The 56194-nt window shown below is 50.8% G+C and carries 54 protein-coding genes, 3 tRNA genes and 1 pseudogene (1 of these 58 cut by a window edge); 25 read left to right on the plus strand and 33 right to left on the minus strand.

All coding sequences use genetic code 11. The features are described 5' to 3' along the window. The 13 genes and pseudogenes from ACTHTQ_RS00005 to folD form a co-directional block, all read right to left on the minus strand. Positions 1–133: pseudogene (locus ACTHTQ_RS00005) on the minus strand (IS5/IS1182 family transposase); the annotation flags it as partial. A 165-nt stretch (positions 134–298) separates the two neighbouring features. Then, on the minus strand, positions 299–1342 hold the full coding sequence (gene aroG, locus ACTHTQ_RS00010; protein WP_003683923.1) for a 3-deoxy-7-phosphoheptulonate synthase AroG: 1044 nt from the start codon (positions 1340–1342) through the stop codon (positions 299–301). 292 nt (positions 1343–1634) lie between these two features. Then, positions 1635–3131: a subtype B tannase gene (locus ACTHTQ_RS00015; RefSeq protein ID WP_440362884.1), complete on the minus strand. Its 1497-nt coding sequence runs from the start codon at positions 3129–3131 to the stop codon at positions 1635–1637. Positions 3132–3423: 292 nt separating this feature from the next. Further along, a complete protein-coding gene (locus ACTHTQ_RS00020) occupies positions 3424–4899 on the minus strand; it encodes a surface lipoprotein assembly modifier (RefSeq protein WP_440362885.1) in 1476 nt (491 codons plus the stop codon). Positions 4900–5055: 156 nt separating this feature from the next. Beyond that, positions 5056–5427, minus strand: coding sequence for a hypothetical protein (locus tag ACTHTQ_RS00025; RefSeq protein WP_003683787.1), 372 nt, complete (start codon positions 5425–5427; stop codon positions 5056–5058). A 172-nt stretch (positions 5428–5599) separates the two neighbouring features. Beyond that, the gene (locus ACTHTQ_RS00030) at positions 5600–6295 is read right to left on the minus strand and encodes a M48 family metallopeptidase (protein ID WP_440362886.1); all 696 of its coding nucleotides are present in this window, start codon (positions 6293–6295) and stop codon (positions 5600–5602) included. Positions 6296–6359: 64 nt separating this feature from the next. After that, positions 6360–7091 (minus strand): lysophospholipid acyltransferase family protein, encoded by a 732-nt coding sequence (locus tag ACTHTQ_RS00035; protein ID WP_285071280.1) that lies wholly within the window; start codon positions 7089–7091, stop codon positions 6360–6362. Between the two features lie 71 nt (positions 7092–7162). Then, entirely contained in the window at positions 7163–7741 is a 579-nt protein-coding gene (gene gmhB, locus ACTHTQ_RS00040; protein ID WP_440362703.1) for a D-glycero-beta-D-manno-heptose 1,7-bisphosphate 7-phosphatase, read from the minus strand. Positions 7742–7761: 20 nt separating this feature from the next. Further along, positions 7762–8823: a glycosyltransferase family 4 protein gene (locus tag ACTHTQ_RS00045; RefSeq protein ID WP_440362887.1), complete on the minus strand. Its 1062-nt coding sequence runs from the start codon at positions 8821–8823 to the stop codon at positions 7762–7764. Then, positions 8820–9293, minus strand: a complete 474-nt coding sequence (locus tag ACTHTQ_RS00050; protein WP_440362704.1) for a DUF7832 domain-containing protein — start codon at positions 9291–9293, stop codon at positions 8820–8822. The genes ACTHTQ_RS00045 and ACTHTQ_RS00050 overlap by 4 nt, the downstream gene beginning before the upstream one ends. A gap of 92 nt (positions 9294–9385) precedes the next feature. After that, positions 9386–10627, minus strand: coding sequence for an aromatic amino acid transporter (locus ACTHTQ_RS00055; protein WP_250599452.1), 1242 nt, complete (start codon positions 10625–10627; stop codon positions 9386–9388). A 129-nt stretch (positions 10628–10756) separates the two neighbouring features. After that, positions 10757–11830, minus strand: coding sequence for an AI-2E family transporter (locus ACTHTQ_RS00060; protein ID WP_070633296.1), 1074 nt, complete (start codon positions 11828–11830; stop codon positions 10757–10759). An 85-nt stretch (positions 11831–11915) separates the two neighbouring features. Further along, positions 11916–12767: a bifunctional methylenetetrahydrofolate dehydrogenase/methenyltetrahydrofolate cyclohydrolase FolD gene (gene folD / locus ACTHTQ_RS00065; protein WP_070607312.1), complete on the minus strand. Its 852-nt coding sequence runs from the start codon at positions 12765–12767 to the stop codon at positions 11916–11918. A gap of 201 nt (positions 12768–12968) precedes the next feature. Between folD and ACTHTQ_RS00070 the strand changes: the two genes are divergently transcribed. The 6 genes from ACTHTQ_RS00070 (at position 12969) to ACTHTQ_RS00095 (ending at position 16616) form a co-directional block, all read left to right on the plus strand. Then, positions 12969–13046 (plus strand) — tRNA-Pro (locus tag ACTHTQ_RS00070). A 27-nt stretch (positions 13047–13073) separates the two neighbouring features. Further along, positions 13074–13150 (plus strand) — tRNA-Arg (locus tag ACTHTQ_RS00075). Positions 13151–13159: 9 nt separating this feature from the next. Then, positions 13160–13235: transfer RNA gene (locus ACTHTQ_RS00080), tRNA-His, on the plus strand. A gap of 259 nt (positions 13236–13494) precedes the next feature. Continuing rightward, positions 13495–14001, plus strand: coding sequence for an adenylyltransferase/cytidyltransferase family protein (locus ACTHTQ_RS00085; protein ID WP_141745162.1), 507 nt, complete (start codon positions 13495–13497; stop codon positions 13999–14001). Continuing rightward, complete coding sequence (locus ACTHTQ_RS00090; protein WP_440362705.1) at positions 13998–15758, plus strand: bifunctional biotin--[acetyl-CoA-carboxylase] ligase/type III pantothenate kinase; 1761 nt, start codon at positions 13998–14000, stop codon at positions 15756–15758. The genes ACTHTQ_RS00085 and ACTHTQ_RS00090 overlap by 4 nt, the downstream gene beginning before the upstream one ends. 15 nt (positions 15759–15773) lie before the next feature. Beyond that, complete coding sequence (locus tag ACTHTQ_RS00095; protein ID WP_440362706.1) at positions 15774–16616, plus strand: cell division protein; 843 nt, start codon at positions 15774–15776, stop codon at positions 16614–16616. A gap of 391 nt (positions 16617–17007) precedes the next feature. Here the strand turns inward: ACTHTQ_RS00095 and ACTHTQ_RS00100 are convergent, their stop codons facing one another. Together ACTHTQ_RS00100 and ACTHTQ_RS00105 are read right to left on the minus strand one after the other, a co-directional pair. Continuing rightward, complete coding sequence (locus ACTHTQ_RS00100; protein ID WP_440362707.1) at positions 17008–17517, minus strand: DUF4189 domain-containing protein; 510 nt, start codon at positions 17515–17517, stop codon at positions 17008–17010. Positions 17518–17733: 216 nt separating this feature from the next. After that, complete coding sequence (locus ACTHTQ_RS00105) at positions 17734–18264, minus strand: DUF4189 domain-containing protein (RefSeq protein WP_440362708.1); 531 nt, start codon at positions 18262–18264, stop codon at positions 17734–17736. 249 nt (positions 18265–18513) lie between these two features. On the opposite strand from ACTHTQ_RS00105, the gene tldD reads away from it, so the two are divergent. The 6 genes from tldD (at position 18514) to prmC (ending at position 24313) form a co-directional block, all read left to right on the plus strand. Further along, positions 18514–19956, plus strand: coding sequence for a metalloprotease TldD (tldD, locus tag ACTHTQ_RS00110; protein ID WP_440362709.1), 1443 nt, complete (start codon positions 18514–18516; stop codon positions 19954–19956). 151 nt (positions 19957–20107) lie between these two features. Further along, positions 20108–20767 carry an amino acid ABC transporter permease gene (locus tag ACTHTQ_RS00115; RefSeq protein WP_003680341.1) on the plus strand — a complete coding sequence of 220 codons (660 nt, stop codon included), beginning with the start codon at positions 20108–20110 and terminating at the stop codon, positions 20765–20767. Further along, positions 20757–21425, plus strand: coding sequence for an amino acid ABC transporter permease (locus ACTHTQ_RS00120; protein ID WP_308904157.1), 669 nt, complete (start codon positions 20757–20759; stop codon positions 21423–21425). Before ACTHTQ_RS00115 ends, ACTHTQ_RS00120 begins: the two co-directional genes overlap by 11 nt. Before the next feature lies 1 nt (position 21426). Next, the gene (locus ACTHTQ_RS00125; protein ID WP_308904158.1) at positions 21427–22158 is read left to right on the plus strand and encodes an amino acid ABC transporter ATP-binding protein; all 732 of its coding nucleotides are present in this window, start codon (positions 21427–21429) and stop codon (positions 22156–22158) included. 73 nt (positions 22159–22231) lie between these two features. Then, entirely contained in the window at positions 22232–23086 is an 855-nt protein-coding gene (locus tag ACTHTQ_RS00130; protein WP_308904159.1) for an amino acid ABC transporter substrate-binding protein, read from the plus strand. Between the two features lie 414 nt (positions 23087–23500). Beyond that, positions 23501–24313 carry a peptide chain release factor N(5)-glutamine methyltransferase gene (gene prmC, locus ACTHTQ_RS00135; protein ID WP_440362710.1) on the plus strand — a complete coding sequence of 271 codons (813 nt, stop codon included), beginning with the start codon at positions 23501–23503 and terminating at the stop codon, positions 24311–24313. 83 nt (positions 24314–24396) lie between these two features. On the opposite strand, the gene ACTHTQ_RS00140 is transcribed toward prmC, so the two are convergent. The 4 genes from ACTHTQ_RS00140 to ACTHTQ_RS00155 form a co-directional block, all read right to left on the minus strand. Continuing rightward, positions 24397–25191 carry a 3'-5' exonuclease gene (locus ACTHTQ_RS00140; RefSeq protein WP_440362888.1) on the minus strand — a complete coding sequence of 265 codons (795 nt, stop codon included), beginning with the start codon at positions 25189–25191 and terminating at the stop codon, positions 24397–24399. Between the two features lie 695 nt (positions 25192–25886). Then, positions 25887–26771 (minus strand): lipid A biosynthesis lauroyl acyltransferase, encoded by an 885-nt coding sequence (locus ACTHTQ_RS00145; RefSeq protein WP_440362889.1) that lies wholly within the window; start codon positions 26769–26771, stop codon positions 25887–25889. A 78-nt stretch (positions 26772–26849) separates the two neighbouring features. Continuing rightward, on the minus strand, positions 26850–27395 hold the full coding sequence (gene ruvC, locus ACTHTQ_RS00150) for a crossover junction endodeoxyribonuclease RuvC (RefSeq protein ID WP_250590888.1): 546 nt from the start codon (positions 27393–27395) through the stop codon (positions 26850–26852). A 9-nt stretch (positions 27396–27404) separates the two neighbouring features. Beyond that, positions 27405–28235 carry a carbon-nitrogen hydrolase family protein gene (locus ACTHTQ_RS00155; protein WP_440362711.1) on the minus strand — a complete coding sequence of 277 codons (831 nt, stop codon included), beginning with the start codon at positions 28233–28235 and terminating at the stop codon, positions 27405–27407. 95 nt (positions 28236–28330) lie between these two features. Between ACTHTQ_RS00155 and ACTHTQ_RS00160 the strand changes: the two genes are divergently transcribed. The 7 genes from ACTHTQ_RS00160 (at position 28331) to ACTHTQ_RS00190 (ending at position 33939) form a co-directional block, all read left to right on the plus strand. Further along, positions 28331–28630 carry a porin gene (locus ACTHTQ_RS00160; protein ID WP_440362712.1) on the plus strand — a complete coding sequence of 100 codons (300 nt, stop codon included), beginning with the start codon at positions 28331–28333 and terminating at the stop codon, positions 28628–28630. A 401-nt stretch (positions 28631–29031) separates the two neighbouring features. After that, the gene (locus tag ACTHTQ_RS00165; RefSeq protein ID WP_440362713.1) at positions 29032–29493 is read left to right on the plus strand and encodes a hypothetical protein; all 462 of its coding nucleotides are present in this window, start codon (positions 29032–29034) and stop codon (positions 29491–29493) included. Positions 29494–29573: 80 nt separating this feature from the next. After that, the gene (locus ACTHTQ_RS00170) at positions 29574–30596 is read left to right on the plus strand and encodes a hypothetical protein (protein ID WP_070749296.1); all 1023 of its coding nucleotides are present in this window, start codon (positions 29574–29576) and stop codon (positions 30594–30596) included. Positions 30597–30637: 41 nt separating this feature from the next. Continuing rightward, positions 30638–31093 (plus strand): DUF6636 domain-containing protein, encoded by a 456-nt coding sequence (locus ACTHTQ_RS00175; RefSeq protein ID WP_070749295.1) that lies wholly within the window; start codon positions 30638–30640, stop codon positions 31091–31093. A gap of 38 nt (positions 31094–31131) precedes the next feature. Then, a complete protein-coding gene (locus ACTHTQ_RS00180; protein WP_070633256.1) occupies positions 31132–31950 on the plus strand; it encodes a CHAP domain-containing protein in 819 nt (272 codons plus the stop codon). Between the two features lie 67 nt (positions 31951–32017). Further along, complete coding sequence (locus ACTHTQ_RS00185; RefSeq protein WP_003684204.1) at positions 32018–32539, plus strand: hypothetical protein; 522 nt, start codon at positions 32018–32020, stop codon at positions 32537–32539. A gap of 107 nt (positions 32540–32646) precedes the next feature. Continuing rightward, the gene (locus ACTHTQ_RS00190; protein WP_440362714.1) at positions 32647–33939 is read left to right on the plus strand and encodes a valine--pyruvate transaminase; all 1293 of its coding nucleotides are present in this window, start codon (positions 32647–32649) and stop codon (positions 33937–33939) included. A gap of 69 nt (positions 33940–34008) precedes the next feature. Here the strand turns inward: ACTHTQ_RS00190 and ACTHTQ_RS00195 are convergent, their stop codons facing one another. The 6 genes from ACTHTQ_RS00195 to ACTHTQ_RS00220 all read right to left on the minus strand — a co-directional run bounded on the left by ACTHTQ_RS00195 (position 34009) and on the right by ACTHTQ_RS00220 (position 40907). Further along, complete coding sequence (locus tag ACTHTQ_RS00195; RefSeq protein ID WP_440362715.1) at positions 34009–34767, minus strand: iron ABC transporter ATP-binding protein; 759 nt, start codon at positions 34765–34767, stop codon at positions 34009–34011. A gap of 85 nt (positions 34768–34852) precedes the next feature. Continuing rightward, entirely contained in the window at positions 34853–35479 is a 627-nt protein-coding gene (locus ACTHTQ_RS00200) for an FmdE family protein (protein WP_440362716.1), read from the minus strand. 88 nt (positions 35480–35567) lie between these two features. After that, the gene (locus ACTHTQ_RS00205) at positions 35568–36539 is read right to left on the minus strand and encodes an iron chelate uptake ABC transporter family permease subunit (protein WP_440362717.1); all 972 of its coding nucleotides are present in this window, start codon (positions 36537–36539) and stop codon (positions 35568–35570) included. After that, positions 36529–37497: an ABC transporter permease gene (locus tag ACTHTQ_RS00210; protein ID WP_070873659.1), complete on the minus strand. Its 969-nt coding sequence runs from the start codon at positions 37495–37497 to the stop codon at positions 36529–36531. The genes ACTHTQ_RS00205 and ACTHTQ_RS00210 overlap by 11 nt, the downstream gene beginning before the upstream one ends. A gap of 229 nt (positions 37498–37726) precedes the next feature. Next, entirely contained in the window at positions 37727–38689 is a 963-nt protein-coding gene (locus ACTHTQ_RS00215; protein WP_440362718.1) for a siderophore ABC transporter substrate-binding protein, read from the minus strand. 115 nt (positions 38690–38804) lie between these two features. Further along, positions 38805–40907, minus strand: a complete 2103-nt coding sequence (locus ACTHTQ_RS00220; RefSeq protein WP_440362719.1) for a TonB-dependent siderophore receptor — start codon at positions 40905–40907, stop codon at positions 38805–38807. Positions 40908–41323: 416 nt separating this feature from the next. On the opposite strand from ACTHTQ_RS00220, the gene groES reads away from it, so the two are divergent. Together groES and groL are read left to right on the plus strand one after the other, a co-directional pair. Further along, positions 41324–41611 carry a co-chaperone GroES gene (gene groES / locus ACTHTQ_RS00225; RefSeq protein ID WP_003684150.1) on the plus strand — a complete coding sequence of 96 codons (288 nt, stop codon included), beginning with the start codon at positions 41324–41326 and terminating at the stop codon, positions 41609–41611. Positions 41612–41709: 98 nt separating this feature from the next. Next, positions 41710–43344 carry a chaperonin GroEL gene (gene groL / locus ACTHTQ_RS00230; RefSeq protein ID WP_111727417.1) on the plus strand — a complete coding sequence of 545 codons (1635 nt, stop codon included), beginning with the start codon at positions 41710–41712 and terminating at the stop codon, positions 43342–43344. A 302-nt stretch (positions 43345–43646) separates the two neighbouring features. Here the strand turns inward: groL and katA are convergent, their stop codons facing one another. The 4 genes from katA to accB form a co-directional block, all read right to left on the minus strand. Continuing rightward, the gene (gene katA, locus ACTHTQ_RS00235) at positions 43647–45161 is read right to left on the minus strand and encodes a catalase KatA (protein ID WP_440362720.1); all 1515 of its coding nucleotides are present in this window, start codon (positions 45159–45161) and stop codon (positions 43647–43649) included. A 304-nt stretch (positions 45162–45465) separates the two neighbouring features. Then, positions 45466–46827: an acetyl-CoA carboxylase biotin carboxylase subunit gene (gene accC / locus ACTHTQ_RS00240; RefSeq protein WP_049350802.1), complete on the minus strand. Its 1362-nt coding sequence runs from the start codon at positions 46825–46827 to the stop codon at positions 45466–45468. 29 nt (positions 46828–46856) lie between these two features. Beyond that, positions 46857–47048, minus strand: coding sequence for a YqaE/Pmp3 family membrane protein (locus ACTHTQ_RS00245; protein WP_049350801.1), 192 nt, complete (start codon positions 47046–47048; stop codon positions 46857–46859). Between the two features lie 71 nt (positions 47049–47119). Continuing rightward, positions 47120–47578: an acetyl-CoA carboxylase biotin carboxyl carrier protein gene (gene accB / locus ACTHTQ_RS00250; RefSeq protein ID WP_049350800.1), complete on the minus strand. Its 459-nt coding sequence runs from the start codon at positions 47576–47578 to the stop codon at positions 47120–47122. Positions 47579–47934: 356 nt separating this feature from the next. On the opposite strand from accB, the gene queA reads away from it, so the two are divergent. After that, positions 47935–48963: a tRNA preQ1(34) S-adenosylmethionine ribosyltransferase-isomerase QueA gene (gene queA / locus ACTHTQ_RS00255; RefSeq protein ID WP_049350799.1), complete on the plus strand. Its 1029-nt coding sequence runs from the start codon at positions 47935–47937 to the stop codon at positions 48961–48963. Positions 48964–49160: 197 nt separating this feature from the next. Here the strand turns inward: queA and gyrB are convergent, their stop codons facing one another. The 4 genes from gyrB to ACTHTQ_RS00275 form a co-directional block, all read right to left on the minus strand. Further along, entirely contained in the window at positions 49161–51551 is a 2391-nt protein-coding gene (gene gyrB, locus ACTHTQ_RS00260) for a DNA topoisomerase (ATP-hydrolyzing) subunit B (RefSeq protein WP_440362721.1), read from the minus strand. 194 nt (positions 51552–51745) lie between these two features. Further along, a complete protein-coding gene (gene prmA / locus ACTHTQ_RS00265) occupies positions 51746–52633 on the minus strand; it encodes a 50S ribosomal protein L11 methyltransferase (RefSeq protein ID WP_440362722.1) in 888 nt (295 codons plus the stop codon). Between the two features lie 89 nt (positions 52634–52722). Beyond that, positions 52723–53532 (minus strand): 4-hydroxy-tetrahydrodipicolinate reductase, encoded by an 810-nt coding sequence (dapB, locus tag ACTHTQ_RS00270; RefSeq protein WP_049347852.1) that lies wholly within the window; start codon positions 53530–53532, stop codon positions 52723–52725. 9 nt (positions 53533–53541) lie between these two features. Beyond that, positions 53542–53937 (minus strand): outer membrane protein assembly factor BamE, encoded by a 396-nt coding sequence (locus ACTHTQ_RS00275; RefSeq protein ID WP_440362723.1) that lies wholly within the window; start codon positions 53935–53937, stop codon positions 53542–53544. A 151-nt stretch (positions 53938–54088) separates the two neighbouring features. On the opposite strand from ACTHTQ_RS00275, the gene fur reads away from it, so the two are divergent. The 3 genes from fur to dapD form a co-directional block, all read left to right on the plus strand. Continuing rightward, positions 54089–54586 carry a ferric iron uptake transcriptional regulator gene (gene fur / locus ACTHTQ_RS00280; protein WP_003682812.1) on the plus strand — a complete coding sequence of 166 codons (498 nt, stop codon included), beginning with the start codon at positions 54089–54091 and terminating at the stop codon, positions 54584–54586. 77 nt (positions 54587–54663) lie between these two features. Next, positions 54664–55410: a leucyl/phenylalanyl-tRNA--protein transferase gene (gene aat, locus ACTHTQ_RS00285; protein ID WP_440362724.1), complete on the plus strand. Its 747-nt coding sequence runs from the start codon at positions 54664–54666 to the stop codon at positions 55408–55410. Positions 55411–55672: 262 nt separating this feature from the next. Next, positions 55673–56194 carry the 5' portion of a 2,3,4,5-tetrahydropyridine-2,6-dicarboxylate N-succinyltransferase gene (gene dapD, locus ACTHTQ_RS00290; protein ID WP_070749516.1) on the plus strand. Its footprint extends 300 nt past the window's final position, so 522 of the gene's 822 nt are visible here — the first part of the coding sequence; the start codon lies at positions 55673–55675; its stop codon lies beyond the right edge, outside the window.

Below are 56194 nucleotides of genomic sequence, written 5' to 3' on the forward strand. Positions count from 1 at the left end.
AACGGGTTCTTTGACGATTCAGGTACTGTTCGATCGGTTGCCAATCAATCACCTGATCCAACTTCAATAGTGGGAAGCGGTCGATGTGTTTGGCAATCATGGCTTGTGCGGTTTGTTGGAAGAAGGTGCTCATGAGAAATCCCCCTAAATGTCTTGGTGGGAATTTAGGGGAATTTAGGGGATTTTAGGGAATTTTGCAAAGGTCTCATACTTTTTTATTCTAAACCTGAGCAAAGAAATCAAAATGACAGGCACAAAAAAGACCGGAACATATCCGGTCTTTTTAATGGTTTCGCACTTACGCTTGGTAACCTTTCGCCTCGGCAAGCAGGGCCAGCAATTCTTCAGTTGTATCCCAACCGATGCAGGCATCCGTAATACTTTGACCGTAAACCTCTGGCTTGTCTTGACGGCCTTCAACCAAGTGGCTTTCGACCATCACGCCCATGATGTTTTCTTCACCGGCTTTCAGCTGCGCCGCAACATCGCGCGCCACATCCATTTGTTTGCGGAAGTCTTTACGGCTGTTGGCATGGCTGCAGTCCACCATTAGTTTGCTGCTCACACCGGCTTTTTGAAGCTGCGCAACCGCGTCTTTAACGTGTTCCGCGCTGTAATTAGGCTCTTTACCGCCACGCAAAATCGCATGGCAGTCAGGGTTGCCGCTGGTGTGGACAATCGCGGAATGACCGGCTTTGGTTACAGACAAGAAGTGGTGCGGATGATTGGCGGCGCCGATGGCGTCTATGGCGATTTTCAGGTTGCCGTCCGTACCGTTTTTAAAACCGACAGGGCAGGAGAGGCCGCTGGCCAATTCGCGGTGTACCTGGCTTTCAGTCGTACGCGCACCAATCGCGCCCCAAGAAATCAGGTCGGCGTAGTATTGCGGCGTAATCATGTCCAAGAATTCAGTCGAAGCAGGCATGCCCATTTCGTTCAAAGTCAGCAACAACTGACGCGCTTGGCGCAGGCCGTAGTTGATGTCAAACGTACCGTCCAAGTGAGGATCGTTAATCAAGCCTTTCCAGCCAACGGTTGTACGCGGTTTTTCAAAATACACGCGCATCACAATCAGCAGCTCTTTCTCATATTTTTTGCGCAAGGGCAGCAATTTTTGCGCATATTCAACCGCCGCCTTAGTATCGTGAATCGAACATGGGCCGATGATGACCAGCAAACGGTTGTCGCGGCCGTGAACCAAATCCGAAATCTCATGACGTGTTTTATAAACCAAATTGGCAACCTGAGGCGTAACAGGCAGCTCATACAAATGTGCGATTGGAGGGAGTAACTCTTTGACTTCTTTAATCTTAATATCGTCGGTAGGGTGGTGTTGGGACATGATGGACTCTCTTGTTTATTTTTAATACAGGTTACAGGTTTTATCAGAATTAAACAAGGCTTGATTTTTTGTTTTGGCAATTTTATTCTAAAATTTCTTTATTTAAATTATTTTATGGAATTTAAAATTATTTTATTTATTTAAATTAGAATTTAATGCTATTAAAAATTTCATTTATATAATAAAGGGCTTTGAGTTTTTATCAAAATACAGGCCGTCTGAAAAAGTTCAGACGGCCTTTCTTTAATTAAAACAGGATACCCAATCTCATCTCAATCTATATTGCGAACAATTATTTTGCAGAACTGCTGACTTGCTTCATCCAGGCAAACAGTTCGTCCAAGTCATAATCGCCGCCGTGGCCGACATCCCAAGGCAGGGTGTAGTCGACGGTTTGGCCGTTGTTTTGCAGTTTGGCGGCTAAGACGGCGGAGACTGCCAGTGAGGTGTCGCGGTCGTTGGTGCCGACGCGAATGCGCCAGTTTTGCGGCAGGTTCGCGCCCGGTTTGCCAATGTAGTTGAGCGGGTTCATGATTTTGACGGTTTCTCCGTCCGCGATTTCGGCGTTGGCAGCGGTATTGTGTTGCATGGAGAACGCGGTGAAGTGGCGTTTATCGACGGTATTGTTGCCGAAGAGCTGGTTTTTGCCCGCGCTCAAATCTACGCCGTCAAAGGCAGGCGGTGTTTTTTGGCGGCCGGCGGCTTTGGCGTAGGCATCGAAATCGACGGAGACGACTTTGCCGTTGCGGACTGTCAGCCAAGCGCGGTCGCTCAAGTCTTTGCCTGCATCAAGCTGGGTTTGGGCGGATTGGGCGAGCAGGCCGGCAATATGGTTTTTAAAGCTGCCGTTGCCTTGGGCATCCAGAGTCAGGGGTTTGCCTTCGGGAGATTTCAGGTTCAGGCTGTTGAGATAGGCGGGGTACAGCGGTTTGAGGAGGTCGGACAGTTTTTTCTCGTCATCGGTCAGCGTGCCGGCGACCAGCTCGCGTTTGACGCGGTAGTCGAGCATGGAAATGTTCATTTTTTTGTAGTCGTTAACGCCGTTGAATTGCCATTCGTAAGCCATGTCGGCATGATCCAAATCAGTAATCGGGCAGTAGGCGGATACGGCGAAAACTTTGTCGCTGCCTTCCGCTGCGCCTAAGGCTTTGAGGTGGTTTTCGTAATCTTTTTGATCGGCTGTTGCGCCTAAGAGTGCGGACATCGCGCCGCCCGCGCTTGTTCCGTTGGAAATGATTTTTTCGGCATCGCCGGGCATGGCTTTGTCGTTGGCTTTCAGATAGCGGACGGCGGCTTTCAAATCAACGATCGCGGCAGGTGCTTTGCCGGTAGATTCCGTTCTGCCGCGCGCGCCTGGGGAGGCGACGACGTAGCCTTTGGAAAGGGCGGTCAGAACAGCGTTCGGCGATTTTTGACCGTCTTCGGGTTCGCCGCGTTTGCCTTCTAAAGCAGGCTTGCCCGGTTCGGCAGGCATATAGCCGCCGATTTGGTTGGGCAGGAAAATCGGTGCGGTTTCGGCGGTAAAGCCGTCTATCTCACCGCCGTTGTAATAGGCTTCGGGGACGTAAATATTGATGATTTCGTAGCGGGTATCGACAGGATTGCGGACGTAAACCACGTTTTCATAAGCGCGGAATTTAACCGCCTGACCGTTCACTTCGATGCTTTGTTCGGTGTATTTCTGTTTGGAAAAGTCTAGGTCGTAGGTGTCTGCGGTTTTGACGGAAGCGCAGGCGCTCAATCCCAGTGCGACAGAAACGGATAAGAGGGTTTTGTTCAGGGCATTCATCATCATACTTTTTGAAGAGGTGTGAACGGATATGATAACAAATACTAAGGCCGTCTGAAACGCTAAGTCGGGTTTCAGACGGCCTGATTTTTTTGTAACGTTATGCAGTGTTGTACGTTACGTTGATAAAGTAATATTGGCTTGGATTTTATCTATTTGATAAATATGAATTTAATAAGGCGTTGTGCCTTAAAAAATCTATTGATTCGGTATCTGTAAAAGTTTGAATCTGTCTTGTAAATCAGTATGCAGGACAGACATTTTTGCTTTATCCACAGATTGGTTCTACTTGTCAGAACGTTTTGCTCAATTCGACAAACATTTTGGTTTTGCCGTATTCGTAGAACTTGTCGTTGCTCCATGTTTTGTTGTGGGCGATGGTCAGGCGCGGGGTGATGCCTTTGAAATGGAGGGCACGGTGCCATACGCTCAGGGAGGCGGAGGCTTCTTTGTCGCGGCGGTTTTGTTCATTGCTGAAGAAGCTGGGGGCTTGGTAACGGCGTTGGGCGGCGCTGAGGCGTAGGACGGTGGAGAAACCTTTGGGCCATTCTTGTCCCCATGTGGTGCGCAGGGCGTAGCGGTTGAAGCTGTCGCTTTTGTCGTCGCGGTTGCGTTCGCGGTAGAGGTCGATACCGGCTACCCAGTATTGGCGCGCGTTGCGGTAGTACACGATGGAGTTGCTGAGCAGTTGGCTGGTGTTGTTGGAATGCTCGCGGCGGCTGTTTTTCAGACGGCCTGCTTCAAATGCGCTGAGGGTTTGCAGCTTGGGTTGCCACCAATGGTTGTAGTGGAGGCGTGCGCCGTTGGTGTAGGTGTAGGGGTCGTTGCCGTAGAAGCGGCGTTCGTGGAACGGGGTCATGCCGATATCGTTGCGCTGGTCGGCATAGCCGATGCCTGCCGAAAAGCGTGTGGTAAGGTCGTTGTAGTTGGTGTGTTTGGGGTAGATTTTGCCGTAATGGTCTGCGCCTGCCGTGGCATAGAAGCCGCGTGGCAGCGACCATTTTTTTTCTGCGCCGATTTGGTAGTGGACCGCGGTGGCATCGATGGGTTCGGGGAATGTCCAGCCTCGGAAGCAGTCGTCGTCGGGATAGGCAAGGCGCACGGCGCGGCATTGTTCATCGCTCAGGTGGTTGCCCAGACGGCGTTGGCTGGGGGCTTGGTTGATGTTTTGTTCGCGCGTGATGTTCAAGCCGGCGTTGAATTGCCATGAGTCGCGTTCACGCAGGGCTTTGCGGTAGGTTTCGATGCGTTCTTGCAAGGCAGGCGGGAGGGATTCGGTTTGTAGTTTGTCGAACTGGTCGGCCGCGGCTTCGTTTTGTTTGTCTTCAAACAAGGCGGTCGCAAGCTGCCAGCGGACGGCGGAGGCATCGGGCTTCTCGGCGATAAAGCGGCGGTAATGGCCGACGGCTTCGGCGGCGCGTCCTTCGGATTGGGCAAGCAAACCTTTGGCATAGCGTGCCATGGCGCGGTCGTGTTCTGGCCATTGTTCGTAAATGGGCAAAACGGCTTTGATGCCGGGGATGTTGTGGGCGACGACGGCGGAATACATGGCGCGTGCCAGTAATTCGGTGTTGGCAAGCAGGGTATCGGCATCGACGTTGATGATTTTTTCAGACGGCCTATTTGTCTGCTCGGCAGGAATGTTGTGCGTTTCGGGTTGTTGGGGTTCGGCAGTGTTGACTTGAAGCTCGGGTTTTACGTCAGGCGGCACATCGGCGGCGTGAAGGGAAAGGGGAAGGATGGCGAGGAGGAGCAGACGTTTTTTCATGGCAATGTTTGGGATGTTGTCGGTATAAGTGGGCAGATTGTACAATGTTTTGAGTCGGAAATTTTACAAACCGACTGCCATTATACCTGATAAAGATGACAAAAGGCCGTCTGAAACCCGATGGGATTTCAGACGGCCTTTGTTTGCGAGTCGGATTTAGTTTTGGTCCAAGTCCAAATCGGCTTTGTATTCGATACGGCCTTGGCCTTTGTCTTCGATGGAAACGTCCAGCTCTTGTTTGCCGCGTTTGAATTTCAGATCGGCATCGTCGTGTTTGATTTCAGACTCAACCACATGGAAACCTTTGCTGCGCGCGTGGGCGATCACTTTTTTGGCCAAGGAAGGAATGGAATTGCGTTGGCCGGAGAGTTCGGCTTCGTATTCAAATTCGCCGTTACCTTGATGATCGGCTTTTATGGTGTGCGCGCCATCCGGACGGTAGATTTCGGAAGGCAGCGGGGAGGCGAATGCCGTGGCGGAGAAAAGAGCCAAAATGCCGGTGGCCAGTAACGATTTTGCTTTGGTCATCGGTTTTCCTTTCTGAAAAGGGTTTTGAGAACGACATCATCTTATCGGCAGGTATGAGGGGCGGCAAGCAGATAAACTTGATTTTACGTGCGGCTACATGATTTATTTGGAGGGCGTTGGTTCTTTGCTTTGGGCTGGTGTTTGCTTGCAAAAAAATGCTGCCGGATAAGACTTAGCTGAGGTGGAACAATTCGCTGCCGTGCTCCTTCAGCCATTGTTCGGCTTGGTCAACATGCGGCGTGAGCGAGTGTGTCAGAGCCCAAAATGCAGGGCTGTGGTTGGGATGGCGCAGGTGGGCGAGTTCATGCAGGCAGACGTAGTCGGCGACATATTCGGGCGCACCGATGAGCCGCCAGTTGAGACGGATGCAGGTAGTGTGGCGGCAAACGCCCCAGAAGGTTTTGGCGTTGGAAAGGGAAATGGCACTCGGGGTCAGGCGGGTGGTTCGGATATGGCCTTCGAGGCGCGGCAGCAGATACTCGTGCGCACGCTCGTGCAGAAAGCGGCGCAAATGGGTAAGTTGGGCGGCGTTTTCTTTTTCGGGCAACAGGATTTCAGACGGCCTGATTTGGATGTGGTTTGCTGTGTGGACGGACAAGGCCGTCTGAACGCCTTGATACCAAATCCATTCGGGAAGCGAGTCGGTGGGTGTTGGTCGGGCCGGTGTTTTGTTTAAGGTACGGCGCAGGATGGCTTCGTTGTCGTTCAGCCATTGGGTAAAGGTGTGCTGGGTAACAAATGGAGGGATATTGATGCTGACGGTATCGGCGGAAACGGGGCGCAAGATGAGGTTTTTCTTGGCGCTGCGTTTGAGCTGGATATGAATGGTGAGGCCGTCTGAAAGGGTGTGGGTATGGAGGCGGGGCATGATATTAATGGAAATATTGGACGGCATGGAAAGGCGGGCATAGCGGCCCACCCGATGGAATGATTTATTTGGTTTTGGGCGCGAACGGACCTTGTCCGGTAATCAGGGGCTGTTGGCTTTCAATCCATTGCTCGCATTGGGCCATGAGTTCGGCTTCATTGCCGTTGTTGTGGGCAATGGGTTTGCCGATGATGACGCTGACCGTGCCCGGATATTTGAGGAAGGAGTTGCGCGGCCAAAACTCGCCGCTGTTGAGCGCGACGGGGACGATGTCCATCTCGAACATTTTTGCCATGCGCGCGCCGCCGAGCTTGTAGCGGCCTTTTTCGCCGGGCGGCAGGCGTGTGCCTTCGGGGAAAATGGTAATCCAATAGCCTTCGTTTTTACGCGCAAGACCTTGTTCTAAAAGTTGTTTGTTGGCTTCGCTGCGGTTGTTGCGGTCGATGCCGATGGTTTTGACCAGCTTCAAGCCCCAGCCGAAGAAAGGGATTTTGAAGAGTTCGCGTTTGGCAACATAGACTTGTGGCGGAAAAATCTCTTGCAGGGCGAGGGTTTCCCAGCCGCTTTGGTGTTTGGCACAAATGATGGCAGGGTGGTCGGGAATGTTTTCCGCGCCGCTTAAGGTGTAGTTCAAACCGATGATGTGCTTGAGCGACCAGTTGAGGATGCGCACCCAAACTTGTGCCATTTTGTGCGCGCCGCCTTGGAAGGGCAGGGCAAGCAGCATAAAGGGGAACAGCAAAATAATGCTGGAGGAAAGGATGAACCAGTAAATCAGGTTGCGGATAATCAGCATATCGGGGAAAAGTCTGTCGTTTGAAGGCCGTCTGAATAACGTTGTCGGCAGTTTTCAGACGGCCTTGTCGTTTATAGGATGGCTTGCGCGGCTTCTTCGATTTTTGTGTTTTCACGCATGATGCATTGCGAGAAAGCCAGCAGGTTGTCGAAGACTTGGGTGTGTTCGGGCAGTTCTTGCTCGTGTTTGGCCAGCGTTTTTTTGCCTTTGCCGGTCAGGACGAGCGCGGATTTGCCGCCTGCGGCATCAATGGCTTGCAGGTCGCGCAGGCTGTCGCCGACCAGCCAGGTTTCGGCGGCATTGGCCTTGAAGCGTTCGATAATATCGATAATCATGCCGGGCTTGGGTTTGCGGCATTCGCAGTTGTCGGCGGCGGTGTGCGGGCAAAACCAAATGCCGTCGATGGTGCCGCCTGCTTGAACGGCAAGGCGGTGCATTTTCGCGTGCATTTCGGTCAGGTCTTGCACGGTAAAGTATTTGCGGCCGATACCGGATTGGTTGGTGGCCACAGCAATGGTGTAACCTGCCTGCGTTAAAAAGGCGATGGCATCCATGCTGCCTTCGATGGGAATCCATTCGTCAACGGATTTGACGAAATCGTCGCGGTCTTGATTGATGACGCCGTCGCGGTCAAGGATGATGAGTTTCATGGTGTTCCTAAATATTGTTTTCAGACGGCCTTCAACATATTGAGAGTTTGGTCGATATGATACGTTAAGGTGGGATTATAGGTTAATGCCTGCATAGGAGAGGTAATTTTGTGTTTTCCCTGCCGTTTGAGAGAAACTGCTTGAGTGATGGCTTGTGCCAATGTTTCTGGGTTTTGACGTGAGAAAAAGAAGCCTGCATTTTCGTTCATAACTTCGGTACATGCCATATTGTCGGAGAAAACAACTCGGGTTCCGCACAAAATAGATTCTATGCCAACCAGTCCGAATGGTTCGTACAGTGATGCCATGATAGTGAAGTCAGCAGTTCGGTAAAGTTCAGGCATATTTTTGCAGAAACCAAGCTCAATGACGTTGTCCATTGGTCGAGGTAAGGGCGATCCGGCAACAGCCAGTTTGATGGGTAAATCGGTATGCTCAAAAAATTCTGCTAATAAATCCAAACCTTTTCGGGTGTGTCCGGTTGATGGAAATAGGAAAATAGTTTCGTCGTCTTTAAATCCGTATCTCGCACGAGTTGCAGGAATTTCTTCCGGTTTGGTGTAGAAACGTGCAGTATCGGCAGGTGGATGGATAACATGGATTTTTTCAGAAGGTACCCCATAGAGGTTGATCAACTCGTGTTGCATTAGGTGTGAATGCGCCATGATCAATTTTGCCGTTGAGTAGTTGGTGCGGTTACGCCGAATGATGAGTCTATCAAGTAGGTTTGGGGTTTTACCCATGTTGTGCAGGTAACCTAAGTGTGTACCGCCGCAGACAAAGATATCAGCATAATCACTGGGATTGCAGGTAATAAGGGGGATATTCCTGTTTTGCCGGAGTTTGGCCAATTGCATACTGAAGAAAAAAGGACGCAACTTTTTTGGAATCTTTTTTTGATTGACGTGATGCGTATCAACTTGGCGGCATTCAGGAATCGTTGTATCGATTTGTGCAGCAAAGACGGTAGGTTTGATGCCGTGTGCGTTTAAACCACGGACCAGGTCGAAAGTGTAGCTTTCCATGCCGCCACCTGGACGGAAGCAGTTAATAGCAATGTCGATAGAATAGTTCGGCTTCATTGTGTGGATTCTTTCGAATATTTTTCTACTTTCAAACTGCTTTTCCATTTTTCAAAAGCCGTCTGAAAAACGGGTGTCAGTTTGGTGAAGGTTTCCGGGGCGTTTTTGACGTGGTAGAAGCCGCCGAGCGAGGGCGTGTCGAGGGCGAGGACGTAGTCTTCCATAAATGCGCCGTAGCCCTCTTCTTCGTCGGTGTAGTAGAACTCGGTAAACCGTTGGCCGAGTTCGGTAAAGTCGTCCGCCGTTAATGCGCCGTCCATGTGTTTGAGCAGGAAGTGCCGTCCGCTGATTTTGCCCGAGGTCATGGCGGCGAAGTCGGCTGCGGTTTCGGGGGCGGTTTGCCAGACGGGGTTGACGAGGCCTGCCTGCGCCGCCCACTGCCAGTACATGCCGATATGGGTGGCGGCGTTTTCAGGTGGGAGCTGGTCGGGGTAGCCTTCGTCGAGATGGAAGCGGATATTGTCGTACATGGACGGTGTTCGTTGGGGGAAAGGGGTATTGTAGCGGAAAATAATGAATTAGGCCGTCTGAAAGAGGGTGTTTCAGACGGCCTTAAGGGAATTTAACCTTTAAATACGGGAACGAGCTCCATTTGGCTCAGTATTTGGGCGGCAATGTTGATGATGCCGAAGAGGAAGACCCAAACCATCAGCCAGAATCCGCCGTAAACTTTGTAGTTTTTGCCGATGCCGAATTTATGGCGCGAGCGGTAGAGCAGCATGGCGGGGATGATGCCTGTCCAGATGGTTGCGGCCAGACCGACGTAGCCGATGGCGGTAACGAAGCCGGTAGGGAAGAGCAGGCAGGAGATCAAAGGCGGCAGGAAGGTCAGCGCGGCGGTTTTGGTACGGCCGGAGATGCTGTCGTTCCATTTGAAGATGTCGGCGATGTAGTCGAACAGGCCGAGCGTTACGCCGAGGAAGGACGTTGCGATCGCCATGTAGGAGAACAGTGTCAACACTTTGTCCATATTGCCGGTTTGGGCGAACTTGGACAGCGTTTCGATCAGGACGGAAACTTGGCCTTCTGCGGCGATAACCGGTGCGAACTCGTTGCGCGGCAGGTTGCCTTGGATAGCGATTTGCCAGAGGACGTAAATCACCAAGGCAATCAGCGTACCCGACCACAGGGATTTGGCTACTTTGGGCGCGTCGCCTTTAAAGTATTTGAGCAGGCTGGAAACGTTGCCATGGAAACCGAATGAGGCAAGGCAAACGGGTAGGGCGGTGGCGACATAAATCCAGTAGCTGGTGCCGGCAGGGGCTTGGGTGTCGAACAAGACAGGCATTTTGGCATCGGCAATCAGACCGCCGGTTGCCCAAATAAAGGTCAATACCATGCCGCCGATGAGGATGCTGGTGAAACGGTCAACCAAGCGTGCGGATGCCCACACGCAAAACGCGAGGATGCCGAAGAAGACAAGTTGCCCGACGGTGAGCGAGATTTCGCTGCCTACCGCGCTGCCGATGCCTTTGGCTGTCAGGTCGCCACCGACGAAGATGTAGGCGTAGGTGAGCAGGTATAAAACGAAAGCGACGGCAACGCCGTTGATGACGTTCCAAGTCGGGCCGAGCAGGTCTTTGACCATGGTGTCGAAGCTGGCGCCGTGCGGATAATGGGTATTGACTTCCAAAATCATCAGGCCGCTGGAGAGCATGGAAAACCAGGTGTACAGCAACACGGCCAGCGAGCCGGTAAACCATACGCCGGAAGTGGCGGTCGGGTTGGCAAGCATGCCTGCGCCGATAACCGTACCGGCGATAATCATCGCGCCGCCGAATAGTGAAGGGGTTTTGGTTGACATTGTTTATCTTTCTTCTAGAAATGCGTGGCTGCCATTATGCCGTAAAGTGTAAGAAAAGGTAAAGCAAAGGCCGTCTGAAAACCCGATTGTCGTTTTCAGACGGCCTTTGATGTGTATAAACGCAACTGATTAAATCAATTTTCGCAGTTTCAATTCGTTTTTCAGGTAGGCGTAATAAACCGGCGCGACGATGATGCCGCCGATGCCGAAAATGCGTTCAAAGACAACCATCGCCACCAGCAATTCCCATGCGCTGGATTCGATTTCCGAGCCGATGATTTTGGCGTTGAGGAAATATTCGAGCTTATGGATGACAACAAGGAAAACCAACGAGGCGAGTGCGACGTAAAGCGATGCGCCGAGGCTCAAAATAATGATGATGGTGTTGGAAATCAGGTTGCCCGCCACCGGAATTAAGCCAACGATAAAGGCGACGATCAGGACGGTCATTTTAAACGGTAGGTCAACGCCGAACAGCGGTAAAACCAAGTAGAGGTACAGGCCGGTCAGGAAGGTGTCGATCAGCGAGATTTTGACTTGGGCGAGGAATACGCGTTCAAAGCTGGTTTCAAAATTGACGATGCGCCGCATCAGTTCGGCTTTAAACAGCGGCATTTTGTGGCGGTTTTTGCGCATTTTCAGGCGGTGGAAACTGAGCATGGCGCCGATGATGATGCCGATGAGGATGTACACGAAGGATGTGATGCTGTTTTTACTGATACGGGTCAGCGCGGCGCGGTATTCTTCAATCAGCTTGATTGCCGAGGCTTTGATTTCGGCCATATTGTTGGGCAGCATATTGAGAATGGCCGCAGGCAGGTCTTGGCTGTTTTTGGTGTCTTCCAAAATCGCCGCCAGCTTGGCCAGCATAAAGCCGACATGGCCGCCGTGTATCAGGTGGTAAATGCCCAAAGACATCATTGTAATGATGCTGAACACGATGGCCAGCGTCAGCGTGGTGGAAATCAGGTTGATATTGTGCGCGTTGAGCGATTTATGCAGCCGCGTGTTGCGCGGCAAAACACGGCGGCGGAGTTTGAGGATGACGCCGTTGGTGCGCGTAATAAAGATATAGGTCAGGATAACCGACAGCAGCAGCGGCAGAAAATGGTAGTGCAAGACAATCAGCAAAGCCAAGCCCATCAGGATATAGGAAGCGTTGCGGAAAGTCGGGTTGTCGGTGTGTGAAGAGAGTAAGGACATGTGAAGCCAATAAGGTAAAAAGCAAAAAAAACAGGTCAGGCCGTCTGAAAAACCATGTTCAGACGGCCTAACTTAATGACAGCGATTAATCGTGCAATGAGGCCGCGTGTACCGTGTTTTCCAACAAAGTGGCAATCGTCATCGGGCCGACGCCGCCGGGAACGGGCGTAATCATGGACGCGCGTTCTTTGGCGACATCAAACTCAACGTCGCCGCACAGGCTGCCGTCGTCCAAACGGTTGATGCCCACATCGATAACGACTGCGCCGGGTTTGACCCATTCGCCTTTAACGAAATTCGGAATACCTACGCCGACCACCAAAATATCTGCGGCCGCAACTTCATCGGCAAGGTTTTGCGTGGCGCTGTGGCAAATGGTTACCGTCGCGCGGGACAGCAGCAATTCCAACGCCTGCGGGCGGCCGACAATATTGGACGCGCCGACGACGACCGCTTTTTTGCCTTTCGGGTCGATGCCGTAGGCTTCCAACAAAGTCATCACGCCTTTGGGCGTGCAAGGGCGCATCAGCGGCATTTTGACGACCAGGCGGCCGACGTTGTAAGGGTGGAAGCCGTCCACATCTTTATGCGGCTCGATACGCTCCAAAACCGCTTGGCTGTCGATGTGAGCCGGCAGCGGCAGTTGCACCAAAATACCGTCGACGGCAGGGTCGCCGTTTAATTCGTCCACCAGTTTCAGCAAATCGTCTTGCGTGGTTTCAGACGGCAGCTCATAAGAGCGCGATTCTATGCCGCTTTTTTGGCAGGTCAGTTTTTTATTGCGTACATAAACCGCGCTGGCAGGGTCGTCGCCAACCAATACCACCGCCAAGCAAGGAGTGTGCAAACCTTTTTCCTGACGCGCTTTTACCGCCTGCGCGACCGCCTCGATGCGTTGCTGGGAGATTTTTTTTCCGTCTATAAGTTGTGCAGCCATGATTTTTCCTCCTCAATAGGGATAAATATTGCGTTTAAATTATCGCATTTTTCAGACGGCCTGACACAAAAGAGTAACCCTGATTGTAAAGCATAAAAATAAATAACGATTAAAAATAATAAGATAATCAAAAAATGAAAAAATAAAGCAAAGTGGGTGTTGACCGGGCTGAAAAGGGTCTGTATAGTTCAGGTCTTCAGTCGGGGCGTAGCGCAGCCCGGTTAGCGCATCTGCTTTGGGAGCAGAGGGTCGTGAGTTCGAATCCCACCGCCCCGACCACAAAATTCTTAGCACGAATCGGCATGAGCGCCCGTAGCTCAACCGGATAGAGCACCGACCTTCTAAGTCGGGGGTTACAGGTTCGATTCCTGTCGGGCGTGCCAATTTTTACGGTGGCTGTAGCTCAGTTGGTAGAGCCCTGGATTGTGATTCCAGTTGTCGTGGGTTCGAGCCCCATCAGCCACCCCAGATGAAAGCCTGCATATTGTATGCAGGCTTTTTTCCGTTTATACCCGAATTTTACTTCAGATTTAATAGAGTTTCAAAAAAGTATTTATCAAACCGTTTCATCATGGCATCGGCAAAAATGGCGTTTGCCGTGTTATCAAATGTCAACGAATACGCAGTCAAGCCCGAATATTATACCGTTCGGTATCTTTTTATGGCGTTTCGCCGTTATCCTTTATAATACCCCGATTATTTTCTGTTTCATTTCCAAAGGAACCGCATCATGTCCGAATGGTCAGCTCCAGAATTTGAATCCAAAATCTGTCCGCCCGAAAAGCTGGCGGAGCGTTTGGCGGCATTGCCCCGTCCGCTGGTGTTTACCAACGGCTGTTTCGATATTCTCCACCGAGGCCATGTAACCTATCTGGCGCAGGCGAGATCGGCCGGTGCGGCTTTGGTGTTGGCGTTGAATACCGATGCTTCGGTGCGCCGTCAGGGCAAGGGGGACGACCGTCCGATTAATCCTTTGGAAAACCGCGCGGCAGTGGCAGCGGCGTTGGCGAGCGTAGATTTGGTCACATGGTTTGATGACGACACGCCGGCCGCGTTGATTGAAATGGTCAAACCCGATGTATTGATTAAAGGCGGCGATTGGCCTGTGGATAAGATTGTCGGTGCGGCCGAGACGTTTGCGCGTGGCGGCAAAGTATTTTCTATTCCGTTTTTACACCAGACTTCGACCACCAAAACTTTGGCGAAAATCCGCGAAGCCGGAGGAGGCGAATGACGGATTTGAACAGCCGCCATTGGGCCTTGCTCGCCGCGCTTTCAGACGGCCTGCCGCAACACGTTTCTCAGTTGGCGCGCGTGGTTGGGATGAAACCGCAACAATTAAACGGATTCTGGCAGCAGATGCCGGGCCATATCCGCGGTTTGCTGCGCCAGCATGACGGGCAATGGCGCTTGGTGCGCCCTTTGGCTGTGTTTGCCGAAGAATCTTTGCAACAAATGGCCGGAAAACAGGGTTTTCGTGCGCAGTTGAAACACGAATGTTCGTCCAGCAACGATGAAATCATGGCATTGGCGCGCCAGTCGGCAGATTTGGCGCATAAGGCCTTGTGTGTGGCGCATTTCCAAACCAAAGGCCGCGGACGGCAAGGGCGGAGTTGGGTCAACCGACAGGGCGAATGTCTGATGTTCAGCTTGGGCTGGGTGTTTGACAAGCCGCAGTATGAGCTGGGTTCGCTGGCGTTGGTAGTGGCATTGGCTTGCCGCCGTGCGCTTGCCGATATTGGTTTGGACGTAAATATCAAGTGGCCGAACGATTTGGTCGTGGCCAACGATAAATTGGCCGGAATTTTGATTGAAACGGCGAGGGTAGAGAATAAGACTGTCGCCATCATCGGCATCGGCATCAATTTTGTATTGCCGAAAGAAGTTGAAAACGCCACTTCTGTGCAGGCCTTGTTTCAGACGGCCTCTAAGCAGGGCGTAAGCGTCAAAACCTTGTTGAATGCAGTATTGGCGCAACTCGATGCGCTGTTGAGCGAATACGCGCAAAACGGATTTGCGTCATGTGTCGGCGAATACGATGCCGCCAACCGTGACACAAACAGGCCGGTGTTGTTGCTTCAGGAAGGACGTGTTGTCCACGAAGGCGTAGTCAAAGGCGTGGATGTGCAAGGCGCGTTGCGTTTGCAGACGGACAAGGGCGAGAAAACCATCGTCAGCGGCGAGATCAGCTTACGCCCGGATAACCGCCCGGCACAACCTGCCGCTGCGAAACCGGAACGCTTTTTGCTGCTGGACGGCGGCAACAGTCAGTTGAAATGGGCGTGGGTGGAGAACGGCACATTTTCCGAAGTCGGCCACGCGCCGTATCGTGATTTGACCCAGCTGGGCGAAGAATGGCTGCAATTTGCCGATGAAGATGTGAAGATTGTCGGTTGCGCCGTGTGCGGTTCGGTAAAAAAAGCGATGGTTGAAGAACAATTAACCCGTCCGGTCGAATGGCTGTCTTCCATGCCGCAGGCTTTGGGTATCCGCAACCATTACCGCCGCCCTGAAGAACATGGCTCCGACCGTTGGTTTAATGCGCTGGGCAGCCGCCGCTTTACGCAAAACGCCTGCGTCGTCGTCAGCTGCGGTACCGCCATAACCACCGACGCGCTGACGGAAGACAATCATTATCTCGGCGGCACCATCATGCCCGGTTTCCACTTGATGAAAGAGGCGATGGCGCTCAAGACCGCCAACCTCAACCGCCCCATCGGCAAGGTATATCCGTTTCCAACCACAACGCCGAACGCCATTGCCAGCGGCATGATGGATGCCGTTTGCGGCGCGTTGATGATGATGCATGGCCGTCTGAAAGACAAAACGGGCGAGGGCAAACCGGTCGATATCATTATCACGGGCGGCGGCGCGGCCAGAGTCGTGCAGGCGCTGCCGGAGTCATTCGTTCATGACAATCAAGTGAAAATCGTCGATAATCTCGTGATTCACGGGCTCTTGCATTGGATTGCTCATCGCAACGGACAATAAAAAGGAAAACGCATCATGAAATGGCTGTTTGCGGTCTTGGTCGCACTCAACATCATTGTTTTTGGCAGCATGGTTGCCTATCGGACACAACATAAAACCGCCAAACCCGAATCTGCTTTGGAAGGCAGTACACACGAATTATTGCGCCCGTCTTCTTTGGATGTGCCTAAAGCCGAACCTCAGCAGGCATCGCAACCTGATTGGGTGGTGGTCGAATCAGACGGCCTGATTATGGCCGAACCTGAATCCGAAGAAGCGGAAGCCTTGCGTAAAAAGCAAGAAGCGCAGCAGTTGAAAGAGAAAAAAGAAAAAATGCGCCGCGAGAAAGAGGCGCAAGAGCGTCGCGCCGCTGAAGAAGAGATGGGCGCGGCCGGCGTGGAACGCTTGTGCACCAGCAGCGCCACCGTGGTGATGGATGAAGACGATTACCACCGCATCAAAGGCTTGTTGGGCAAATGGCCTCATGCGGCCAGCCGCAGTATCGAAAAACGCAACGGCGCATCCGGTGGCGAGACTTCTTCCAAAACCTTCCGCGTGGTCTTGCCTGCGGACGGCGACACCTCCGCCCAGCTTGATGCCTTGGGCAGCCGCGGCTTTAGCGGCAGCATTCACAACGGCGAAATCAGTATTGACGTAACACGCAGCCGTTCTTCCGCCCAAGTTTTGATTTCACGCTTGTCCAGCGCAGGTTTCGGCGGCGCGCGCATTGTCGAACAGGAAGACAGAAGCGCACCCGATACCGGTTTGAGCGTGGCGCGCATGACTGTGGTCTTCATGGCAGTTGACGAGCGCGATGCCCAAGACATCAGAAACATTGTCGGCCGTTATGGCAAATTGAACATGAAAACCTGCCGATAATCAGGTCTATTCGGTTTCAGACGGCCTGAACAGCAGTCCCAAGCCTGATAAACCGAACGCACATAACACGAAACCCACTGTATCGGCAGTGGGTTTCATGTTTTTCGGTTTTGAGTATCTGATATAAAGGGGAACAGGTATGTTTCGTATATGCGCACTCCGAGTATCAAGAGATAATGGGAAAGAGGGGGATAAAATCTGTCGTTTAATGGCTCGGATTAGGACGTCTTCCGAGTGATTCTGATTATACGCTAATAATAACTATTATCAATAGCAAAATTAAAAAAATAATGGTTTTTTTTGTAATATTTTGTTTTGTATGGGAATTAAATTTTGTCATCGGCTTTGCCATGATTAAAAAGGCCGTCTGAATAAAGACGGCCTTTGTCTATTAGAATTTAGGCATTGAGCAGCCTTCGGTGGCAATAATTTTACATTGTGCTTTTCTATTTCTTTGGCATTTTTCTAAGGCTTCCGCTTCAGCAAGACCAGGGGTAGTTGATCCAAAAAAAATTGTACCATTTTGATCTTGGGCAACGGCAAGACAACCATTCCTTACCCAAGCATAAATTTTACACGGTTTATTTTTCCCCCCTAGTTCACAAGTTTTAATGGCTTCTCTTTTGGCAGCAGCAAGTGAATCCATCTCGAGTGCCCCACCTGAAATACCAGTTTTAGGGTTAGCTGCCCAAGCTCCGTATTTTGAAGGAACATCGATGTTGATAATTTCCGTAGGTTGTCTTTGTTGACTGTAACCAGATGAGCCACAATTACGGTTGTATCCGTATTGACATAAACCAGGGTCATTTTGTAATGCGCCCCTAGTTGCATCATAGGTAGGATTAGCAACGCAAACATTAAGACTTGCCAGTCCTAGCAATACAACAAGTAACTTTTTCATTTCAATTCCAATCTATTTATTATTTGAATCTTTATCAGCCTGCGCTGCATCAATCCTACGATGATTTGTTATCTTCTTTACGCGGCTGACGTTGAACTAGGGTAAAGCAAACATTTCGACCCTATATTTCAGACGGCCTTTTGATTTGTTTCAATCACTCATAAATCCAAGCAATCAACATATCTAAAGCCATATAAAATAACGGCACTTTGTCTATTAGAATTCAGGCATAGAGCAGCCTTCAGGAGTGGTAATTTTACATTGAACTCCTCCTGAAGCCTGACATTTTCTTAGTGCTAACATCTCTGCCTGTCCTGGAGCTTCAATTCCATAGAAAGTTTTTAATTTTTTTCCTACTTTCCCTTGGGAAACGGCAATACAACCATTTCTAACCCATGCAGCTACTACACAAGGTGAATTTCGTCCTCCTTGCTCACAGGCTTTGATAGCCCCTTTTTTTGCCTCCTCAAGAGAAGGTGCATTAATAGTATCTGCCGAAATGCCGGTTTTAATATTAACTGCCCAAGCTCCGTATTTTGAAGGGACATCGATATTGACAACGCTTGGTTGGTTTTGAGAATAACCATTATTGGAAGATTGTGGTCTGCCAACGTTATATAAAATTTGTCTACCGGAGCTGTCGATAATACGGCATGTTCCGGTTGCAGGTTGGTATTCACCGCCGCAGCCGTTGGCATAAACATTAAGGCTTGCCAGTCCTAGCAATACAACAAGTAACTTTTTCATTTTAATTCCAATCTATTTATTATGTGAATCTTTATCAGCCTGCGCTGCATCAATCATACGATGATTTGTTATTTTCTTCACGCGGCTGACTAGGGTAAGGCAAACATTTCGCCCCTATATTTCAGACGGCCTTTTGATTTGTTTCAATCACTCATAAACCCAAGCAATCAACATATCCAAAGCCATATAAAATACCGTATAATCAAGGCCAAATTAACTTTGCCTGCTTGTCGGGCCGTCTGAAAAATTATGCAACAAACCTACGCCGCCGTACAGCGAGATTTGCTCGAAGCCAACCATCTTTCCCCCGATTTGCTCGCCCAAAGCCTGAGTATTATCGGCGCCAACCATGTCGATTATGCCGACATCTATTGTCAGCGCACTGCCTATGAAAGCTGGCATTTGGAAGAGGGCATCGTCAAATCGGGCAGCTTTCAAATCGATCAGGGCGTGGGCGTGCGTGCCATCTCGGGCGATAAAACCGCTTTTGCCTACGCCGACAGCCTGTGTATCGATTCGATCAACCGCTCTGCCAAAGCAGTTCGCGTGATTGGTGCGGCCGGTGGCGAGGCCAGCGTCAAAGTGCCGACACCTGCTTACGGCAAGCCTGTCCACATGGCGATTGACCCTATTGCCAGCCTTGATTCCGCTGCCAAAGTCGCGCTGTTGAACAAAGTCGAAACGCTGGCCAAAGCCGCCGATCCGCGTATCGTGCAAGTGATGGCCGGTTTGACCTGCGAATACGACATGGTGTACATCGCCCGTTTGGACGGTAAACACGCTGCCGACATCCGCCCGATGGTGCGCATGAACGTAACTGTCATTGCCAAGCAGGGCGAGCGTCGCGAGCAGGGCAGTGCGGGTGGTGGCGGGCGTTATGATTTGGCGTATTTCGATGAAAACTTGGTGCATCGGTTTGTCGATTCTGCCGTCAAACAAGCCCTGACCAATCTTGAATCCCGTCCTGCGCCTGCCGGCGAGATGACCGTCGTTTTGGGCAACGGTTGGCCGGGCGTGTTGCTGCACGAAGCGGTCGGACATGGTTTGGAAGGCGATTTCAACCGCAAAGAAACCAGCGTTTTCTCCGGCCGAATCGGTGAGCGTGTGGCCGCCAAAGGCGTTACCGTCGTTGACCAAGGCGATATTGCCGACAGACGCGGTTCGCTCAATATCGACGACGAAGGCAATGAAACCCGCCGCACGGTATTGATTGAAGACGGTATTTTGGTCGGCTATATGCAGGACGAAACCAACGCCCGCCTGATGGGTACGCAATCCACCGGAAACGGTCGCCGCGAAAGTTACGCTTCTGCGCCTATGCCGCGCATGACCAATACCTTTATGGAAAACGGCGGCTATGAGCCGGAAGAAATCATCGCGTCCATCGATAAGGGCATTTACGCCGTCAACTTCGGCGGCGGACAAGTGGACATTACCAGCGGCAAGTTCGTGTTCAGCGCATCCGAAGCGTGGTGGGTGGAAGGCGGCAAACTGCAATACCCTGTCAAAGGCGCGACCATCATCGGCAACGGCCCCGAAGTGCTGAAACATGTTTCGATGATAGGCAACGATACCGCGTTGGACAGCGGTGTCGGCGTGTGCGGCAAAGAAGGGCAGAGCGTCCCCGTCGGCGTGGGGCAGCCGACTTTGCGTATCGATGCCGGGCTGACCGTCGGCGGCAGCGCAATCTGACGCGGAATCCAGTACGATGCCGTCTGAAAGTTTTTTCAGACGGCATCGCCTTATTCTTTTTTATGATGTTTGATATTCCCAAGAATTCTTTAACATTATCTTACAAGTTCATTAAAATACCGCCTTTCGTTAAGCTGATTGTCTGATTCTGATGAACTGGCCTTATCTGATCGATGCCATACCCAAATTCGCCGATGCGGCAAAGCTGACGCTGGAATTGTCCGTTTACGGCGTTGTTTTGTCGTTGCTGTTCGGCCTGCCCGTCGCCGTGGTAACGGCATACCGCATCCGCCCTTTCTACGCATTGGCACGCGCCTATATCGAACTGTCGCGTAATACGCCCCTGTTGATCCAGTTGTTTTTCCTGTATTACGGCCTGCCGAAAATGGGCATCAAATGGGACGGTTTCACCTGCGGCGTGATCGCGCTGGTTTTCTTGGGCGCAAGCTATATGGCGGAAGCCGTCCGCGCCGGTATTTTGGCAGTGCCAAAAGGGCAGGTCGAGGCGGGCAAAGCCGTTGGTTTGAGCCGATTTCAAGTGTTCCGCTATGTCGAATTGCCGCAGGCTTGGGCGGTCGCTTTTCCGGCTGTTGCTGCTAATATATTGTTTTTAATGAAAGAAACATCCGTTATTAGCGCGGTCGGTATTGCAGAATTGTTGTTTGTTACCAAAGATGTGATTGGTATGGACTATAAAACCAACGAGGCATTATTCCTGCTGTTTGCCGCTTATCTGATTATCCTGCTGCCTGTTTCTTTGTTGGTGCGGCGATTGGAAAACCGCATACGGAGGGCGAAATATGGCGTTTGACTGGCTTTTTGAAGGAAAAAATGCGGCACGTTTGGGCGAAGGCCTGCTCTTAACGGCACAAATTTCTTTAATCTCTGTTGCGGCTTCTTGCGTATTGGGGACGCTGTTCGGCCTGGTTTTGCGTTCGCGCAACTGGCTTGTCCGCCTTATCGGACGGTTTTATCTCGAAACCATCCGCATCGTGCCGATTTTGGTGTGGCTGTTCGGCCTGTATTTCGGTTTGTCCGTGTGGACGGGCATACACATCGGCGGATTTTGGGTTTGCGTTTGGGTTTTTACGCTTTGGGGCATCGCCGAAATGGGCGATTTGGTGCGCGGCGCATTGGAATCGATTGAAAAACATCAAGTCGAATCGGGCTTGGCACTGGGTTTGAGCCGTCGTCAAGTGTTCCGCTACATTGAATTGCCGCAAAGTGTCCGCCGTGCTTTGCCGGGGACGGTTAATTTGTTTACGCGAATGATTAAAACCAGTTCGCTCGCCTCGCTTATCGGCGTGATTGAAGTGGTCAAAGTGGGGCAACAAATTATTGAAAACTCTCTGCTGACGCAGCCCAATGCCTCATTTTGGGTTTATGGCCTGATTTTTATGCTGTATTTTTTATGCTGTTGGCCGCTGTCGCTGTTGGCGGCAAAGCTGGAACAAAAATGGGAACACTGATATGGCTTTATTGAGTATCCGCAAGCTGCACAAACAATACGGCAGCGTAACCGCCATTCAATCCTTAGATTTGGACTTGGAAAAAGGCGAAGTGATTGTGTTATTGGGTCCGTCCGGCTGCGGCAAATCCACCCTCCTGCGCTGCGTCAACGGTTTGGAGCCGCACCAAGGCGGCAGCATCGTGATGGACGGCATCGGCGAATTCGGCAAAGACGTTTCCTGGCAAACCGCCCGGCAAAAAGTCGGCATGGTCTTTCAAAGCTATGAATTGTTTGCCCATATGACCGTCATCGAAAACATCCTCTTAGGCCCGGTAAAAGTACAAAACCGCAACCGCGCCGAAGCGGAAGCACAAGCCGACAAACTGTTGGAACGCGTCGGCCTGCTCGACCGCAAAAACGCCTATCCGCGCGAACTCTCCGGCGGACAAAAACAGCGCATCGCCATTGTCCGCGCCCTGTGCCTGAATCCGGAAGTGATTTTGTTGGACGAAATCACCGCCGCACTCGACCCCGAAATGGTGCGCGAAGTCTTGGAAGTGGTTTTGGAACTCGCCCGCGAAGGCATGAGCATGCTGATTGTTACCCATGAAATGGGGTTTGCACGCAAAGTTGCCGACCGCATCGTCTTTATGGACAAAGGCGGCATCGTCGAATCGTCCGATCCCGAAACCTTCTTTTCCGCACCCAAAAGCGAGCGCGCCCGCCAATTTCTGGCAGGTATGGACTACTGATTGACCGCAAACCGTCCGAAACCCTTTCAGACGGCATTCTATTCCAAGCAAACATTCAAAAAGGAGATTCCCAATGAAACTGAACGCAAAATTCAAAGCGCTACTCGCTTCCGTCGCCATCGCCGTCGGTCTGACCGCCTGCGGAGGCGGCTCCGGCGACCCCCAATCTTCACAAAACAGCGGCGCGGCAACCGTTGCCGCCATTAAAGAAAAAGGCGTCATCCGTATCGGCGTATTCGGCGACAAACCTCCGTTCGGCTATGTTGACGCAAACGGCAAAAACCAAGGCTTTGACGTTGAAATCGCCAAAGATCTGGCCAAAGACCTGCTCGGCAGCCCAGAGAAAGTCGAGTTCGTCCTGACCGAGGCCGCAAACCGCGTTGAATACGTCCGTTCCGGCAAAGTCGACCTCATCCTGGCCAACTTCACCAAAACCCCCGAACGCGCCGAAGCTGTCGATTTTGCCGACCCCTACATGAAAGTGGCGTTGGGCGTGGTTTCCCCCAAAGGCAAACCGATTACCGACGTTGCGCAATTGAAAGACCAAACCCTTCTGGTCAACAAAGGCACCACCGCCGATGCCTTCTTCACCAAAAGCCATCCTGAAGTCAAACTGCTGAAATTCGACCAAAACACCGAAACCTTCGACGCGCTGAAAGACGGACGCGGCGCGGCACTTGCCCACGACAACGCCCTGCTGTGGGCGTGGGCGAAAGAAAACCCGGATTTTGAAGTCGCCATCGGTAATTTAGGCCCTGCCGAATTTATCGCACCCGCCGTCCAAAAAGGCAACGCCGATCTCTTGAACTGGGTCAACGGCGAAATCGCCGCCATGAAAAAAGACGGCCGTCTGAAAGCCGCCTATGAAAAAACCCTGTTGCCCGTGTATGGCGAAAAAGTCAAACCGGAAGCATTGTTGGCCGAATAAGTTTGTTTAACAAGAAAATCCGTATCCGCATTTGAAGGCGGGTGCGGATTTTTTCAGCTGCCGCAAATATCGCAAATTCAAAGTAAAATCAACTATATCATTGTTTTTATTTATTCCGTTGTTGCCGCTTGGAAGGGAATCCGCCCCGTTCGGTTTCGCTTATTTTTGAATTTCGGGCAACTTTCAAATCGTCATTCCCGAAAATCGCTTCAGCCTTATGTTTCCGGATGACCGCTTTCGCGGAATGACGGCGGAGCGTTTCTGTTATTCGGATAAATTCCTACGGTATCGAAATGGCGATAAGGTGTTTTTCTTTATTATATAATTCCAAAGCGAAAATGATATTTTTTGAACAAGCGTGCCGCAAAGCCGGAAAAAATGTTCGAGCCGCATCGGCGGCGGACGGGATAAAAAATGACGTTTGACGAATGGTTGGGCTTGTCAAAACTGCCTAAAAATGAAGCAAGAATGCTGCTGCAATATGCTTCGGGATATACGCGCGTGCAGTTGTTGACACGGGGCGGGGAAGAAATTCCGGACGAAGTCCGGCAGCGGGCGGACAGGCTGGCGCAACGCCGTCTGAGCGGCGAGCCGATGGCCTATCTGTTGGGCGAGCGTGAATTTTACGGGAGACGTTTTGCCGTCAATCCCCATGTGCTGATTCCACGCCCTGAAACCGAGCATTTGGTGGAAGCCGTACTCAAACGCTTGCCGCCGCAAGGCCGTGTGTGGGATTTGGGAACGGGCAGCGGTGCCATTGCCGTGACCGTCGCGCTTGAACGCGTTGATGCCGATGTTCGCGCATCCGATATCAGCGTCGGTGCTTTGGATACCGCCCGTCAAAATGCGGCCGAATTGGGCGCAAAAGTCGAGTTTGCGCAGGGTTCGTGGTTTGATACCGACAGGCCGTCTGAAGGCCGATACGATGTGATTGTTTCCAATCCGCCGTATATCGAGAGCGGTGATGAACATTTATCGCAAGGAGATTTGAGGTTTGAACCGCCAAACGCGTTGACCGACTTTTCAGACGGCCTCAGCCATATCCGCCACATTACCCAAGAAGCCCCCAAATACCTGAAAGCCAATGGCTGGCTGCTGTTTGAACATGGCTATGACCAAGGTGAAGCAGTGCGGAACATTATGTTGGAGAACGGTTTTGCCGAAGTGGCAACCGAACAGGATTTGGCTGGATTGGACAGGGTCACGCTGGGGCGTTTGCCTGCTTAGCGGGCATGGTTTGTCGGAATTAAAAAAGGGCGTGTCAATCACGCCCTTTTGGTTTTCTGGTTTATCTGTTCAGACGGCCTGGTTTAATGCCAAGCAGCGACGAACTCCGCCCAGTGTTGTTTTTCTTCGGCTTGTGCGGCCAGATAATGTTTGATGCGTTTGATTTCGACTTCGTATTCGTCGGCATCGAGTGCGCCGCTCATCATGCGAAAGCGTTGATACATGAGATAGGTATTGGCGGCATCGGTTTCGCAGTAGTCGCGGATGTCTTTCAGACGGCCTGCATGATAAGCGTCCCAAACCTTGCTGCCGTCCATGCCCAATTTGCCGGGGAAGCCGCAGAGTTTGGCCATATCGTCCAAAGGCACGCTGGCACGCGGTTGGTAGAGGGCAAGCAAATCCATCAGGTCGCAATGGCGGGTGTGGTAGCGGCTGATGTAGTTGTTCCACTTAAAGTCGCGGCTGTCGCCAAAATCGCCGTCGCCCATGTCCCAATAGCGGGCGGCGCTGATGCCGTGTATCAGGGCGCGGTAGTGGAGGACGGGCAGGTCGAAACCGCCGCCGTTCCAGCTGACGAGTTGTGGCGTATAGTTTTCGATGACCTCGAAGAACTTGGCAATCATGATTTCTTCGCTGTCTTCGGGATCGCCGATGGTGCTGACGCGGATTTTGTCTTGCCCCCAGCGCATACAGCAGGAGATGGCGACGACTTGGTGCAGATGGTGTTGCATAAAGTCGCTGCCGGTTTTGGCGCGGCGTTGCTGTTGGGCAAACAGGACGACTTCGTTGTCGGGCAAATCGGCTGGCAAATCGTAAAGCTGGCGGATGCCGTTTACGTCGGGAATGGTTTCGATGTCGAAGGCGAGTATCGGAGTCATGGCGTGATCGGGTTGGATAAGGGATGATGTCATTGTGGCATGACGGCGCAGATAAAAAAAGAGGCAATCCCCCACAGGATTGCCCCAATACCTCAAATCAGAGATTTACGCTTCACAAACAATACAGGCTTTCACCTGCGGCTTTACAGATGCAGCTCAACTCTGCATCGGTAAACTTTCATTCCGGGCATTGCACCGAAATCCTCTAAGATATCTCAATTTCTTGCAATATCAGAAAATGCTTACAAAAGTATCTAAAACCGGCGAGGCCGTCTGAACGTTTTGTAATTTGATGTAGTGAAATTTACGCGAATTTTTACAGTTTGCCAAGTATTTTTTCTGAAGGCTTGTTTTGGTATAAATTTCAGGTGTTGTCATATTTTTGCAATTATATTTCATAATTGTTCAAAAGTTAGGTATTTATTTTATTTTTTTAAATTTTAATTTAATTTTATTTCATATTTTGAATGATTAAAATGTATTTTTTCAAATGAACTATTTTGCAATATATTGTTTTTAAAAGAAATTAAATTTAATATATAAATGAAAAAAGTTGTTTTTAAAGCATTTAAAGCGGAATATTATTTGATTGTTTGAACTCAAACATGAGTTTCGGTTTGATTCAATTAAAATGAAAAAGCAGCGAAAGAAAAATTTCGCCGCTTTTTGTATATTCAAATTGTAATTCGATGTAGTCAATAAAAGCTGCTTTCGCATTCGGGACGGGTTTTGAAGCGTTTGTGCAGCCAGAAATATTGTTCGGGATGCTCGCGTACCCGCTCTTCGATGAAGTCGTTCATGCGCTGGGTGTCGGCTTCGACATTTTCGGTCGGGAAATTGTCCCAAGCCGGATAGAAGCGCAGGGTTACGGTATTGTCGGCTTCGCGCGTGGGGATGGCGGGAATGATTTTGGCTTTGGTCATGCCGGCGATACGGCTGAGGCCGGTAATCGTGGCCGTCTGAATGCCGAAGAAATTGACGAAAATGGAATCGTTGCGGCCAAAGTCTTGGTCGGGCAGATAAAGAAAGGGCGCATCGCTTTTGCGCAGGTGTTTGATGATGACGCGCAGGCCTTCTGTGCGGCCGATCAGGAAAACATTGTTGTAGCGGTGACGGCCTTTCAGGATTTGCTCGTCCAGGGTTTTGTTTTTTTGGTGCGAATACATGCTGGTCAGCGGCACATCCTGATTGAGCGTGTAAACCGCCATTTCAAATGCGGTAAAGTGCGGATAGAGGATGATGACTTTTTCGCCGGCGGCGAGGGCTTCGTCAAGATGGTGTTTGTCTTGATAGCGTACCAACGAGCGCAGTTTGTCCGCAGGTGCGTACCAGTAGAGGCCGTATTCGAGCATCAGCTTTGCCATGTGTTGGAAATGGCGTTTGAGCAGGGCGGTGCGCTGGCTGTCGTTTAGCTCGGGAAAGCATTTTTTGAGGTTGACCTCGCCGACTTTGCGGCGCGGTTTGACTGCGTAATAGGCGAGAATGCCAATCGCGTCGGCAATCTTGTGCAACACGCAAAAAGGTAGCAGGCGGATGAGGTAGAGAAAAAGGAAGGCGGCTTTCATGAAGGCTCGCTGTATGTGGGCAAAGGGCTATTATAACCGAAAGGCCGTCTGAAAACGGGCTGGAACACTATTTCAGACGGCCTGAATGTCGGCTTACCATTGGAAACGGCCGCGTTTGACTTGCAGGCCGTCAGGGTTGAGTTGCGAAGCCAATCCGTGATTGCGCAGGGCGTGGGTGAGGGCGACGGCGAGTCCGTCAGCAGCATCGGCTTGCGGCGTGCCTGAGAGTGCAAGCATCTGGACCACCATATGCTGCACCTGCTCTTTGGCGGCCTTACCCTTGCCGACCACCGCCTGCTTGACCTGAAGCGCGGTGTATTCAAACACGGGCAAATCGTGCATGACCAAAGCGGCAATCGCTGCACCGCGCGCCTGACCGAGCATTAACGTCGCGGCCGGATTGACGTTGACGAACACTTGCTCGATGGCCGCCTGATGCGGCTGATAGTGGCGGATGATTTCGTTGATATGGCGGACAATCACGGCGATGCGTTCGGAAAGCGACGCGCCGGTCGGCGTTTTGATACAGCCGGAAGCAACATAATGATGCTCGCGGCCGTGGACATCAATCACGCCGAAGCCGGTCACGCGGCTGCCAGGGTCGATGCCGAGAATGCGTGTGGGTTGGAACTGGGACATAGTGCGTGTTTAAAGTAATCGGTGTTTCAGGGCAGGCAGGCGCGTGCGCACGCTTTGCAGGCGCTCAGTATCCAAATCGGCACAAATCACGCCTTCGCCTTCCGGCAACGTCGCCAATACATCGCCCCAAGGGTCAATAATCATACTGTGGCCGAATGTGCGGCGGCCGCTTTCATGCAGTCCGCCTTGTGCCGACGCGATGACGTAGCATTGGTTTTCCACCGCACGGGCGCGCAGCAGCAATTCCCAATGCGCCTTGCCGGTCGTGTAGGTAAATGCAGCCGGTAACAGCAAAACATCAAACGGCTGCTGGGCGCGGAAAAACTCAGGAAAGCGCAAATCGTAGCAGACCCCGGCCGCCAGCGGAACATCGTCCACGCTCAATTTCGGCACATCGTTGCCCGCCAATATTGTATCGGCTTCGGCGTAGCGTTCGCCCAAACCGGAAAAGCCGAAAAGGTGCATTTTGTGGTAAAGCCCGATTCGGTTGCCGTCGCGGTCATACACCAGCATCGTGTTCATCACCTTGCCAGCGTCTGGGCTTTGCAGCGGAACAGTTCCGCCAAACAACACCACGCCGCATTCCCTTGCCGTTTCGCTTAAGGCCGTCTGAAAACGGGTGTGGCAGGTTTTGCCAACTCGTCCATCGTCCAAAGGCTCGGCAAATGCCAGCTTGTCCGTATCGTTTTTGCCCATCAGCGGCCAATATTCGGACAGCAACACCCAATCCGCCCCTTGTTCGGCCGCCTCGCGGACAAGGCGCTTCATGGTGGCAATATTGGTTTCGGGGTCGGTGGACGACACCATTTGCACAGCGGCGGCGTGTAAAGAGCGCATCATCAAAACTCCTGTCAGATTTTGCAAGAATTGTAACTTGTTTACGCACAAAGCCGATACAATCGGCACACAATTCCTCTTCAAAAAAAGGATAAACCATGAGCTTGAAACTTCTCCTCACTGCCGCACTTTCCACCGCCGCACTTGCCGCACATGCCGACGTACAGCTTTACGGCAGCATCAAAAGCGGCATCGAAACCTCGCAAACCCGTTTCGGCGGCCAAACATACATCCGAACCGCCGTTGCCGACCAAGGCAGCCACATCGGTTTGCGCGGCTCGCATCCGATTGGCGGCGGAACGAATTTTATTTGGGAAGTTGAACAAGACACCCCTGTCGGCAAAAGCGGCTCCATCCGCCAAGACTGGCGCGAACGTCGAGACAATTTTGGCCGTTAAAGGAAAGATTGGATAGTAAAGGCCGTCTGAAAAATCAGGATAACTGGTTTTCAGACGGCCTGTTTTTTATTTTTAGAATAATTATATAGTGTATTTTAACTTGCTGTTTTTATTGTTTTAAATGACGAGTTGTGGGAGCTTGCATATACCTTTTTTCGTATTAAAGGATACTTGAAAAATAGGTAGGATTAAAATCATCTATTCTATGAAATTTATAGAAGCATAATAAAATAGCGGTTGTTTTTAAATTTTATCTTTAAAATCTAATTGATAGTTATTTATTAGGACCAAGTTTTCAAAATGGTGCTAGAATATTGTGAGCAATAAAATATAAATTTATGAGTTTTAAAAATGGGTATTGCTATAATGGGCTAAGCCATTACAAATTTAAGGAGTTTGACATGAAAAAAGTATTATTTCTTTCTATTTGCCTGTTAGGAACTAGTTCTTGTTTTGCTCAGGATTTTTCAACACTTTCTGTTTTTAAAGATACTATTAAGAAGTCAATCGATGAGAAAACATATACTCTATGCAATGTGGAAAAGTATAATCAGTTATATAAAATTGGAAATGAATGTTTGTATAGTTTATCTCTTAGTTTAGATAGTGCAATAGATAAAAGATATAAAGAATTGCAAATTAAAAATAAAAAAAATAAATTAGTTGAAAAATTTCCTTCAAATTATTTTTCTGAATTAAGAAAAACATATTCTGCTTATGAAGATGAAGCTTGCTTTAATCCATTAAATGATATTACAGGGGGATTAAAAAATTCTTATGATGTAAAAGAGCTTGTCTGTAATGTGGAGCAGAAATTATTTCATATAAAAACATTAGAAAATTTTGATAAAAAGGATTTTTAATATAGTACATATGCTATATTAAAATTCTAAAAAGCCTAAAAAATCTATTTCTAAATTTGTCTTAAAAAAGGAAACTAATAATGGTTCAAAGAGCAACACGTGGTCCTCGTTTTACTGGTGGAGATCATTTAACTCCTAAAGATGGTTTGAGTTATTATGTGCATCAAGCTATGATGGAAAACGAATTAAATGGTGGATATGGTGCATATAAAATGTCGAATGCTGTTAATGGCTCTAGTGGACCAAGTTTTGGGCCTATTCAGTATGATATCGGAGGTAATCAAAATGGGCGTGTCGTTCTTGAAAAGATAATGCTACAGGCTAAAGATCAAAATGGTAAAAATTTTGTATCCGATGAGGAAATTAAGCAGATACAAAAGCATTTGTATAAACCATTTAAAGCAATGTCTCAAGAAGAGAAAAACATGTATGCTGTTTTAAAACCAAAGATGGATAAAGCTTTGAGTTCTGAGGTAGGTATACGAATAATCAATGAAGATTATTTAAAAATATTAGATAAAAAAGTTAATGATGTAAGTAAAGTTATTAGTCAAATTGGTAATTCAGAAAATAAGAAATTTCTTCAGTCTAGTATGCAAGCCCAAGTCTTTATTGCAGACATTGGTAATCAATATGGTTTAACCGTAAACAATAAACTTAAACAATTTCTTAATCAAACTGAAAAAGACAATGGAGTCACTTTACCTGGAAATAAAACTGTAAAAGTGCATGGTCAGCTTGATATGGAAGATTTAAAAAATTTTCGTATGAGTACTGTATATGGAATCAAACACCCAGCAGATGCAAAACGTCGGGACGAAAACATCGAAAGAATCACAGCTCCAACTCGTCAGCAAGAACATTCCAAATCTTCTGAGGGTAATGACAGGCCAGCCGATAAACTTCAAGCTTTAATTCAAGGCTTTAAAAATGACAAAGATGGTACGTTCACAGCCAAAGCATTGGCTGACAATGCCGATGTGGTGGCAAATTTTAGAGATGAGTTGCGAGAGACCTTAAAACAAAATCAGGCTCAAGAAGTTGCTCAAAATACTCCACAAGTTCAAGAAGAGCGCAGCTATGGCGGTCGATCGTTTAGTTAGGAAATATTTAATAACCTTAAAACCCTAATAGGAGTCTTTGTATGCAGAAATTATTTATTCTAATATCATTAACTTTATCATTTTCGGCTTGTGCTGTATCTCCAATGGAAGAAACTGAAGATGTGATAAATAGTGGATTATATAATATCGATTTTCGTGCCGGAAACGGTAAGATTTATTGCGGCGGTGATGCGAAAGTATCTGATTTGGCTCAGGGTGTATCATGTCTGACTGAAATTAAAGGTAAGCCTGTTTTACCGCGCCCCAACGATTGCGAACTTGAATGGGGTGGAACATTCTTCTTAGGTAAAACCGGTAAAGCAGATATGGTTTGTCATAGTGACTTTCCTTTTAATCCCAAAGCCCGTATCTTGAAAAATGGAGAAACAGTTAAAGGTAATGGCTGGCAATGTACGGCTTCCGGTTCAGAAGTAACTTGCATAAATCAAGATAAACATGGATTTAAGATTAGTCAGGAAGTGCAGAAGCTGTTTTAATACATCTTTAGGAATTTAATTTATTAAAGGAATGGTATATGGATACAAATAAAACTGGTAATCACAAGCAAGAAAATCAAAGAGACCAAGTTCGAGAACAGGTTATCAATGATTATATTGAAAATTTAAGGAAATATAATGGCTATACCGAAAAAGGTAAGGATAATACCATTTTTGGGGCTCATTATGGCATGCAAGGCCAATATTGGTGCGATATGTATGTTGATTATGTTATGGAAGATTCGTTTGGCAGGCGAAATGCTCAAAAAATGCTAGGTGGGTTTTCTGCAGGAACGGAACTTAGTAAAGCTAATTATCAAAAAATAGGTAATTGGCATGATGCAAAAGATTATGTTCCTCAAAAAGGCGATCAAATTTTCTTTCTTAACCCCACAAAAGATAAATCCAGGACGGTCAATCATACGGGAGTTGTTATTGACGTTGATTTGGAAAAAGGTATTGTTTATACAATTGAAGGTAATACTAGTGCTAAACCTGGAGATGGAAATGGAACAACAGTTAGGGAGAAACAATATCCTTTAGACAAAAATACAATAAAAGGGTATGGTACACCTGATTGGGATATTGAAATTGATAAACGAATTCAAGAAATAAATAAATCATCCACTGTAAACGAACTTTCTTCAAAGAATAAATTGCAAAATTTGATAAACGGCTTTAAAAATGACCAAGATGGTACGTTCACAGCCAAAGCATTGGCTGACAATGCCGATGTGGTGGCAAATTTTAGAGATGAGTTGCGAGAGACCTTAAAACAAAATCAGGCTCAAGAAGTTGCTCAAAATACTCCGCAAGTTCAAGAAGAGCGCAGCTATGGCGGTCGATCGTTTGGTTAAATCCTTCCCATATTTAAAGAATGCTGATGGCACGTTTTTTCCTTATTCTTTCAATAGATAGTTACGCATGAATAATAACGAACTTGAGCAAGCACATAATCTTTTGCTTGAAACCGCCGAGGTAATGACACAATTTAGGCAAAGTACCCATCAGATTGTCCAAAATCTTGAAGATAAATTGGATAAATCACTTTACGATCAACGCAAAATGATTACAGAGATGGTGCGTGCGGAAGTGACGAAAGAAATGTCAAATTCGGTGGCAGGTTATGTGCGAGATATGGAAAAGGCACGCAACCAAATGGCTGATCAAGTACGTGAATTCAATGCATACTTGAATAAGGTAAATGAAGAAAATCAGAAGATTTCTTCACGTTTGGTATGGATTATTTCGCTTGCAATGGCAACATTGGTTATTGGCGGATTGGCATTATCTTTCTTTTATACAATGTTGATTGACCAAAAACGACAGGATGCGGATATGGTCGGTCGCATCAATCGAGCCAATATCGTGCGATGCGGCGATGAACTTTGTGCCAAGACAGGTAAAAGCGTAGAAAATGGCTATCGGGTTATTCAGCATCGATAGCTGAGAAACTAAAGGCCGTCTGAAAAATCAGGATAACTGGTTTTCAGACGGCCTTTGTTCTTATAATAGCGGTTTATTGTTTTTACACACTCAGCAACGGAGTTTTCATGCAGTTTTCAGCATTCGGCGAAAAATTCACACAACACAGCGGTATTTTGCAGTTGATGGACGATTTGGGCGACGCGCTCAAAAGCGACAAGCCCGTCAATATGCTTGGCGGCGGTAATCCGGCGAAGATTGCTGAAGTCAATGCCGTGTTCGCCGATGTGTTTTCCAAGCTGGCGGTGGAACACGCTGTTGAGAATATCGGCAATTATTCCAATCCGCAGGGCGATGCGGCGTTGATTGCGGCTTTGACGGAGTTTCTTAACCATGAATACGGCTGGAATCTGACGGCGGACAATATCGCGCTGACTAATGGTTCGCAAAACGCGTTTTTCTATTTGTTCAACCTGTTCGGTGGCAAATTCAATCTTTCAGACGGCCAAACGGCTGAAAAAGCCATTTTGTTGCCGCTTGCGCCTGAATATATCGGTTATGCCGACGTGCATGTCGAAGGGCAGCATTTTATTTCGGTAAAACCGAAAATCGAAAATGTCGAACACGAAGGCGAAGCGGGATTTTTCAAATACCGCGTGGACTTTGACACGCTGGAGAGCCTGCCTGAATTGAAAGAGGGCAAAATCGGTGCGATTTGCTGTTCGCGCCCGACCAACCCGACCGGCAATGTGCTGACCGATGACGAAATGGCGCGTTTGGACGCTTTGGCGCAGGAACACGGGATTCCGCTGATTATCGACAACGCTTATGGAATGCCGTTCCCGAATATTATTTACAGCGATGTGACGCTCAACTGGCACGAAAACATCATCCTCTGCTTCAGCCTTTCTAAAATCGGCCTGCCCGGCGTGCGTACCGGCATTATTGTCGCCGCGCCGGAAGTGGTCAAGGCCGTCAGCAGTTTGAATGCGATTGTGAATCTGTCTCCAACCCGTTTCGGCGCAGCGATTGCGGCTCCGCTGTTAAACGACGGCCGTCTGAAACAGCTGGCCGACCAAGTAATTCAGCCGTTTTACCGTCGGCAGGCGCAAACGGCGGTTTCCCTGCTCAAACGCGAATTGGGCGCGTATCCGTTGAAAATCCACAAGCCTGAAGGTGCGATTTTCTTGTGGCTTTGGTTTGAAAACCTGCCGGTTTCGTCGCAAACCTTGTACGAAATGCTCAAGGCCGAAGGCACGCTGATTATTCCGGGCGAGCATTTCTTTGTCGGCATCGATACGCAAGATTATCCGCACGCGAGCGAGTGCATCCGCATGAGCATTGCGCAGGACGCGGAAACGCTGGAAAAAGGCATTGCCGCGATCGGTCGCGTGGTGCGCGGTTTGTACGATAAAAAATAAATTTTTTGAATAGACAAAGGCCGTCTGAAACGTGGGGAATCGGGTTTCAGACGGTCTTTTTTATTGGATTTAAACGTGGTGGATAACCAGTTTTTTGCCTTCGTAATCGAGGACGTTGACGTCCATATCGAATAGGGTTTTGATGTTTTCGGCGGTAAAAATATCGTTGGGCGCACCCTGCATGGCGACTTGGCCGTTTTTCATGGCGACAACGTGGTCGGCGTAGGCGGCGGCCTGGTTGATGTCGTGCAGGACGACGACGGTGGTGCGTTTGTACTCGTCGGTCAGCCGGCGCAGGATTTGCATGAGGGAGCGGGCATGATACATATCGAGGTTGTTCAGTGGCTCGTCCAGCAAAACGTAGTCGGTGCGCTGGCAGAATACCATGGCAATCATGGCGCGTTGGCGTTGGCCGCCGGAAAGCTCGGTCAGGTAGCGGTCGGCGAAGTCTTGCAGGTGGAACTCGGCGAGTGCTTCTTCGACGATGGTTTTATCCGTTTCAGACGGCCTGCCTTGGTGATAGGGATAGCGGCCGAACATGAGCAGGTCGCGCACGGTAATGCGGCTCATGATGCTGTTTTCTTGGGTGAGGATGGAGAGCGTGCGGGCGAGTTCGGCGGTGGGGGTGGTTTTGATGTCTTTGCCTGCGTAGCTGATGTCGCCGTGTACCAAGGGCTGTAGGCGCGCCATAAAGGAGAGGAGGGTGGACTTGCCTGCGCCGTTCGGGCCGATTAGCGCGGTAATGCCGCCTTCGGGAATGTCGAGGCTGACGTCGTTGAGGATGGGGTTGCTGCCGATGGTGTGGCTGACGTTGCGGATGGTAATCATAGGCGGATTCGAGTATGGAAAACTTGGGGTTTCAGACGGCCTTTCAGTGTGAGGCCGTCTGAATTTTATTTCTGTATGGTGTGGTTTAGATTTCGCTGACGGTCACAAATTCGGGATTGTCGGCTTGATCGATCAGGAAGGCGCGGACGCGTTCTTGCCAAAGCTCGCCGAATTGTTTGAGTTCGTCGGCACTTGCGCTGCCGCTGACGGCTTTGGGCATGATGTCGCGCATTTGCGGCGCGAAGGGTTGGAGCGCGGCGTTGAGGCTGACGGCAACGGTTTTGCCGGTATCGCGGCGGCGGAGTGCGAGTGTGCCGTTGATTTCGCCTGCACCAAAGGACAAGAGGTGGCGGCGGGCAAAGCGTCCGGCAGGGCCTACGCCGCCAAAGCCGGTTTCGGGTGCTGCGCCGGTAAGGAGTTGGACGACGGAAGCGGTAACGCCGGTCGTGCCTTCGTCACGCTCGCTCTGCATAAAGGCTTCGATGTCGCCGCGTTGCGGCAGCTCTGCGCCGTAAAGGGCTTTCAGGCCTTTGATGACCATTAGGTAGGCTCCGGCGACAGTCGGGCAGGAGTGGCCGCACAGGCGTACGGCATCGGCGTAGCGGTAAGTGAGGATGCCGTTTTCGGCTGCACCGAGGAAGTCGGCCAATGCGTCTTGGACGGTAATGGTCGGGGCGTCATCGAAGAATGAAGGGAGGCGTTCTGGTGTCATGAGGGTTGTCCTTTATGGGTTTGCTTAGGCCGTCTGAAGGTTTCAGACGGCCTGAATTTATTTTTGCGAGCGTTTGGGCACGTTTAATTTATTTCTTTTTCAACACCAAATATAAAAATACCAAGCCGCCTGCAAATTCGACGACTACGCTCAATACGGCCTGCATGCCGAGGAAGTGTTCGAAGATGGTTTGCCCGCCGACCAACAGGATGCCGCCGACACAAAAAGTCATGGGCAGGCGGACAGAATGTTTGACCGACGGGGAAAAATAGTTGGCCAGCGCGGCAACCAGCAGGCCGAAAAAGCTCACCGGGCCGACAACGGCGGTCGCGGTCGCAACCAGCGCGGCGATCCAGAGCAGCAGCCATAAGGTATTGCGCGAGTAGTTGATGCCCAAATTGATGGCCTGATTGCGGCCGAGCAGGTAAACATCGAGGCGGTGGCGTTCGCGCCAGATCACGGCGGCGCTGATGAGCAACACGACTGCGCCGATGCCCAACAATTCCGAGTGGACAGTATTGAAGGTGGCAAACATATTCGCCTGTGCGGCGGTAAATTCTTCGGGATCGATCATGCGTGAAAGCAGCGATGACAGGCTGCGGAACAAAATCCCGAAAATCACGCCGATTAAAATCATGCGCGACAAATCGCGTCCGCCCTGTTTGATAAGCGTGTAGAACAACAGCAGCGATCCGCCCATCATGACGACCAGTTCAAAGCCGAATTTGCCCGTCAACGGCAGGGAAGCATAGCCCACGCCGCCGAGCGTAAACACCAGCAAGGTCTGCAAAAACACATACAGCGAATCGAAACCCAAAATCGAAGGGGTTAGAATCGGATTGTTGGTCAGCGTTTGGAAGAGTTGCGTGGACACGCCGACTGCATAGGCGACCATCAGCAGCGCGGCAAGTTTGGTCAGACGCAGGTGCAAGACAAAGTCCCAATCGCCTTTGACGTTGAGCGTCATAAACAGAGCGCAGGAAACCAGCAACAGCGCAAAGGCCACCCACAATGGACGGCTGCTTCCTGCCATAAAACCGATATTTTTTTCAGACGGCATGAGCAGGTTTCCTTAATAAAAGCCATAAAAACAAAGCCGTCCCCATCACGCCAAAAACCGTAGAGACCGGAATTTCAAACGGAAACACAATCACGCGTCCGACAATATCGCACAGCAACACCAAAGACGCGCCTAGCAAGGCTACCGCAGGCAGGCTTTGGCGCAGCTTGTCGCCCATCAGGCGGCTGATGATGTTCGGCACGACTAGGCCGATAAACGGAATATTGCCAACTGTCACGACCACTAAAGACGTAATCAGCGCCACAATAATCAGCCCCGACCACAGAATCGCCGTCCTGTTCAGCCCCAAGTTCACGCTCACCGTTTCGCCCAAACCCAAAATCGTCAGCTGGTCGGCAATCAAATAGGCAAACAAAGCCAAAATCCCCGTTGCCCACAACAGCTCATACCGCCCGAGCAACACGCCGGAAAAATCGCCCTGTTGCCACACGCCGAGCATTTGCAGCATTTCGTTTTCATACGCGATAAAGGTGGCCACCGCCTCAATCACACCGCCGAAAATAATCCCGACCAAAGGCACCATCAGTTGCGCGGTCGGCGGCAGGCGGCGGATCAGCAACATAAAGACCAACATCCCGATCAGCGCGGCAACGGCGGCAACCGACATTTTTGCCAGCAGCGGCGCGGCCGGAAGCAGCAGGGTCATCAGCAGCAAACCCAAAGCCGCGCTTTGGCTTGCGCCCACCATCGACGGTTCGACAAAACGGTTGCGCATCAAAATCTGCATAATCATGCCGGCCACCGCCATCGATGCACCCGTCAGCACAATCGCAAACGTGCGCGGCAGGCGGCTGATGAACATGACCTGCTGGCTGTCGGATAGCGAAAACAAGGCGGACCATTTGAAGTCGGCCACGCCGACCGACAGGCTGACAGCAAACAATATCAGCAGCGCCACGCCGTTGACCGCATTTAAAAATGAAGGTTTGTGAAACATAAAATGGTTCGGAAAAATAAGGCCGTCTGAAAGAAGGGTTAAGGTATTTGGGAAAAAAGCAGGTTCGCCCATCATAAAAAACAGATGCAAACAGGCAAAAATTGTCCATTTGCACCATGTATTTTCAGACGGCCTAAATCCAATGACTTCAGATCAAGCAGCTTGATCCTGTGAATCATCAAACCGTTCAGGCCGTCTGAAAGAGGCGGGCGGCTATGTCCGCGCCGAATTACTTGGCCGCATTAAACGCATCGCTGACCTGTTTGGAAGCGTTCAGCAATTCTTGTGCGCCGCCGGCCGCCAGATAGGTTTCCGGTACGAGGTACACGACTTGGCCTTTTTTCCATGCAGTTGTTTCGGCAACCAGTGGATTGTTCAACACATCTTTCGCAGCCTGACCTTCTTCACCGATGGCCGCGCCGCGGTCCAAAACGAACAGCCAATCAGGGTTTTTCTCTTTCAGGTATTCAAAGCTGATAGGCTGGCCGTGGCTGCCTTCTTTAATTGATTCATCGACAGCAGGAACGCCGATGTCTTTGTGCAGCCAACCGCCCAAACGTGAGGAAGGGCCGAAAGCCGACATCTTACCGCCGTTGACCAATACCACCAAACCCTTGCCTTTGCCTTGCGCAGCAGTTTTCGCCGCTTCAAATGAAGCATCGATTTCCGCTTTCAGCTTGTCCGCTTCGGCCTGTTTGCCGAAGATTTGCCCCAGCGCGTCGATGCGCTCTTTTGAGCTTTCTTTCAGATTGGCGGTTTCGGCGGTCATCTCGATGGTCGGCGCAATCTCGTTCAACTTGTCAAACGCCTTGGCTGCACGGCTGCCGATGATGATGAGCTGCGGTTTGTAAGCGTTTAAGGCTTCGTAGTCAGGCTCAAACAGTGTGCCGGCAGGTTTCGTGGTTTTGAAATATTCGTCCAAGTAGGGCAGGCGGTTTTTGTCGACGGACAAACCGGTTTTCACGCCCAGTTTGTTTAAAGTGTCGAGCATACCCAAATCGTAAACGGCGATACGCTCCGGATTTTGCGGCACTTTCGCATCGCCGCGCGCGGTTTTCACCGTCAGGCTTGCACCTTCGGTTTGGGCGGCAGAAGCGGAAGCAGTTTGCGCCTGATTGGAAGCAGAATCTTTCGGTGAACACGCACCCAAAGCGAGGGTGCAGCATACGGCTAAAGCGGTCAAACGTAACATAGAGTTTCTCCGTAGTCGGAAATAAAGTAAATCGAAATGATAACTTGTATCGGATTATAAAGCTAGATGCCGTCTGAAAACTTTTGTTTTCAGACGGCTTTTTCAAGCTGATTGCTTAGAAGCGGTAGTTCACGCCCAAGCGTACATCACGTCCGGTACCTGGTAGGGTATTGGTCCAGCGTTGACTGTGCGGATAGTAGAACTTGTTGAACACGTTGTTAACTGAAAGATTGATATTGAGCGTGTCTTTGCCCAATGGTTTCCAGTTGGCGAAGACATCGTTCACGCCGAAACCTTGGCGTACAACGTTTTCCAGTTTGCCGTCGCGACCTTTTTGACCTGCCACCAATATCGAACCCACAGCTTTTTGAACATAGCGTCCGCGCCAGCCGATTTCCAGATTCGGATTTTGGAAGCGGTAGGCAAGGGAGGCCGTCCAAGTGCGGCCGGTTTGTGCGCCAAACTCGGGGTTCGCGCTTAACAATTTATCTTTGTGCGTATCGTAAAAACGCGGTTTGCTGTGGCTTACGCCGACTTTGGCAGTCAGGCCGCCTGTACGGTAGGACGCGCCTAATTCGTAACCGTGGTTTTTGACGTAGCCGGCGTTGACGGCTTCACGGATGGCGACAGAGTCGTGGCGGTTTTGCGGATTGGCAAGCGCGTCTTTGATGGTCTGCCAGAAGTAGCTGCCGTTTGCGGCAAACGTGCCGTCGTTGTAGTTGAAGCCGATTTCGGTATTGCGCGCGCGTTCAGCTTTAGTGCCGTCGGCAATCGAGATGATGCCGCGTTTGCCGTGGGTTTGCAGCGCGTCATACAGGCGCGGGCTGCGGCTGGCGTAGTTGTGGCTTACGCTGAAGCTCAAGTTTTCGACAGGTTGGTAAATTACGCCCAGACTCGGGTTGACTTTGCCGTCTGAAACCGATTTGCCGTCATGGGTTTTGATATCGAAATGGTCGTAACGCAGACCGCCGGTCAGGGTAACATCGCCGATATCTTGGATGGCTTCGACATACACGCCGTAATCGGTTTTGGTCGGGTTGGTCAGGCTGTATCCGCGTACCAGACTTTGCAGGGCGGCATCGGTGCTGGTGTATTGCGAATTCAGGAAGGTATGAGGTTTGATTTCCTGATGGCGGTAGTTGACACCGTATTTCAACAGGGTTTTTTCGGCAAGGCGGCTGTCGAAGTTGATATTTGCACCTTTGGTGGTGATTTTGGTTGTGGTCGGACCTGCCACATTGCCTGCGTAACCGCTGCCGCTGTCATCGGCGGAATAGCGTTCGTTTTCCAACACATAGGCGTTGGCGTTCAGTTTTTCGACAAAGCCCAGGTTTTTACCCGTGTACTCCAAGTTGGTGTTGGATTGGGTAGTTTCACGGTATGAGGGTTTCTGCCTGTCTTTTGCAGGGTCGGACTCGAAGATTGTAAACTCTTCACGCACAGTACGGATGCCCCGGTGCTGGTCTTTCATGTGGCTCAACACGATGCGGTGGTCGCCGTCGCCGAAGGTTGTTCCGATTTTGGCCAGGTAGCTGCGTTTGTCCAGTGCGCTGTAAGGTACGGTTTTGCCGCCGTTGGGACTTTTGTAGCCTTTACCTGCTTCGTAATCTTTTTCATCGTTGCGGTTGTAAGAGAATAAGCCGTCGAAGTTGCCGGCTTTTCCGAACACGCTGGCGCCGTAGTTTACGCCGTCATTGCTGGCATAGCCGCTGCTGAGGCGCACGCCCCAGTTTTTGTCCAAACCTTTTAGCAAGTCTTCGGCATCGACTGTTTTAGTAATAATCGCGCCGTTGGTCGCGCCAATACCGGCAGATGCCGAGCCCGCGCCTTTCTGTACGGAGACGATTTTGACCAGCGCAGGGTCGATGATGAAACGGCCTTGGTGATACAGTATTTGGCTGTCGGAATAGGCGTTGTCCACCTTGATGTCGACAGAGTTCTGACCCATGCCGCGCAAGGTCATGTGTTGGGATGTGCCGTTACCGCCGCCGAAATCGATGGCAGGTTCTTCTTTTAACAATTCGCGCAAATCGGTTGATGTGCTTTCGTCTTTTTGACGAAGGGTGACGATATTGGTTTTGATTTTGCTGCCTTGGCGGTCACCTTTAACGGTAACGGTATCAAGCACAACATTGTCTTTGGCTTCATTTTCTGCGTGTGCAAAACCGGCTGCCAGTGTCAGTGACAGCAGGCTCAGTTGGAACAGGGGCGTATTCATTGAAAATGTCCTTAATAAAATGACAGTAATAAAAAAATAAAAGCAAATCAAAGAGGAATTATCTTTAAAAGATGCAATTAAGAATAATCATCATTTATAATAATGCATTAAAAAGGAATAGTTGTAAAGAGTTGTGCTGCATTTGTAAAGGAATTGTGTTGTTTTTAAACGAATTTTGCAGTTTGTATGTCAGGCCGTCTGAAAAATAAGTGATCGGGCATTTTTGCGTATGAAAATATTTGGAAAGACTGCATAGAATTTTTTACTTTTTCCCTTGAATTTGTCGCAAACAACCCAAATCTACCCGCCATTACGGCAGGCGTTCCATAAGCGTGCCGCTATTTTCAAGCAAACCGTGTCTGTCATGTCCGACAGACAATTGTTTTCAATCTATTTATTTATCGGAGCATTAAGACATGACCATCCGCCCTTTACACGACCGCGTAGTCGTCAAACGCTTAGAAGCTGAAGAAAAAACCGCCTCCGGCATCGTTTTGCCGGGTGCGGCCGCTGAAAAACCCGACATGGGCGAAGTAATCGCCGTGGGTGCGGGCAAAATCGGTAAAGACGGCGAGCGCCGTCCGCTGGATGTCAAAGTCGGCGACAAAGTGATCTTCGGCAAATACAGCGGTCAAACTGTAAAAGCCGACGGCGAAGAGCTGTTGGTAATGCGTGAAGAAGACATCTTCGGTATCGTTGAATAATTGTTGAATTAAGTTTCAAAACCCAAGGCCGTCTGAATCAAACATGAAGTTTTCAGACGGCCTCGAACAGATTTTTAATATTGATTTGGAGAATTTAAATGGCAGCAAAAGACGTACAATTCGGCAATGAAGTTCGCCAAAAAATGGTAAACGGCGTCAATGTATTGGCAAACGCCGTACGCGTAACTTTGGGCCCTAAAGGCCGCAACGTGGTACTTGACCGCGCTTTCGGCGGCCCGCACATCACTAAAGACGGTGTGTCTGTTGCAAAAGAAATCGAATTGAAAGACAAATTCGAAAACATGGGCGCGCAAATGGTGAAAGAAGTGGCGTCTAAAACCAACGACGTGGCCGGCGACGGTACCACTACTGCAACCGTATTGGCTCAATCCATCGTTGCCGAAGGCATGAAATACGTTACCGCCGGCATGAACCCGACCGACCTGAAACGCGGTATCGACAAAGCTGTTGCCGCTTTGGTTGACGAGCTGAAAAACATCGCCAAACCTTGCGACACTTCTAAAGAAATCGCCCAAGTCGGCTCTATTTCCGCCAACTCTGACGAACAAGTCGGCGCGATTATCGCCGAAGCGATGGAAAAAGTCGGCAAAGAAGGCGTGATTACCGTTGAAGACGGCAAATCTTTGGAAAACGAGCTGGACGTGGTTGAAGGTATGCAGTTCGACCGCGGCTACCTGTCCCCTTACTTCATCAACGACGCTGAAAAACAAATCGCAGCTTTGGACAATCCGTTTGTATTGTTGTTCGACAAAAAAATCAGCAACATCCGCGACTTGTTGCCTGTTTTGGAACAAGTGGCCAAAGCCAGCCGTCCGCTCTTGATTATCGCTGAAGACGTAGAAGGCGAAGCCTTGGCGACTTTGGTGGTGAACAACATCCGCGGCATCCTGAAAACCGTTGCCGTGAAAGCTCCGGGCTTTGGCGACCGCCGCAAAGCCATGCTGCAAGACATCGCCATTCTGACCGGCGGTACCGTGATTGCCGAAGAAGTCGGCCTGTCTTTGGAAAAAGCCACTCTGGAAGACTTGGGTCAAGCCAAACGCATCGAAATCGGTAAAGAAAACACCACCATCATCGATGGCTTCGGCGACGCAGCCCAAATCGAAGCGCGTGTTGCCGAAATCCGCCAACAAATCGAAACCGCAACCAGCGATTACGACAAAGAAAAACTGCAAGAGCGCGTTGCCAAACTGGCAGGCGGCGTGGCAGTGATCAAAGTCGGTGCCGCTACCGAAGTCGAAATGAAAGAGAAAAAAGACCGCGTGGAAGACGCGCTGCACGCTACCCGTGCCGCCGTTGAAGAAGGAGTGGTTGCAGGCGGCGGCGTAGCCCTGTTGCGCGCCCGTGCCGCTTTGGAAAACCTGCATACAGGCAATGCCGACCAAGACGCAGGCGTACAAATCGTCTTGCGCGCCGTCGAGTCTCCGCTGCGCCAAATCGTTGCCAACGCAGGCGGCGAGCCTAGCGTAGTGGTGAACAAAGTGTTGGAAGGCAAAGGCAACTACGGTTACAACGCAGGCTCCGGCGAATACGGCGACATGATCGAAATGGGCGTACTCGACCCCGCCAAAGTAACCCGTTCCGCGCTGCAACACGCCGCGTCTATCGCCGGCCTGATGCTGACGACCGACTGCATGATTGCCGAAATCCCTGAAGAAAAACCTGCTATGCCTGACATGGGCGGCATGGGTGGTATGGGCGGCATGATGTAAGGCCGTCTGAAACCTTCAGATAAAAAGCAAAACCGCACGGCAAGCAGCCGTGCGGTTTTTTATTTGCCAGTAGAAGCGTGAGATGGTAAGGGGTACGCCATGATTTACAGAAAAATAAGGGTAGCCAGTTCCATTGAATCAGAAGCAATCAAATAAACTTCATTATAAAAAAGGCCGTCTGAAACTTTATTTTGCATTTCAGACGACCTGCTTAATGATCTAAACTGTTACTTTTTGTTTGAACGGCTGTATCGGACAGCTTGAGACAAGATTTCTTCAATTTCTATCCACATAATGCCTCTTTACAGCAAACCAGGTTGACCTAAAGCCGGGTCGTTGGCTCGTGCTGCTTGGGCATCTTCTACAGTCAGCCCCAAGGCTTTCGCCACGCCTTCGCCGTAGGCAGGGTCGCAACGGTGGCAGTTGCGGATGTGGCGGTATTTGATGAAGTCGGGTGCATCGCCCATGGCGGCGGCGGTATTGCCGAACAAAGCCTGTTTCTGCGCGTCGCTCATCAGGTTAAACAAGGCGCGCGGTTGGCTGAAATAGTCGTCATCGTCTTGGCGGTAGTCCCAGTGCGACGCGTCGCCGCTGATTTTCAAAGGCGGTTCGGCGAAGTTGGGCTGTTGCTGCCATTGGCCGAAGCTGTTGGGTTCGTAGTGCGGCAGGCTGCCGTAGTTGCCGTCGGCGCGGCCTTGTCCGTCGCGCTGGTTGCTGTGAACAGGGCAACGCGGGCGGTTGACGGGGATTTGGCGGAAGTTCACCCCCAGACGGTAGCGTTGCGCGTCGGCGTAATTGAACAAACGGGCTTGCAGCATTTTGTCGGGGCTGGCGCCGATACCGGGAACCAGGTTGCTCGGTGCGAAGGCGGATTGTTCCACATCGGCGAAGAAGTTTTCGGGATTGCGGTTTAACTCGAATTCGCCCACTTCAATCAGCGGATAGTCTTTTTTCGGCCAAACTTTGGTCAGGTCGAAAGGATGATACGGCACTTTTTCCGCATCGGCCTCAGGCATGACTTGGATATACATCGTCCATTTTGGAAACTCGCCGCGTTCGATGGCTTCGTACAGGTCGCGCTGGTGGCTTTCGCGGTCGTCGGCGATGATTTTGGCGGCCTCTTCGTTGGTTAGGTTTTTAATGCCTTGTTGGCTGCGGAAATGGAATTTCACCCAAAAACGCTCGCCCACTTCGTTCCAGAAGCTGTATGTATGCGAACCAAAGCCATGCATATGGCGGTAGCTGGCAGGGATACCGCGGTCGCTCATGACGATGGTAACTTGGTGCAGGGCTTCGGGCAGCAGCGTCCAGAAGTCCCAGTTGTTTGTGGCGGAGCGCATATTGGTGCGCGGGTCGCGTTTGACTGCCTTGTTCAGGTCTGGGAATTTGCGCGGGTCGCGCAGGAAGAACACAGGCGTGTTGTTGCCGACCATATCCCAGTTGCCTTCTTCGGTATAGAACTTCAACGCAAAGCCGCGGATGTCGCGTTCCGCATCGGCTGCGCCGCGCTCGCCTGCCACGGTGGTGAAACGGGCGAACATCTCGGTTTTCTTGCCAACTTCGCTGAAGATTTTGGCGCGGGTGTATTTCGTGATGTCGTGCGTTACGGTGAACGTACCGAACGCACCCGAACCTTTGGCGTGCATACGGCGTTCGGGGATGACTTCGCGCACGAAGTCGGCGAGTTTTTCATTCAGCCACAAATCCTGCGCCAGCAACGGGCCGCGCGGACCAGCGGTCAGGCTGTTTTGATTGTCGGCAACGGGGGCGCCGTTGTTCATGGTCAGGTGGGTTACGGGACATTTAGAGACGGTCATGATGATTTCCTTTGTGAAATGGTCAATGGTTTATAAAACGATTTGCCGAAAAGCATATTCGTAGCCGGTTTCTTGGCATTCATAAATTTCTTGTATCGACATTTTATTTCCTTTTGCTGTTAACTATTAAAAGAACTATACAGAAAGATTTTAACTATTGGAACTATGAAATCGATTTAGAATTAATATTAATCAATCAGAAATTAAATTCTATTAGTTTTTATCAATGATTAAGCTGTAAAAAAGGCCGTCTGAAACTTTATTTTGTGTTTCAGACGGCCTTATTTTTAGTCAAAACAAGGGATTATTTATCCAGTTTGGCTTTGCGTTCTTCCAACCAATGTTCCAAGTAGTGGATGCTGACGCCACCTTTTTGGAAGCCTGGGTCATTGAACAAATCGCGGTGCAGCGGTGTATTGGTTTTGATGCCGGTAATCGCCAGCTCGGCAAGGGCTACGCGCATTTTCGCCATGGCTTGGCCGCGGTCTTTACCGATAACGCAGATTTTGCCGATCAGGCTGTCGTAGTAAGGAGGGATGCGGTAGCCTTGGTAGATGTGGCTGTCGACGCGGATGCCGAAGCCGCCGGGCAGGTGGCAGCTTTCAATCAGACCCGGGCTTGGAATGAAGTTGTATGGGTCTTCGGCGTTGATACGGCACTCAAACGCGTGACCTTCGACTTGAATGTCTTCCTGTTTGTATTGCAAAGGCAGACCGGATGCGATGCGTAATTGCTCTTGGACGATGTCCACGCCGGTGATGAGCTCGGTAACCGGATGCTCAACCTGAACGCGTGTGTTCATCTCGATAAAGAAGAATTCGCCGTCTTCGTACAGGAATTCAAACGTACCTGCGCCGCGATAGCCGATGCGTTTGCAAGCGTCGGCACAGGCTTTGCCGATTTTGGCGCGTTCTTCTTCAGTGATGAACGGAGCAGGTGCTTCTTCGATAACTTTTTGGTGGCGGCGCTGCATGGAGCAGTCGCGCTCGGCGAGGTAGATGGCGTTGCCGTATTCGTCGGCAATCACTTGGATTTCGACGTGGCGCGGACGTTGCAGGTAGCGCTCCATGTAAACCATCGGGTTGCCGAATGCCGCGCCTGCTTCGGCTTTGGTCATTTCGACAGACTGGAGGAGGTCTTCTTTTTTCTCGACGACGCGCATACCGCGACCGCCACCGCCGCCGGAGGCTTTGATAATGACGGGATAACCGACTTTATCGGCGATTTTGAGGATTTCTTCGCCATCGTCTGGCAATGCGCCTTCAGAACCGGGAACGCAAGGCACGCCGGCTTCGATCATGGCATGTTTGGCGGATACTTTGTCACCCATCAGACGGATGGTATCGGCTTTCGGACCGATGAAGACAAAGCCGGATTGTTCGACTTGTTCGGCAAAATTGGCGTTTTCGGCGAGGAAGCCGTAGCCCGGGTGGATGCCGTCGGCTTCGGTTACTTCGGCGGCTGCGATGATGGCCGGGATGTTGAGGTAGCTTTGTGCGGATGCGGCAGGGCCGATGCACACGGATTCGTCGGCGAGTTTGACGTGCAGGCTGTCTTTGTCGGCTTCGGAATGGACGGCGACGGTGGCGATGCCCATTTCACGGCAGGCTCGCAGGACGCGCAGGGCGATTTCGCCCCGGTTGGCGATCAATACTTTTTTCAGCATGATAATCTTTCCGGATGGTTCAGACGGCCTCAGCGGCCGCCTAATGCGTTGCGGATTTTTTGGTCGGTTTTGTATTGGCTCAAGGCGTAAACCGACCACATGGCTGCCGGTATCCAGCCGATCAGCGTACATTGCAGAATCAGACAGATGATGCCTGCAATTGGACGGCCAATGGTGAAAAACTGCAACCAAGGCAAGAAAATAGCCAAAATCAGACGCATGGTTTGTCCTTAATGAACAGAAAAAGGAATTTCAGACGGCCTTAAAGATAAAGGCCGTCTGAAAAAGCGGATTATTCAATGATAAAGAGCGGCTCGCCGTATTCGACCGGAGTACCGTTTTCAACCAGAATTTCTTTAACGACACCGGATTTCTCGGCTTCGATTTCGTTCATCAGCTTCATGGCTTCGATGATGCACAAAGTATCGCCGGCTTTTACTTGTTTACCTACTTCAACGAAAGCAGCGGCGTTCGGGCCGGGAGCGCGGTAGAACGTACCGACCATAGGCGATTTTTGCGCGTTGGACAAATCGCGAGCGGCAGGGGCGGCTGCTGGAGCGGCTGCGGCCGGAGCAGCGGCAGGGGCGGCAACCGGAGCGGCTGCGGCAGGTGCCGGAGCAGCATAAATAGGAGCTGCGGCGGCAGTGGTACGCGTAATGCGGACTTTTTCTTCGCCTTCGGTAACTTCAATTTCTGCAATGCCTGATTCTTCGACCAAATCAATCAGTTTTTTCAATTTACGCAAATCCATTGCTTTTCCTTTTTAGCGCGGCATAAAGTGCATATTGGGTATGCGCCGCTGTGGTTTTAGATGATTTCCTGAGACGTCGGAAGGCGGGTTTGCCATCCGGCGTTTAAATAATGTCGGAACAGGACGGAGCCTGAGAAATGAATCTGGTTATTTTCCCGAACTTGCCGGTAAATGTCCAGTAAAAGATAGAAAAAAGGCGTTTTTCGGCGAAAAAAAGGATGGAACGCTGATTTTTATTAAAAAGCGATTTTCCCAAGAGCGTTTATTCTAATTTATTGGTTTTGCGACAAAACATGCCGTCTGAAAACCAACTTTGCGCGTATAATGGCGCCTGTTTTTTTAAAGTATGCACGACAATGGATATTTCCGATTTTGATTTTGAATTGCCCGAAAAACTGATTGCCCAGCATCCTCCCGAAGTGCGCGGCAGCAGCAGGCTTCTGGTTGCTTTGCCGACATTGCCGATTGAAGACAAACATTTCGGCGATTTACCCGATTATGTCGCACCGGGCGATGTGCTGGTGTTTAACAATACCAAAGTGATGAAGGCGCGCCTGTTCGGCCAAAAAGCCAGCGGCGGCAAAATCGAAGCCCTGATTGAACGGGTTTTAGACGCGCATACCGCATTGGCGCATATCCGCTCGTCCAAATCGCCAAAGCCGGGTACAGAATTGATTTTTGAAGGCGATATCCGTGCCGTCATGATGGAGCGTGCGGAAGAATTGTTTTGCCTGAAATTTGAAGGCGGGCAAACCGTTTATGAACTTTTGGAGCAAAACGGCCATCTGCCCTTGCCGCCTTATATCGAACGCGCTGCCGATGACGAAGACGACAGCCGCTATCAGACCGTGTACGCCAAATATCAAGGCGCAGTGGCCGCGCCGACGGCGGGTTTGCACTTTACCGATGAGTTGTTGGGCCGTCTGAAAGCCAAAGGCGTAGAAACCGTAGAAGTGACCCTGCACGTCGGTGCCGGCACATTCCAACCCGTGCGCGTCGATAAAATTGAAGAACACAAAATGCACAGCGAGTGGTTTGACGTACCGGCCGAGACCGTTGCCGCCGTTGAAGCCGCCAAAGCACGCGGCAATAAAGTGTGGGCAGTGGGCACAACCTCCATGCGCGCCTTAGAATCCGCCGCACGTGAAACAGGCCGTCTGAAAGCCGGACGCGGCGATACCGATATTTTCATTACGCCGGGCTACCGCTTCAATGTTGCCGACCGATTGATTACCAATTTTCACCTGCCCAAATCAACCTTGTTGATGCTCGTCAGCGCGTTTTCGGGCATGGAGCATATCCGAAGCGTTTACCGCCATGCAGTGGAACAGGAATACCGCTTTTTTAGCTATGGCGATGCGATGATTTTGGGGAAAGCGGAATAAATCGGAAGCAGATTGGAGCGTTTTAAACTGGTTATTTGGGTTGTCCCGAATCCAAATCAGTTGGAACGCTCTAAAATACTCGAATAAAATAAATGATTAAAGCAAACGTGCGAAGTGGTTGGAATTTGAGTTATAAGAAATAAAACAAAAAAGGCCGTCTGAAAATGGTTTTCAGACGGCCTTTTATATCCCCATGCTTAGGCGTCGATGTTTTGTGCCAGCAGGGCGTTGTTTTCGATGAAGGCACGGCGCGGTTCGACTTCGTCGCCCATGAGGGTGACGAAAACTTCGTCGGCAGCGATGGCATCTTCGATGCGGACTTTCAGGAGACGGCGGACGGTAGGATCCATCGTGGTTTCCCAAAGTTGTTCCGGGTTCATCTCGCCCAAGCCTTTGTATCGTTGGATGGACATGCCTTTTTGGGCAACGCTCATCAAGATGTCCAAAGCGCCTTCAAAGCTGTCGATGTCGTATTCGTTGTCGCCTTTGTAGAGCTTCGCCCCTTTGCCGACCATGCCTTTGAGTGCGGCGGCGGTTTGGGTAAGGGTTTGGTAGGCTTTGCTGTTGAGGAACTTAGGCTCGAGGTAGCTCACCATCACATTGCCGTGCAGCTTGCGAGTGATTTTGATGAACTGGTGTCCTTCGTGGCCCTCGATACGTTCGAGCGCGACTTCTTTTTCGTCCAAGAGGTCGCTCAATTCGGCAACGGCGCGGTCTGCGCTTTCTGCCGTGCTGAGGTCGACCGGCGAAGCGTGCAGCATGGCATGCAGGACGAGTTCGTCAATGATGCGGCTTTCTTGCTCGATGACGGTTTTGGCCAACAGGAATTGTTTGGCGGTATTGGCAAGCTCTTCTCCTTCGATGGTGCGGCCGTCTGAAACGATTTTGGCTTTTTCCAAGGCCAAACCGAGCAGCCATTGGTCTTTTTCCAGTTCGTCTTTGAGATAGCGCTCTTGTTTGCCGTATTTGGCTTTGTACAAAGGCGGCTGGGCGATGTAGATGTAGCCGCGCTCGACCAGCTCGGGCATTTGGCGGTAGAAGAAGGTCAGGAGCAGGGTGCGGATGTGCGCGCCGTCCACGTCGGCATCGGTCATGATGATGATGCGGTGGTAGCGCAGTTTTTCGGCATTGAATTCTTCTTTGCCGATGCCCGCGCCCAAAGCGGTAATCAGCGTGGCGACTTCTTGGCTGGCCAGCATTTTTTCAAAACGTGCTTTTTCGACGTTCAAAATTTTACCTTTGAGCGGCAAAATCGCTTGGAATTTGCGGTCGCGGCCCTGCATGGCGGAACCGCCTGCGGAGTCGCCCTCGACGAGGTAGAGTTCGGACAGGGCAGGGTCTTTTTCTTGGCAGTCGGCAAGTTTGCCCGGCAGGCCCAAACCGTCCATTACGCCTTTGCGGCGGGTAATTTCGCGTGCTTTGCGTGCGGCTTCGCGCGCGCGCGCGGCATCGACGATTTTGCTGGTGATGATTTTGGCTTCGGTCGGGTTTTCTTCAAGGAAGTCGGTCAAGGCTTGGTTGATGACTTCGTTGACGACGGGGCCGATTTCGCTGGAAACCAGTTTGTCTTTGGTTTGCGATGAGAATTTGGGGTCGGGCAGTTTGACGGACAACACGCAGGTCAGGCCTTCACGCATATCGTCGCCGGCGGTTTCCACTTTGGCTTTTTTAGCCACTTCGTTGGCTTCGATATAGTTGTTGATGGTGCGGGTCATCACTTGGCGCAGCGCGGTCAAGTGCGTGCCGCCGTCGCGTTGTGGAATGTTGTTGGTGAAACATTGCACGCTTTCTTGGTAGCTGTCGTTCCATTGCATCGCGCATTCCACGCTCATGCCGTCTTTTTCGCCGAACGCGTAGAAGATTTTTTCGTGCAACGGCGTTTTTTTGCGGTTCATGTATTGCACGAAGCCGGCCACGCCGCCGGAAAGGGCGAAGCTTTCGTGTTTGCCGTCGCGCTCGTCAATCAATTCGATGTCCACGCCGTTGTTCAGGAAGGAAAGTTCGCGAATACGTTTAGCGAGGATGTCGAAGCTGTATTCGACGTTGCCGAAGGTTTCCGCGCTGGCGAGGAAGCGCACGGTCGTGCCTTTTTTGTCGGAATCGCCGACAACCCTTAACGGCTCTTCAGTTTCGCCGCGCACGAAGCGGACGAAGTGTTCTTTGCCGTCGCGGTAGATGGTCAGCGTTACCCAGTCGGACAGCGCGTTGACGACGGATACGCCCACGCCGTGCAGACCGCCGGAGATTTTGTAGCTGTTGTTGTCGAATTTGCCGCCTGCGTGCAAGACGGTCATGATGACTTCGGCGGCGGAGCGGCCTTCTTTCGGGTGGATGCCGGTCGGCATGCCGCGGCCGTTGTCGGCCACGCTGACGGAATTGTCGGCATGGATGGTTACGGTGATTTTGTCGCAATGTCCGGCGAGCGCTTCGTCAATGGCGTTGTCGAGCACCTCGAACACCATGTGGTGCAGGCCGCTGCCGTCCTGCGTGTCGCCGATATACATACCGGGGCGTTTGCGTACCGCTTCCAAGCCTTCCAGCACTTGTATGCTGTCGGCGCCGTATTCTTCGTGTTTTTGGTCAGTCATGGTCTTTTCTTGCTGAATTTCAAGGAAATTTTCCGTGCGCGCAATGAAATGTCAAACGGGCGCGGCGGATGTGTTCCGAAAGGTCAAAATAATAGGCAATTATACCTGATTTTGCTGGAATATTCAGCGTTTTAAGTGCAAAAAGGCCGTCTGAAAGATTAAATTTCAGACGGCCTTTGTATCGGAAAACAGGTTTAGCGTTTGACGCCGCTCAATCGCGCCCAGCCTTCTTCGATTTCGGCAGGCTCGATGTCGAACCATTGGCTGTAAATGCCGCTGAGTTCTTCGACTTGTTCGTCCAAAAGGCCGGACAAGACAATGCGGCCGCCTTGTTTGGTACGCGCGGCAAGCATTTCGCCGAGCATACGCAGCGGGTTGGCCAGAATGTTGGCGACAACGACATCAAATTGACCTTGCGGCAGGCCGTCCGGCAGGTAGAACTGCGCGTCGACGTTGTTTTGCGTGGCATTGTCTTTGCTGGCACGGATGGCTTGTTCGTCAATATCTACGCCGATAGCGGAGCCTGCGCCGAGTTTGAGGGCGGCAATGGCCAAAATGCCGGAGCCGCAGCCGTAGTCCAATACGCTTTCGCCGCCTTTGAGTTGCGTGTCGAGCCATTTGAGGCAGAGGCGTGTGGTCGGATGGCTGCCGGTGCCGAAGGCAAGGCCAGGGTCGAGTTGCAGGTTGACGGCGTTGCCGTTGGGCGCTTCGTGCCAAGACGGGGTAATCCACAGGCGGTCGGAAATTTGAATCGGGTCGAATTGCGCTTGGGTCAGGCGTACCCAGTCTTGATCTTCAAGGATTTCGCCGGTGTATTTCAAATCGTTCAAACCGCATTCCTGCGCGGCGGCTTTGATAATGGAAGCGGCGTCGTCGCTTTCGCCGAAAAGGGCGATGACTTTGCTTTGTTGCCAGATTTGCTCGGTCGGCATGCCCGGCTCGCCGAAAATGGCCTGCTCGTTTTCTGTACCGGCGTAGGCATCTTCAATGGCGGCGGACAATGCACCGTGTTCCATCAGCGCGTCGGCAAGGCGTTCGGCGACGGCATCGTTGACGTTGATGGTGATTTGTTGATAGGACATGGTGGGACTTTCTTTTTAATAAGGCCGTCTGAAAATCGACGTTGTGCTTTCAGACGGCCTTGTAAGGTATGAAACCTGATGATGCGGGTTTATCGGTTTTTCAAACCCAATACGTCTTGCATATCGTACAGGCCTTTTTTGCCGTTTGCCCAAACTGCGGCGCGTACGGCACCGGCGGCAAAAGTCATGCGGCTGCTGGCTTTGTGGGTGATTTCCACGCGCTCGCCGTCGGTGGCGAAGAGGGCGGTGTGGTCGCCGACGATGTCGCCTGCGCGGACGGTGGCAAAACCGATGGTGGACGGATCGCGCGGGCCGGTGTGGCCTTCGCGGCCGTAAACGGCGCATTCTTTGAGGTCGCGGCCGAGTGCGTCGGCAATGACTTCACCCATGCGTAACGCGGTGCCGCTTGGGGCGTCGACTTTGTGGCGGTGGTGGCCTTCGATGATTTCGATGTCGTAGCCTTCGTTTAACACGCGGGCAACGGTGTCGAGGATATGGAAGGTCAGGTTGACGCCGACGCTGAAGTTGGCTGCGAAGACGACGCCTATTTTTTCGCCTGCGGCTTGGATGGCGGCTTTGCCTGCGTCGTCAAAACCGGTGGTGCCGATGATGATATTGACGCCTTTTTCCACGCATTTTTGCAGGTGTTTCAGGGTTGGCTCGGGACGGGTAAAGTCGATAAGGACATCGCTGTGAGCCAGTACGGCATCCACGTCGTCTGAAATGGCGATGCCGGTTTTGAGGCCGGAGGCGAAGCCTGCATCCAAACCCAATACTTCCGAACCGGAATGCTCGAGTGCGCCGGAGAGGACGGCATCGGGATGGTTGTTCACCGCTTCAACCAAAACGCGACCCATGCGGCCGTTGACGCCGGCAATGGCGATTTTCAATGCGCTCATGGGGCTTCCTTATTTCGGCTTGGTTTCGGTGGTCGGAACGACGTTTTGTCCGGCTTGAACGGCTTCGATGGATTTTTGAATGGCATCGCCTTCGGCGCGTGCGAGGATGTCGTTTTCAAAGTACAGGGTCAGGTTGCTTTGTTCTTTGATGATGCCGTTGCGGCTGGTGTTGAAAGTGTAATCCCAGCGGTCGGCATGGAAAGCGTCGCGCAGGAGCGGCGTACCGAGCAGCAGTTGGACTTGGTCGCGGGTCATACCTTGGCGCAGGGAAACCACGGCGCGGGGATTGAGCTCGTTACCTTGAATGATTTTGAGTTTGTAGGATGGAAAGTTGGATACGCGCTCGGCACTGCATGAGGCCAGACCTAAAATAGCGGCGATGGCAAGGCATAAGGCTTTATTCACGGGCTTACCTTTCTGTGTCATTTCGGGAAAGATGTTTATCATCGCTTGAATATTTTTAAAAAGCAAACGATAATCATCTTCTTAATTTTTCTTTTCGCCGATTTTCAATTGCAAGACCGGCGGCAGATTGTCGCCCTTTAACGGCCCAATAGTGGGCAAACGGGCGGAAAGTGCGTATTATAACGGTTATTACCTTACAGGGATATTGAATATTATGGAAAAATTCAGCAACATTGCGCAATTGAAAGACAGCGGTTTGAAAGTTACTGGTCCACGTTTGAAAATTTTGGACTTGTTCGAGACTCATGCCGAGGAGCATTTGAGTGCGGAAGATGTGTACCGTATCCTGTTGGAAGAGGGCGTGGAAATCGGCGTGGCGACGATTTACCGTGTGTTGACCCAGTTTGAACAGGCTGGCATTTTGCAACGCCACCATTTTGAAACCGGCAAAGCGGTTTACGAATTGGACAAAGGCGATCACCACGACCACATCGTCTGCGTGAAATGCGGCGAAGTAACCGAATTCCACAATCCGGAAATCGAAGCGCTGCAAGACAAAATCGCCGAAGAAAACGGCTACCGCATCGTCGATCACGCGCTGTATATGTACGGCGTATGCGGCGAATGCCAAACCAAAACCAAACGTTAATCAGTTTGTATGTTGATTTTTCAGACGGCCTTGGGCATTTTCAGCTTGAGGCCGTCTGAAACTTTATGGGCTTTACGATGAAGATTCCTTTTCTTGCGCCACGGGATTATCGTTTCCCCGACCCATCTTACGCTTTGGCAGTGTGTGATGGCTTGGTCGGCGTCAGCGGCGATTTGGATACGGGGCGGCTGTTGTCGGCGTATGGGCAGGGGATTTTTCCGTGGTTTAGCCGCGAGGGTTGGTTTTTCTGGTATGCGGTTGCGCCGCGAGCCGTGATTGTGCCGGAAAACCTGCATATCAGCCGCTCTTTGGCAAAAACTTTGCGCCACAAGCCGTATCGGGTAACGGTCAACCGCTGTTTTGAAAAAGTAATTGCCCATTGCGCCAATGTGCCGCGTCCGGAACAGGACGGAACGTGGATAGAACCTGCGTTTCAGACGGCCTATTTGAAGCTGCACCATCAGGGGCATGCGCATTCGTTTGAATGTTGGCTGCCGGATGAACAAGGCGAAATGCAGTTGGCAGGCGGGTTTTACGGCGTGCAAATCGGCTGCGTGTTTTATGGCGAGTCGATGTTTGCCTTGCGTCCCGATGCGTCAAAGATTGCGTTTGCCTGCGCCGTCCCGTTTTTATCGGATTTGGGTGTTGCACTGATAGACTGTCAGCAGGATACCGAACATATGCGCCGTTTCGGTTCGCAGTTGATGGATTTTGCCGACTTTCAGACGGCCTTGAAGGATTTGAAAACGAAACCGTTAAAGCGGAATATCGAATGCCGCGTGGTGGCTGAAAATCTTCTGCAAAAGATTGGCGGCGAAGATTGATTTATCGGCACGGCGTGTCGTCAGAATCGACAGTCTGCATATTGTGATTGGGAAACCGGTTGGAAAATAAATACGATTCAACTCTCTTGAACAGGCCGTCTGAAAATCTTGGCTTAACCAAAATCCCGTCGTGTAACGCTTGGCGCTAATCATGTTAATAGCTGACGAAATCGCTTTTACATGGCAAAATAACAAGTTAAATATTTGTAATAGGGTGGCCTGAATAGGTTTCAGACGGCCCTGATCTCTTGAAGGAATCAACATGTCTTTGCAAAACATCATTGAAACGGCTTTTGAAAACCGTGCCGAAATCAATCCGAATACCGTTACCCCGGAAGTGCGTGAAGCGGTTTTGGAAACCATCCGCCAGCTCGACGCCGGCAAACTGCGCGTTGCCGAACGTTTGGGCGTGGGCGAATGGAAAGTCAACGAATGGGCGAAAAAAGCCGTATTGCTGTCTTTCCGCATTCAGGACAATGAAATCCTCAACGACGGTGTAAACAAATACTTCGACAAAGTGCCGACTAAATTTGCCGATTGGTCTGAAGACGAATTCCGCAGCGCAGGTTTCCGCGCAGTTCCGGGTGCCGTTGCCCGCCGCGGCAGTTTTGTGGCGAAAAATGTTGTGTTGATGCCTTCTTATGTCAATATCGGCGCATACGTTGACGAAGGTGCGATGGTCGATACTTGGGCGACTGTCGGCTCTTGCGCGCAAATCGGTAAAAACGTGCACTTGAGCGGCGGCGTCGGCATCGGCGGCGTACTCGAGCCTCTGCAAGCCAGC

The organism is Neisseria sp. P0020.S003, from assembly GCF_051957095.1.
Classification (GTDB): domain Bacteria; phylum Pseudomonadota; class Gammaproteobacteria; order Burkholderiales; family Neisseriaceae; genus Neisseria; species Neisseria subflava.

Excerpts from the sequence above, each read along its gene's own strand:
- aroG (WP_003683923.1), bottom strand. The coding sequence starts at position 1,342 with ATGTCCCAACACCACCCTACCGACGATATTAAGATTAAAGAAGTCAAA.
- ACTHTQ_RS00015 (WP_440362884.1), bottom strand. The coding sequence starts at position 3,131 with ATGAATGCCCTGAACAAAACCCTCTTATCCGTTTCTGTCGCACTGGGA.
- ACTHTQ_RS00020 (WP_440362885.1), bottom strand. The coding sequence starts at position 4,899 with ATGAAAAAACGTCTGCTCCTCCTCGCCATCCTTCCCCTTTCCCTTCAC.
- ACTHTQ_RS00025 (WP_003683787.1), bottom strand. The coding sequence starts at position 5,427 with ATGACCAAAGCAAAATCGTTACTGGCCACCGGCATTTTGGCTCTTTTC.
- ACTHTQ_RS00030 (WP_440362886.1), bottom strand. The coding sequence starts at position 6,295 with ATGCCCCGCCTCCATACCCACACCCTTTCAGACGGCCTCACCATTCAT.
- ACTHTQ_RS00035 (WP_285071280.1), bottom strand. The coding sequence starts at position 7,091 with ATGCTGATTATCCGCAACCTGATTTACTGGTTCATCCTTTCCTCCAGC.
- gmhB (WP_440362703.1), bottom strand. The coding sequence starts at position 7,741 with ATGAAACTCATCATCCTTGACCGCGACGGCGTCATCAATCAAGACCGC.
- ACTHTQ_RS00045 (WP_440362887.1), bottom strand. The coding sequence starts at position 8,823 with ATGAAGCCGAACTATTCTATCGACATTGCTATTAACTGCTTCCGTCCA.
- ACTHTQ_RS00050 (WP_440362704.1), bottom strand. The coding sequence starts at position 9,293 with ATGTACGACAATATCCGCTTCCATCTCGACGAAGGCTACCCCGACCAG.
- ACTHTQ_RS00055 (WP_250599452.1), bottom strand. The coding sequence starts at position 10,627 with ATGTCAACCAAAACCCCTTCACTATTCGGCGGCGCGATGATTATCGCC.
- ACTHTQ_RS00060 (WP_070633296.1), bottom strand. The coding sequence starts at position 11,830 with ATGTCCTTACTCTCTTCACACACCGACAACCCGACTTTCCGCAACGCT.
- folD (WP_070607312.1), bottom strand. The coding sequence starts at position 12,767 with ATGGCTGCACAACTTATAGACGGAAAAAAAATCTCCCAGCAACGCATC.
- ACTHTQ_RS00090 (WP_440362705.1), top strand. The coding sequence starts at position 13,998 with ATGACGGATTTGAACAGCCGCCATTGGGCCTTGCTCGCCGCGCTTTCA.
- ACTHTQ_RS00095 (WP_440362706.1), top strand. The coding sequence starts at position 15,774 with ATGAAATGGCTGTTTGCGGTCTTGGTCGCACTCAACATCATTGTTTTT.
- ACTHTQ_RS00100 (WP_440362707.1), bottom strand. The coding sequence starts at position 17,517 with ATGAAAAAGTTACTTGTTGTATTGCTAGGACTGGCAAGTCTTAATGTT.
- ACTHTQ_RS00105 (WP_440362708.1), bottom strand. The coding sequence starts at position 18,264 with ATGAAAAAGTTACTTGTTGTATTGCTAGGACTGGCAAGCCTTAATGTT.
- tldD (WP_440362709.1), top strand. The coding sequence starts at position 18,514 with ATGCAACAAACCTACGCCGCCGTACAGCGAGATTTGCTCGAAGCCAAC.
- ACTHTQ_RS00115 (WP_003680341.1), top strand. The coding sequence starts at position 20,108 with ATGAACTGGCCTTATCTGATCGATGCCATACCCAAATTCGCCGATGCG.
- ACTHTQ_RS00120 (WP_308904157.1), top strand. The coding sequence starts at position 20,757 with ATGGCGTTTGACTGGCTTTTTGAAGGAAAAAATGCGGCACGTTTGGGC.
- ACTHTQ_RS00125 (WP_308904158.1), top strand. The coding sequence starts at position 21,427 with ATGGCTTTATTGAGTATCCGCAAGCTGCACAAACAATACGGCAGCGTA.
- ACTHTQ_RS00130 (WP_308904159.1), top strand. The coding sequence starts at position 22,232 with ATGAAACTGAACGCAAAATTCAAAGCGCTACTCGCTTCCGTCGCCATC.
- prmC (WP_440362710.1), top strand. The coding sequence starts at position 23,501 with ATGACGTTTGACGAATGGTTGGGCTTGTCAAAACTGCCTAAAAATGAA.
- ACTHTQ_RS00140 (WP_440362888.1), bottom strand. The coding sequence starts at position 25,191 with ATGACTCCGATACTCGCCTTCGACATCGAAACCATTCCCGACGTAAAC.
- ruvC (WP_250590888.1), bottom strand. The coding sequence starts at position 27,395 with ATGTCCCAGTTCCAACCCACACGCATTCTCGGCATCGACCCTGGCAGC.
- ACTHTQ_RS00155 (WP_440362711.1), bottom strand. The coding sequence starts at position 28,235 with ATGATGCGCTCTTTACACGCCGCCGCTGTGCAAATGGTGTCGTCCACC.
- ACTHTQ_RS00160 (WP_440362712.1), top strand. The coding sequence starts at position 28,331 with ATGAGCTTGAAACTTCTCCTCACTGCCGCACTTTCCACCGCCGCACTT.
- ACTHTQ_RS00165 (WP_440362713.1), top strand. The coding sequence starts at position 29,032 with ATGAAAAAAGTATTATTTCTTTCTATTTGCCTGTTAGGAACTAGTTCT.
- ACTHTQ_RS00170 (WP_070749296.1), top strand. The coding sequence starts at position 29,574 with ATGGTTCAAAGAGCAACACGTGGTCCTCGTTTTACTGGTGGAGATCAT.
- ACTHTQ_RS00175 (WP_070749295.1), top strand. The coding sequence starts at position 30,638 with ATGCAGAAATTATTTATTCTAATATCATTAACTTTATCATTTTCGGCT.
- ACTHTQ_RS00180 (WP_070633256.1), top strand. The coding sequence starts at position 31,132 with ATGGATACAAATAAAACTGGTAATCACAAGCAAGAAAATCAAAGAGAC.
- ACTHTQ_RS00185 (WP_003684204.1), top strand. The coding sequence starts at position 32,018 with ATGAATAATAACGAACTTGAGCAAGCACATAATCTTTTGCTTGAAACC.
- ACTHTQ_RS00190 (WP_440362714.1), top strand. The coding sequence starts at position 32,647 with ATGCAGTTTTCAGCATTCGGCGAAAAATTCACACAACACAGCGGTATT.
- ACTHTQ_RS00195 (WP_440362715.1), bottom strand. The coding sequence starts at position 34,767 with ATGATTACCATCCGCAACGTCAGCCACACCATCGGCAGCAACCCCATC.
- ACTHTQ_RS00200 (WP_440362716.1), bottom strand. The coding sequence starts at position 35,479 with ATGACACCAGAACGCCTCCCTTCATTCTTCGATGACGCCCCGACCATT.
- ACTHTQ_RS00205 (WP_440362717.1), bottom strand. The coding sequence starts at position 36,539 with ATGCCGTCTGAAAAAAATATCGGTTTTATGGCAGGAAGCAGCCGTCCA.
- ACTHTQ_RS00210 (WP_070873659.1), bottom strand. The coding sequence starts at position 37,497 with ATGTTTCACAAACCTTCATTTTTAAATGCGGTCAACGGCGTGGCGCTG.
- ACTHTQ_RS00215 (WP_440362718.1), bottom strand. The coding sequence starts at position 38,689 with ATGTTACGTTTGACCGCTTTAGCCGTATGCTGCACCCTCGCTTTGGGT.
- ACTHTQ_RS00220 (WP_440362719.1), bottom strand. The coding sequence starts at position 40,907 with ATGAATACGCCCCTGTTCCAACTGAGCCTGCTGTCACTGACACTGGCA.
- groES (WP_003684150.1), top strand. The coding sequence starts at position 41,324 with ATGACCATCCGCCCTTTACACGACCGCGTAGTCGTCAAACGCTTAGAA.
- groL (WP_111727417.1), top strand. The coding sequence starts at position 41,710 with ATGGCAGCAAAAGACGTACAATTCGGCAATGAAGTTCGCCAAAAAATG.
- katA (WP_440362720.1), bottom strand. The coding sequence starts at position 45,161 with ATGACCGTCTCTAAATGTCCCGTAACCCACCTGACCATGAACAACGGC.
- accC (WP_049350802.1), bottom strand. The coding sequence starts at position 46,827 with ATGCTGAAAAAAGTATTGATCGCCAACCGGGGCGAAATCGCCCTGCGC.
- ACTHTQ_RS00245 (WP_049350801.1), bottom strand. The coding sequence starts at position 47,048 with ATGCGTCTGATTTTGGCTATTTTCTTGCCTTGGTTGCAGTTTTTCACC.
- accB (WP_049350800.1), bottom strand. The coding sequence starts at position 47,578 with ATGGATTTGCGTAAATTGAAAAAACTGATTGATTTGGTCGAAGAATCA.
- queA (WP_049350799.1), top strand. The coding sequence starts at position 47,935 with ATGGATATTTCCGATTTTGATTTTGAATTGCCCGAAAAACTGATTGCC.
- gyrB (WP_440362721.1), bottom strand. The coding sequence starts at position 51,551 with ATGACTGACCAAAAACACGAAGAATACGGCGCCGACAGCATACAAGTG.
- prmA (WP_440362722.1), bottom strand. The coding sequence starts at position 52,633 with ATGTCCTATCAACAAATCACCATCAACGTCAACGATGCCGTCGCCGAA.
- dapB (WP_049347852.1), bottom strand. The coding sequence starts at position 53,532 with ATGAGCGCATTGAAAATCGCCATTGCCGGCGTCAACGGCCGCATGGGT.
- aat (WP_440362724.1), top strand. The coding sequence starts at position 54,664 with ATGAAGATTCCTTTTCTTGCGCCACGGGATTATCGTTTCCCCGACCCA.